Here is a 55,703-nt window from a genome sequence, read left to right as displayed (position 1 = left end):
GCAGTTCCTTGTTGCGCTTCATCGCCTCGCGCATGGTGGTCGGCGGCGGCGCCACCGGGCCGCGTCGCTTCGCCTCGGCCTCACGGCGCTTCGGCGTAGCCTTGCCCTTACCGGGCGTGTACGCCTTGCCGCCGACGTCGACGGCGTCGGCTGCCTCCGGCTCGTCGGCGGCGTTGTCTGTGGTGCTTCGGCGCAGGAACCTCACGTCATCAGGGTATTGCAGGCGTCACGCCGCCGTTCACCAGGTCGATCGATGTGCGACCATGGTGGGGGAACAGATCGGACGCTCCGGGTGTTGAAGACGTCAGCACGAGGAGTATCCGCAGCGAGTTCGACTTAGAGGGAGTGCCATGACGACCGCTGAGCACGCCGGCGCGACGCAGGCCGAGACCGCCGAGGAGACCCACGGCGTCACGTTGACCGACGCCGCGGCTTCCAAGGCGAAGGCCCTGCTCGAGCAGGAGGGCCGCGACGACATGCACCTGCGCATCGCCGTCCAGCCCGGTGGTTGCGCGGGCCTGCGCTACCAGCTGTTCTTCGACGAGCGCACGCTCGACGGCGACCTGTTCCGCGACTTCGACGGCCTCAAGGTGGCGGTCGACCGGATGAGCGCCCCGTACGTGTCGGAAGCCGTCATCGACTTCGTGGACACGATCGAGAAGCAGGGCTTCACGATCGACAACCCGAACGCGACGGGCTCCTGCGCCTGCGGCGACTCGTTCCACTGAGTCAAGCGTGAGAAAGGCCCCGCTCCCCGGAAGGGAGGCGGGGCCTTCTTCGTTTCTGCGGACTACACGTAGGCGTCGAGCTCCGCGACCTGGGCGTGGCACGCCTCGTCGACCTCCCACGGACTGGCCGTGACGAAGGCGGGCGGACGGCTCTCGGCCTGCAGGGTCGCCGGGATGAGCGCGCAGTCGGCGATCAGCTCGGACAGGGTCTCGGGTTCGGTGACGGCGTTCACGATTCGTAACGCTATTGATCCGCTCTCGACTGGAGAAGGAGTACCAGCCGGTAGTGTCGGCTGGGCGCGCGCGAACTACCCGGTTGGGTCATGACCCGGGGGTAACTTCGCGCCTTTTGCCGTGAGGTCGAGCACAAAGGAGCAGCCGGTGGCAGACAGGGCCAGGATCGCGGTGTCCGGCAGTATCGCAACCGACCACCTCATGCATTTCCCGGGCAGGTTCGCGGAGCAGCTGGTCGCCGAGCAGCTGCACCGGGTCTCGCTGAGCTTCCTCGCCGACGACCTCGTGGTCCGCCGCGGCGGCATCGGCGCGAACATCGCCTTCGGCCTCGGGGTGCTCGGCGTGCAGCCGGTGCTCGTGGGCGCCGTCGGCGCCGACTTCGCGGACTACCGCTCCTGGCTGGAGCGGCACGGCGTCGACACGTCCGGCGTGCACGTGTCGGAAGTCGCGCACACCGCGCGGTTCGTCTGCACGACCGATGAGGACCTCTGCCAGATCGCGACGTTCTACGCCGGCGCGATGGCCGAGTCCCGCAACATCGAGCTGCAGCCCATCGCCGAGCGCGCCGGCGAGCTCAGCCTGGTGCTGATCAGCCCGGACGACCCCGAGGGCATGGTCCGCCACGCCGAGGAGTGCCGCCAGCGCGGCTACGCGTTCGCCGTCGACCCGTCGCAGCAGCTGGCCCGGATGACCGGCGAGCAGGCGCGCGCGTTCGTCGCCGGCGCGAAGTACCTGTTCAGCAACGACTACGAGTGGGAGCTGCTGCTCCAGAAGACCGGCTGGACCGAGGCCGACGTCCTCGACCAGGTCGGCCTGCGGATCACGACGCTGGGCGAGAAGGGCGTCGAGATCGTCGGCAAGGACGGCGTCGCCCTGCAGATCGGCGCGGTCCCCGAGCGCGCGAAGGCCGACCCGACGGGCGTCGGCGACGGCTTCCGCGCGGGCTTCCTGGCCGGCCTCGACGGCGGCCTGAACGTCGAGCGCGCGGCCCAGCTGGGCTCGCTGATCGCGGTGCTGGTCCTGGAGACGGTCGGCACGCAGGAGTGGACGTTCGACCGCGCCGACGCCCTGGCCCGCATCGGCGAGGCCTTCGGCCCGGACGCGGCGGACGAGATCTCGGTGGTCCTGCCCGCCTGACGCCCGCCGGTCGTGAGGGGGAACCAGGGTTCTAACCCTGGCTCCCGCTCACGACCAGCCGGGCCAGCTCGGCCGGGCGGGAGACGTGCGGGCAGTGCCCGGCGTCGAGCCGGACCGGCTCGACGCCCAGCCGTTCGCGTGCCGCCCGGGCCATCCACTCCGCCCGCAGCGTGCGGTCGGCGGTGGGCACCACGACCGTCGACGGGATCGACGGCGCCCGTCCCGCCCGCTGCGCGGGCAGCACCGCAGGGTGGAACAACCGCAGCGTGCCGTGCGCCCAGGCGCGCACCTCGGCGGCGCAGTCGTGGAAGAGGAACCGGTCGGCCAGCGCCGGGTCGCGGGTGGGGTCCACGCCGGCCCACTCCGGGTGGAAGAGCTCCGTGACGCCGGCCGCGACCTCCTCGGCCAGGCTCCGGCCGCCCGGGAAGTCGGGGATGTAGGCGCCCACCCACACCAGCCGTGAGGCGCCGAGCGCCGCGCCGATCGCCGGGAGCAGCACTCCGCTGCCGGAATGCGCGACGACGACCGGCCGCTCCAGCACCGGCAGCTGCCGCCGCACCAGGGCGGGGAAGTCGGTGCCGTCGCCGTCGAGGAGGTCGACCGCGAACGTCCGGTGGCCCGCCAGCTCCCGCTCCAGCAGCGCCCAGCCGCCGGGTCCCTGCGTCGTTCCGTGCACCAGCACGAAGTCCACTTCGACCACCCCCGAAAAGCGTCGAAGCCACCCTACGGACGCAGGGTGGCTTCGACGGGGAGTTCGCTCAGAGCTTGACCGGGTACACCGGCTCCGGCACCTCGGGCTTGATCCGGTGCTCGACGAAAATGCCGTGCCACAGCATGAACACGATCAGCGCCCACAGCTGGCGGCTGCGGTCCAGCTGACCCGCCTTGTGCTCCTCCAGCAGCGCCAGGATCGCCTTCTTGTCCAGCAGCTCGTCGGTCTTCGAGTCGCTGATGATCCCCTTCGCCCAGTCGTACATCTCGTTGCGCAGCCACAGCCGGATCGGGACCGGGAAGCCGAGCTTGCGCCGGTTGAGCACGTGCGCCGGGATGATCTTCGCCAGGGCCTGGCGCAGCGCGTACTTCGTCGTCCCGTGGGCCAGCTTCTGGTCCAGCGGGATCGACGCCGCGACCTTGAACACCTCGGCGTCCAGGAACGGCACCCGCAGCTCGAGCGAGTTCGCCATGGTCACCTTGTCGGCCTTGACCAGGATGTCGCCGCGCAGCCAGGTGTAGAGGTCGACGTGCTGCATGCGGGCGACCGGGTCCCAGCCGCGCGAGACGTCGTACCAGGGCGCCGTGACGTCCTTGAAGCCGACGCCTTCCTGGTAGCTCTTCAGCACGTTGCGCAGCTGGTCGTCGCGGAAGTTGCGGGCGTTGCCGTAGTAGCGGTCCTCCAGCGGCAGCGCGCCGCGGCGCAGCAGGTCCTTGCCGCGGGTGCCCTCGGGGATCTTCGTCGAGACCTTGCCGATGAGCTTGCGCATGCCGCCCGGGATCTTCTCGAACGGCGCCAGCGAGATCGGCTCGTTGTAGATCGTGTAGCCGCCGAACAGCTCGTCGGCGCCCTCGCCGGAGAGCACCGCCTTGACGTGCTTGCGGGCCTCGCGGGCGATGAACCACAGCGGGACGAGCGCCGGGTCGGCGACCGGGTCGTCGAGATACCAGACGATGAGCGGCAGCACCTCCATCATCTCGTCCGCCGACACCGTCCGGACCACGTGCTTCACGCCGATCGCGGCGGCCGACTCGGCGGCGACGTCGACCTCGGAGTAGCCCTCGCGCTCGAACCCGGTGGTGAACGCGATCAGGTTCGGGTTGTGCTCCTTGGCCAGCGTCGCGGTGGCCGTGGAGTCGATGCCGCCCGAGAGGAACGCGCCGACCGTGACGTCGGGGTCCGAGATCATGTGCTTGCCGACCGAGTCGCGCATCACATCGGCGATGCGCTGGTGCAGCTCCTCGGCCTCGGCCTGCGAGTTCACCGGCTTCGCGGTGAACTGCGGGTGGAAGTAGCGGGTGAACGCCACCTCGCCGCCGGGGGCCACCTCGAACGAGGTGCCGGACTCGACGCGGCGGATCGCGGTGTGCAGCGACTCCGGCTCGGGCACGTACTGCAGGACCAGGTAGTGCTGGAGGGCCGTGCGGTCCAGCTCCTGGGCGACGCCGAGGGTGTCCGACAGCTCGAGCAGGCTCTTCTTCTCGCTGGAGAACGCCACCCCGCCGGGGCCGGCCGAGTAGAACAGCGGCTTGATCCCGAACGGGTCGCGCGCGCCGAAGACCTTCTTCTCCTGGGAGTCCCAGATCATGAAGGCGAACATGCCGCGCAGGCGCTTCACCCAGTCGGCGCCGAGGTAGTGGAAGCCGGCGACGATGGCCTCGCCGTCACCCTCGGTCTCGAACTTCGCGCCGTGCTTTTCGGCGAGCTCGGCCCGCAGCTCCAGATAGTTGTAGATCTCGCCGTTGAAGTTCATCGTGTACCGGCCGGGCGCCTCCGGCGGGCCCCAGACCAGGGGCTGGTGGGCGTGCTCGACGTCGATGAACGCGAGCCGGTTGAAGCCGTAGACGACCTCGGCGTCGGCCCAGGTGTCCTGCTCGTCGGGGCCGCGGTGACGCTGGCAGCGCATGGCCGCGCCGACGGCGTCACGCGCGTTCGCCGCGCCGGTCTCGGTCGCGCAGATCAGTCCAAGCAGGCCGCACACGGGTACTCACACACCTTCAGGGTCTTCACCGGGCTGGGGGAAGGCCCCAGTATGCCGGGACCGCCGTGGCGAGTACCACGCGCGTCGATGGTTACCCCTTGGTCAGCAGGACGGGCCAACTCGGCTAGAGTCCGGCTGTCACAAAGATCTGTCGTAGGAGGCTCTGGGTGAAAGGGCGAGGCGCAGTGGGACAACCCAAGCGCACCCTGGGGAAGCGGACCGTGCGCGTCGCCGCGCTGGCCGTGCTGGTCGCGCTGACCGCGACGGGCTGCTCCGGCGACGAGATCCTGCGGTTCGGCTGGCCGGTGGGTGTCACGCGCCAGGCGAACGAGATGCGCACGCTGTGGACCTGGACCGTGGTGGCCGCGCTGGTCGTCGGCGCCATCGTGTGGGCCCTGATCTTCTGGACCGCGGCGTTCCACCGCAAGAAGAAGACCGCCGACGGCGAGCCGGAGGAGCTGCCCCGGCAGTTCCAGTACAACATCCCGCTCGAGCTGTTCACGGTCGTCGTCCCGACGATCATGGTCTGCGTCCTGTTCTTCTTCACCGCGACGACGGAGTCGAAGGTCCTGGACAAGATCCCGAACCCGGACGTCAAGGTCCAGGTCGTGGCCTTCCAGTGGAACTGGGAGTTCAAGTACGAGGACGCCAACGCGGCGAAGCCCGACGGCAGCGGCCAGGTCAGCACGGTCGGCTCGTCCGGTGAGATCCCGCTGCTGGTGCTCCCGGTCGGCAAGGTCGTCCAGTACGACCTGATCTCCACCGACGTCATCCACTCCTTCTGGGTGCCGGAGTTCCACTTCAAGCGGGACGTCATGCCGAACCCGGACAAGAACAACCAGGACAGCTCCTTCCAGAACACGATCGACCGCGAAGGCTCCTTCGTCGGCCGGTGCGCGGAGCTGTGCGGCACGTACCACTCGGTGATGAACTTCGAGGTCCGCGCGCTCTCGGCGGACAAGTACGACCAGTACATCGCGCTGCGCAAGCAGGTGAACCCGGCCACCGGCCAGACGTTCACCGCCGCCGAAGCGCTGGCGAAGATGAACTGCGGCGAGCTGTGCACCCCGCACGCGGTGACCACCCAGCCGTTCAACACCGACCGCACGGCGCGGACCGCGTCCAACTGACGGCCACACAGGGAGTAGGAACAAGACCATGAAGGTCGAAGCCCGCATCTTCTTCATCGTGGCGATCTTCGCCGTGTTCATGGCGGCCGTGTACTGGGTGTGGACCGCGCTGGCCGCGACCCACGGGGCCGAGCCGGTCGGCATCGTCGCGCTGTTCCTCACCGGTGGCCTCGCGTTCCTCGCGGGCAGCTACATGCAGTTCGTCGCCCGCCGCATCGAACCGCGCCCGGAGGACCGCGAGGACGCCGAGATCAGCGACGGCGCCGGCGAGCTGGGCTTCTTCAGCCCGGGCAGCTACTGGCCGGTCGGCATGGCCGCCACCGCGGCCCTCGCCGCGCTGGGCCTGGCGTTCTTCCACATCTGGCTGCTCGTCATCGCGCTGGTCGCGCTGCTCATCACGATCGGCGGGCTGGTGTTCGAGTATCACACGGGTCCGTCGCACGACTGACCTTCGCTTCTTTCGACTGGCCGCGGCGCTGAGGACTCAGGGCCGCGGCCAGTACTGCGAGCATCCCCAGCGCCTCCGGCCAGGTCGGGCGGTGGCCGTAGAAGGCGACGTCCACCAGCACCGCGACCACCGGGTACAGGTAGGACAGCAGCGCCACCGTCGTGGTCGGCAGCTTGCCGATGCTCGCGTACATCAGCACGTACATCAGTGCCGTGTGGACGGTGCCCAGCAGGACCAGCCAGAGCAGTCCGTGCGTCGTGGCCGGTAGCGGGGTGATGAGCAGCACCGGGGCCAGCACGAGCGCGCCCACCGTCGTCTGGACGGCCGCGAGCAAGTGCGGGCGGATGTGCTTCAGCTGCTTCGCGACGAAGGACGCGCCGGCGTAGAGCAGGGCCGCGCCGAGCGCCAGCCCGATCCCCGCGAGCTGCACGGGTTTGCCGTCCTCACCGTGCGCGGACAGCGAGATCAAGGCCACACCGCCGAACGCGATCGCGGCCCGGACCAGGTGGCTCTTCGCCACCTTCTCGCCGAGGAACGCCGCCGCCAGGCCGACCAGGATGAGCGGCTGGGTGTGGTAGACGACGGTGCTGACCGAGATCGACGAAAGCGCATAGGACGCGAACAGCAGCACCCAGTTGCCGACCAGGAACAGCCCGCCGAGGACGGCCAGCCCGAGGTCGCGCTTCGAGGGCCGCCAGGCGGGCAGCCAGCCGCGCGCGAAGCACCAGATCACGAGGAGCGCGCCGCCGACGAAGCAGCGGGCGAAGGCGACGGCGGGTGCGGCCGCGCCGCTCTCGAGGACGACGGCGCCGATCGTGCCGGACATCGCCATCGCCGCGGACCACTGGAGCAGCGGGCGGGTTTCGGAGTTCGTCATGCCGTCCAGGTTCGTCTGGTCCGTGACCGTCGACCAGTGTCAGAGATGACAACGGCCGCAAAACTTGTGACATGCTGGCCGGCATGGACGTCAACCGGGTCGCGGTGGTGCTGGCCGACCACGTTTCGCCGTTCGAGCTGGGGGTCGCGTGCGAGGTGTTCGGCACGGACCGCAGCGCCGACGGCATCGAGGGCTGGGAGTTCGGGGTCTGCTCGCCTCTTGGCGCGCCGGTGGCCAGCTGGTCGGGGTTCGGGCTGACCGGGCTGCGGGGGCTGGACTTCGCGGCGTCGGCGGACCTGCTGATCGTGCCGACGTGCGCGCCCCGGACGGCGCCACCGCCCGCGGAGGTGCTGGACGTCCTGCGCGACGCGGCCGCGCGGGGCGCGTGGGTGGCGGGGTTCTGCGCGGGGGTGTTCACGCTGGGCTACGCCGGCCTGCTGGACGGCCGCCGCTGCACGGTCCACTGGGTGTACGAAGCGGAGTTCCGCGCCCGGTTCCCTTCGGCGGTGGTGGACACCCAGGCGCTCTACGCCGACGACGGCGGGATCCTGACGAGCGCGGGCACGGTGGCGGCGGTGGACCTGTGCCTGCACCTGGTGCGCCGGCTGCGCGGTGTCACGGCGGCGACGACCCTGGCGCGCCGGATGGTGGCGGCGCCGTTCCGGGCGGGTGGCCAGGCGCAGTTCGTCCAGGCGCCGGTCCCGTCCGTCCCGGACGACTCGGTGGTGGCGGAGGCCCTGGAGTGGGTGGAGCGGCGGCTGGACCGGCCGTTCACGGTGGCGGAGCTGGCCCGCCGGAGCGGGCTGGGGGAGCGGACGTTCCTGCGCCGCTTTTCGGCGGCGACGGGCACGACCCCGCACCGGTGGCTGACCGAGCGTCGCCTGGACCGGGCGCAGGCGCTGCTGGAGGAGGGCCGGCTGTCGGTGGAGGACATCGCGGTGGCGTGCGGCTACGCGTCGGCGGCCGCGCTGCGGCACCAGTTCACCCGGTTGCGGGGAACGAGCCCGACCTCGTACCGGGCGGCCTTCCGCGGGTGACGTGAATGACTCATTCATGTCACCAGACGACATGAATGAGTCATTCACGTCGTCCAGGTCGGCCAGTCAGGCGAAGGCGATCCAGCGGTCCAGCAGCGCCGCCGCGGCCCCGGAATCGATCGCCTCGGCCGCTCGTGCCAGCCCGGCGCGCAGATCGTCCTCGAGGGACCCCGAGAACCCGTTGAACGCCGCCAAGGCCGCGGCCGCGTTGATCAGCACCGCGTCCCGCACCGGTCCCGGCTTGCCGCCCACCAGCTCGCGGACCACCTGGGCGTTCGAAGCCGCGTCGCCGCCGCGCAGGTCCGCCGCCGTCGCGCGGGGCACCCCCAGCGTGGCCGGGTCCAGGGAGCGCGAAGTCACCGTTCCGCCCGAGACCACCCACACTGTCGACGTCGTCGTCGTGGTGATCTCGTCCAGGCCGTCGTCGCCGCGGACCACCAGGGCCGTCGTGCCGCGGCGGGCGAACACCTCCGCCAGCACGTGCGTCTTGTCCTCGTACGCGCAGCCGATCAGCGCGCTGCCCGGCTGGGCCGGGTTCGTCAGCGGGCCCAGCAGGTTGAACGTCGTCGGGATGCCGAGCTCGCCGCGGACCGGGCCCGCGTGCCGCAGCGCCGGGTGGAACGCCGACGCCAGGAAGAACCCCACGCCGACGTCGGTCAGGCTCCGCTGGACGTCTTCGGGCGGCAGCGAAATCGTGACGCCGAGCGCCTCGAGGACGTCCGCCGCGCCGGACTTCGACGACGCGCTGCGGTTGCCGTGCTTGGCCACCGGCGCGCCCGCCGCCGCCGTGACGATCGTCGCCATCGTCGAGATGTTCACCGAGTTCGAGCCGTCGCCGCCGGTGCCGACGATGTCGACCGCCGGGCGGTCCAGCTCGACGCGCTTGGCGTGCGCCAGCATCGTGGCCGCCATCCCGGCGATCTCCGACGGCGTCTCGCCCTTCGCGCGCAGCGCCACCGCGAACCCGGCGATCCGGGCCGGGCTCGCCGCGCCGCTCATGATCTGGTCCATCGCCCACGCCGTGTCCTCTTCGGACAGGTCGACGCGCGCGACGAGCTGCTTGAGCAGCGGTGGCCAGGTGCGGGGGACCGGGGTGGTCACCGGGCTCAGCCGTTCACGACGGGGACCCGTCGCAGCACGTCGGCGACGGTCTCCGCGGCGGTCAGCGGGTCCAGCGGGTGCACCAGCACGGCGTCCGCCTGCGACCACGTCGCCAGCCACCGGTCGTCCTTGCGCCGCACGGCGATCACGATCGGGGGGCATTCGGCGATTTCGCTCTTCAGCTGGCGGCAGAGGCCGATGCCGCCGGTCGGCTGCGCTTCGCCGTCGAGGATCGCCAGGTCGACGTTGCCCGCGTCCACCTCGGACAGGACGTCCGCGATGCCGGCCGCCTCGACGTAGTCCACGCGCGCCAGGTCGGCGGCGGGCCGCCGGCCGACCGCGTTCACGATCGCCTCGCGCACCTCCGCCTTGTGGCTGAACACCAGGACCCGCATCGTCCGCTCGCCCATCAGGCACGCCTCCATACTCGTCACCGCACGTCTCACGCGATCGTATCGGCCGAGACCGACATCACGCGGGCGCCTCCGGCTGGAGCGCGTCCCAGCCCAGCGCGTCGCCTCCGAGCCGCTGCGCCAGACCCGCCATCCGGGACCGTTCCTGGGCGCAGTGCAGCGCGTCGAGCACCTGGACGCGCACCGCGAGCACGCGCGTCAGCCCCTCCGAAGGAGACTGTTCTCGCAGCTCATAGCCGTCCTGGGCGAGGATCGACGCCGCTTCGGCCACCCGGCCCGGCGGCAGGAGCAGGTGGTGCCGCAGGACGGCCGGTGCCGTGCTGACCCAGGCGGGTGAACCGGCGAGGACGGCGGAGTCCGCGACGACCGGGTCGAAGGCCTCCGCGACGATCTCCAAACCGGGCGCGTCGGCCGTCAGACCGGGGGTTTCGCGCTTCTTGACCAGGTCAAGCAGGCGGTCGAGTAAACCCATGAGTAGCTCTCACCTTCCCGGGCATCCGGTGTGATCGGTTACGCAGACGGCTCGCCGTGGACCCACCCGGCGGAGCGGTGGTGCGAGAGGACATAATGCGACGCGTGACAACGGCAGCTCCCACCATCAGTCAGCGGGTCCACTCGCTGAACCGGCCGAACATGGTCAGTGTCGGCACCATCGTGTGGCTTTCCAGCGAGCTGATGTTCTTCGCCGGACTGTTCGCGATGTTCTTCACCGTCAAGGCGCAGAACTCGTCCGGCCAGTGGCCGCCGCCGCTGCACGGCGAGGAGTTCCACCTCAACGTGGCGTACGCGATCCCGTTCACGGTGATCCTCGTGCTGTCCTCGCTGACCTGCCAGTTCGGCGTGTTCGCGGCCGAGCGCGGCGACGTCTACGGCCTGCGCCGCTGGTACATCATCACGTTGATCATGGGCGCCATCTTCGTCGGCGGCCAGGCCAACGAGTACCACAACCTGGTCGAAGAGGGGATGACGATCCCGTCCGGCCCGTTCGGCACGGTCTTCTACCTCGCCACCGGGTTCCACGGCCTGCACGTCATCGGCGGGCTCATCGCCTTCGTGTACCTGCTCATCCGCACGAAACTGAGCAAGTTCACGCCCGCCCAGGCCACGTCGGCGATCGTCGTGTCCTACTACTGGCACTTCGTCGACATCGTGTGGGTCGGCCTCTTCGGTGTGATCTACCTCCTTCCGTAGATCCGCCCAGCCGCCACCACCTTCACCATCGGCCTGAACTGACAGCAAGGGTTGCCGCAAGATGACCACCAGCACCAAAACCTCGGAGCGCCGGTACCGCGCGCGGTCGAAGCTGCGGAGGCGGTTCGCCGGCCTGCTCGCGCTCGGCATCGCGCTGGTGGGCGCCGGCGCCCTCTACGCCGTGTTCGCCCCGGAGCCGCAGACCGCGCAGGCCCAGGGCACGCCGGCGCAGCTGCGCCTCGGCGAGCAGGTCTACAACAACACCTGCATCGCGTGCCACGGCGCGAACCTCGAGGGCGTGCAGGACCGCGGGCCGAGCCTGATCGGCATCGGCGACGCCGCGGTGTACTTCCAGACTTCTTCGGGCCGCATGCCCGCCTCCCGCCAGGAGGCGCAGGTCGAGCGGAAGCCGCCGAAGCTGACCGAGGCCGAGATCGACGCGGTCGGCGCCTACATCCAGGCGCACGGCGGCGGCGTGCAGCGTCCCGCCGAGAAGGGCGAGGCCCTGCGCGGCTCCGACCCGGCCCGCGGTGGCGAGCTGTTCCGCCTCAACTGCGCGTCGTGCCACAACTTCACCGGCCGCGGCGGCGCGCTGTCCGCCGGCAAGTACGCGCCGAACCTGGACCCGGCCAGCGAAGAGCAGATCTACACGGCCATGCTCACCGGGCCGCAGAACATGCCGAAGTTCTCCGACCGGCAGCTGTCGCCGGAGGAGAAGAAAGACATCGTCGCCTACGTGAAGTCGGTGTCGGACGGCAACAATGACCCGGGTGGGAACGGCCTCGGCGGGGTCGGCCCCGCTTCGGAGGGCGTGATCGCCTTTATCGTCGGTATCGCCGCGCTGATCGGCGTGACGTTGTGGATTGGATCGAAGGCATGAGTGCCGAGGGGCCGAAGCCGCCGACGGAGGCGGAGCTGGCTGAGATGGACCGGGACCAGCTGGTCAAGCTGGGCGGCGAGCTCGACGGGGTCGAGATCGTCGAGTACCCGACCCCGTGGCCCGTGGAGGGCACCCGCGCGGAGAAGCGGGCCGAGCGCCTGGTCGCGTTCTGGTTCGGGCTGTCCGCCCTGGCCGGGATCGGGTTCGTCGTCTCGCTCATCTGGTGGCCGTGGCAGTACGAGGCGCCGGACAACGAGAGCGGCCACTTCTGGTACAGCCTCTACACCCCGATGCTCGGCATCACGCTCGGCCTGGCCATCCTCGGCCTGGGCATCGGCGTGATCCTGTACACGAAGAAGTTCGTGCCCGCCGAGGTCGCGGTGCAGCAGCGCAGCGACAACCAGGGCGAAGGGTCGGCCGAGGTCGACCGCGCGACGATCCTCGCGCACCTGGCCGACGCCGGGAACCGCAGCACCATCGCCCGCCGGTCGCTGATCAAGCGCTCGGCGATCGCCGGGGCCGGCGCGCTGGGCCTCGCGGCCGCGGCGCTGCCGCTGGCGTCCTTCATCAAGAACCCGTGGAAGGACACCGACAACCGGCAGTCGCTCTGGCACACCGGCTGGCAGCCGAACTTCCCCGGCGAGAAGGTCTACCTGCGCCGCAACACCGGCAAGCCCCTCGAAGAGGGCGAAGAGGTCAGCCTGGTCAAGGCCGAGGACCTCGACGCCGGCGCCATGGAGACGGTCTTCCCGTACCGCGACTCCGAGAAGGGCAAGCCGGAGCTGCTGGCCGCCGCGCTGACCCGGGTGGACAACCCGGTCATGCTGATCCGCCTGCGCCCGACCGACGCCGCCAAGGTGGTCAAGCGGGCCGGCCAGGAGGACTTCAACTTCGGCGACCTCTACGCGTACACGAAGATCTGCAGCCACGTCGGCTGCCCGACCTCCCTGTACGAGCAGCGGACCAACCGCATCCTGTGCCCGTGCCACCAGTCGCAGTTCGACGCCCTCCACTACGCCAAGCCGATTTTCGGCCCGGCGACCCGTCCGCTGGCCCAGCTACCGATCACGGTGGACGAAGAGGGATACTTGATCGCGCGAGGCGACTTCATCGAGGCCATCGGTCCGGCCTTTTGGGAGCGTAAGTCATGAGTTCACTCACCACGCCGACCAAGGGGTCGAGCCCGGTCGAGAAGGCGCTGGGCGACGCCGCGAACAACGCCGACCAGCGGTACCACCTGGCCAAGGGCCTGCGGCACCAGATGAACAAGGTGTTCCCGACCCACTGGTCGTTCCTGCTGGGCGAGATCGCGCTCTACAGCTTCATCATCCTGCTGCTCACCGGCGTGTACCTGACGCTGTTCTTCGACCCCTCGATGCAGGAGGTCGTCTACCACGGCAGCTTCAAGAACATGCAGGGCCTGGAGATGTCCCAGGCGTTCCGCACCACGCTGGACCTGTCGTTCGACGTGCGCGGCGGGCTGTTCATGCGGCAGCTGCACCACTGGGCGGCGCTGATCTTCGTGGCGTCGATGGCCGTGCACATGCTGCGGATCTTCTTCACCGGCGCGTTCCGGCGCCCGCGTGAGGCCAACTGGGTGATCGGCGGCCTGCTGCTGATCCTGGGCTGCTTCGAGGGCTTCTTCGGCTACTCGCTCCCGGACGACCTGCTCTCGGGCACCGGTATCCGGGCGACGCTGTCGGGCATCGTGCTCTCGGTGCCGGTGATCGGCACGTGGATCCACTGGGCGCTGTTCGGCGGGGAGTTCCCCGGCGACCAGATCATCCCGCGCCTGTACACGCTGCACATCCTGCTGCTGCCGGGCATCATGCTCGCGCTGGTCGGGGTGCACCTGGCGCTGGTCTGGTACCAGAAGCACACCCAGTTCCCGGGGGTGCGCCGCAAGGAGACCAACGTCGTCGGCGTCCGGATCATGCCGTACTTCGCGCTCAAGGGCGGGGCGTTCTTCACCCTGGTCGTCGGGGTGCTGGCGCTGATGTCGGGGTTGTTCCAGATCAACCCGGTGTGGAACTTCGGCCCGTACAACCCGGCGCAGGTGTCGGCGGGCTCGCAGCCCGACTGGTACATGGCCTGGGCCGACGGCATGCTCCGGATCTGGCCTGCCTGGGAGGTCTACCTCGGGAACTACACGATCCCGGCGGTGTTCTTCCCCGGCGCGATCGGCATGCCGATCCTGTTCGGCCTGCTGCTCGGCTACCCGTTCATCGAGCGGAAGCTGTCCAAGGACACCGCGCACCACAACCTGCTCCAGCGGCCGCGTGACGCACCGGTCCGCACGGCGCTGGGCGCGATGGCGCTGGGCTTCTTCGCCGTCATCGAGCTGTCGGGCTTCAACGACATCATCGCCGACCAGTTCGACATCTCGCTGAACGCGACGACGTGGGCGGGCCGCATCGGCGTGCTGATCGTGCCGCCGGTGGCGTACTACCTGACCTACCGGCTCTGCCTGGGCCTGCAGCGGGCCGACCGCGAGGTGCTGGAGCACGGCGTCGAGACGGGCATCATCAAGCGGCTGCCGCACGGCGAGTTCATCGAGATCCACCAGCCGCTGGCCGGCGTCGACAGCCACGGCCACGCGATCCCGCTCGAGTATCAGGGCGCTTCGGTGCCGAAGAAGATGAACAAGCTGGGCTCGGCCGGCGAGGCCGTCCCGGGCACGTTCTGGTCGCCGGACCCGGCCGAGGAGACCGCCGCGCTGCAGCGGGCCCACGGCAACGGGCACGGCAACGGCCACTCGGTCACCCAGGGCGAGCCGGGCGAGTTCGAGAGCGTCGAGACCGCCAAGGGCTCGGAGCACTGAGTTCCGCACACGACGAAGGCCACCTCCCGCGGGAGGTGGCCTTCGGTCGTTTCGGGTACCGCCGCTGAACGGCTGTCTCCGCCTTCGAGGTGGCTTCCCGGCCTTCCGCCTCCGGCCCGGCGTGCGCGCGCCCCGGAGGGCCTTCTCAGTCCTCGGCGCCGATCGCGAAGGCCTGCTCGGTGTCGGCGCGGGAGTACGACCGGAACGCGATGTGCGTGACGGTGTCCAGCACGCCCGGCACCTTCCCGATCCGGCCCGGGATCAGGTCGGCCAGCTCCTCGTGGGCGGACACCTTGACGGTGGCGATGAGGTCGACGTCCCCGGCGCAGGAGTAGACCTCGCCGACGCCGTCGATGTCGGCGATCGCCTGCGCCGCGTCCGGGATAGCGTCCGCCTCTACCTGGATCAACACGATCGCGGTGATCACCTGGGGTCCTCCAAGGCTCGTCTTCGGGTTCGCCCGCGATCCTAGGCCGCGGTGTGCGCCAGCCAGTGTTCGGCCAGGGCCCGGTCACCGGTGAGCGTGACGTCGTCGAGCGGCCGGCGCCGGGTGAGGACGAGGAGCAGGTCCCTGGCGGGCCCGGCCAGCGTGACGTCCGCGGCAGCGGTGTCGCGGGTCCAGCGGATGCCGCCGGGTTCGCGGGTGATGTGCCAGCTCCGGTCATGGTCGGTCAGCAGGAGGGTCTGGCCGGTGCCGTGCAGCTGGGCGAAGTCCGGTTTGAGGCTCGCCGTGACGGGGTTCGCCAGCATCTCCAGCCACTCGGTGATCACGTCTTCCGCGAGGTCGGGGGCCACTTCGAAGGCGGTGCTCGTGGCCAGCGCGGCGTCGGCGTGGTGGACGGTGGTGTCGTTGAGCATCCGGCGGAGCCAGAACCTCGCGTGCTGTTCGCCGAAGAAGGTCCACACCGGTGTGTCGCCCGCGTCGAGAACGGTCTTGGCGAGGTCCTCGGCGCCTTGGCGGAGCCAGTCGGCCCAGTCCTCGGAGGGGTCGGCGTCGTGGGGGTCGGGAACCGGCGACGGGCCCGACCGGACGATGTCGGCGGACCAGCGGTGAGCCTGGCCGATGTGGCCGACGAGCACCCGCAGCGGCCAGTCCGGGCAGGTGGGAACGCGGGTGGCGGGGTCGGCGCCGGTCACGGTGGTGGCGAAGGCGGCGGTGCGGTCGAGCAGCGCCTCGGCGAGTCTGGTGGTGTCCATGGGCCGTACCGTAGGAATTCCACCCGGCTGGAGGTTCGACCGAAGGTGACCGAAGACACACTCGGGATCGGCGACCTGGCGCGGCGCACGGGGGTGCCGGTCCGCACGATCCGCTTCTACTGCGACGAAGGGCTGCTGGAGCCCGCCCGCAGCGTCGGCGGCCACCGCCGGTTCGACCCGGGGACGGTCGACCGGCTCACCATGGTCCGCCGGTTGCGCGCGCTGGGGCTGGGGCTGCGGTCCATCACGGAGGTGATGACCGGGGCCAGGTCGCTGGACGAGGCCGTGGCGTCCGAGAGAGCGGCCCTGGACCGCGAGGTGGCGACGCTGGCGTGGCGGCGTTCGATGCTGCGGGCCGTCGAAGAGGCCGCACCGGCGGACCGGGCGGCTCGCCTGGAGCTGCTGACGGCGGTCCAGGACGGCTACGCGGCGCACGAGGCGCTGGTCCGCCTGTGGCACCCGATGACGACGGGCCCGATCCCGCCGGACACGGCCCGGATGTTCCTGGACATCAGCGCGCCACGGCCGCCGGAGCAGCCCTCGACGGGGCAGGTGGTGGCGTACGCGTCGCTGGTGGTGCTGGCGGCGGACCGGACATTGGCGGCGCGCGTGCGGGCGAGCACGCTGGCGGGGCACTCGCGGGTGGCGGACTTGGGGGAGTTGCACGCTTCGGTGGGGTTGGCGTGTTCGTTGGTTGATGTCGGGTCCTCGCCGTCGTCGGGGCCGGCGTTGGATCGGTTCGTGGCGGCGCACGCGGAGGCGTGGGGGGTGGGGGACACGCCGGAGTTCCGCCGGGCGTTGAACCGGCGGACGGCGCCGGATCGGGACCCGCGGCTGCGGCGGTATTGGCGGTTGGCGGGGGACGTGACGGGGGAGCCGGCTCCGATGGGGGTCGCGCACACGTGGTTGCTGGATGCTTTGGATCGGTCGGTTGCGTGAGCCGGCCGGGGGCGCCGGTGCGGCCTGGGCCGGTGGGTGGGTCGCCGTCGGCGAGTGGGGCTGGTGGGGTTCCGCCACCCCGATGCCCGATTGTGACTACGGCCGGCGGTACCGCGTCAAGGCGGGAAAGCGTGCCTTGACCCGGCACCGCCGGCCGTGTTCGGGCTTCGGATCGGGGTTGCGGGGAGGTCTGGTCTCGGTGACCCTCGTCCCGGCTCCCGGCTTCCGGCTTCCGGCTTCCGGCTTCCGGCTTCCGGCTTCCGGCTTCCGGCTTCCGGCTTCCGGCTTCCGGCTTCCGGCTTACTGCTTACTGCTTACTGCTTACTGCTTACTGCTTACTGCTGCCTCGCCCCGGCCGCGGCCCGCACCCGGCCTCGGGCCCAACCTCACCCCACGTGCTCCAGTGAATGCGCGCTGGATACCAAATCCAGCCATCCCCGCCACCCGGCCACGGCCGCCGGCTCGGCCCATGGCCTCGTCGTCCGCACCAGCCGGACCCCCGGCCGGGCCAGCCAGCGCAACAACACCCCCACTTCCTCCGGCGGTGCCCCGCTCAACGGGCCCGGGTCCGGCAGCACCGTCTCCGCCGAGGCCACCAGCGCCTCCACCACCGGCATCGGCGGCACCCCGCGCCGGGCCACGCCTGCCGAGGCCAGGCGGCCGTAGCGGATCACCGACAGCTCCCACCCGCCCGCTCCGTCCGGGCCCGCCGCGATCAGCTCCGCTATCGAGGCCAGCGCCGACTGGCGGTGCGCCCGCCCCAACGCGCGGATCAGCCCCGCCAGCTCGTCGCGGTGGCGGGCCGCCTGCTCGTAGTGCTGCCCCTCCGCCAAGCGCTCCACCTGGGCCGCCGCCACGTGCAGCGGGCCGCCGTCGAGACCCGCGATCAACCCCGATGCCGACTCCACCGCCGGGACGTACGCCTCCACGCTCTGCCGGCCCGCGCACGGCGCTCCACACCGCCCCAGCTCCGCCAGCACGCACGGCGTCCCGTTCGCCGTCCGGGGCGAGATCCGCTGGGTGCACGTCCGCAGCCCCGACGCTCCGGCCAGGGTGTCCGCCGTCGCGCGGGCGTCCGCCTGGTTGCGGAACGGGCCCAGCACCCCCGGCTTCGGCAGGCGGACCACCGACAGCCGCGGGAACGCCTCCTCCGTCAGGCCGATCCACCAGCCCTGGTAGCGGTTCTTCGACCGCCGGTTGTACGCCGGCTTGTGCGCCGCGATCAGCCGCAGCTCGCGCACCTCCGCCTCCAGCGCGTGCGCGCACACGACGTGGTCGACGCGCTCGGCCAGCCCGACCATCTCGCGGATCCGGCTGCGCCCCTCCGACCCCGTGAAGTACGTCCGCACGCGCCGCCGGAGGTCCTTCGCCGTGCCGACGTACAGGACCTCCTCCTTCGGCCCCTTGAAGAGGTAGACGCCCGGCGCCGACGGCAGGTCCGCCGCCAGGTGCCGCTTCGCCCGCTGCGCGACCGTGACCTCGGGCAGGTACCCCATCAGCTCCTCGAGCGAATGGACGCCCACGTTGCCGACGCGCTCCAGCAGCCCGTGCAGCACGTCGACCGTGGCCTTCGCGTCGTCGAGCGCCCGGTGCGTCGGCCGGGTGCGCGCGCCGAACAGCAACGCCAGCGCCGTCAGGTTGTAGCGGCCCACCTCGTCGCGCGGGACCACCCGTCGCGCCAGGCGGACCGTGCAGACGACCGGTAGCTTCGGCCAGGCGTAACCGTGTCCTTCGCACGCCGCCCGCATGTGGGACGTGTCGAACCCCGAGTTGTGCGCCACCAGCACCGAACCGCCGATGAACTCGAGAAACGCCGGCAGCACCTCCTCGATCGGCGGCGCGTCGTAGACCATCGCCTGCGTGATGCCCGTCAGCGAGACGATCTGCGGCGGGATCACCATGCCCGGGTTGACCAGCGTCGCGAACTCGCCCAGCACCTCGCCCCCGCGCACCTTCACCGCGCCGATCTCCGTGATGCCCGACGGGCCGGGCGCCGCCCCGGTCGTCTCGAGGTCGAACACCACGAAAGTCGTGTCCCGCAAGGGAGTTCCGAGCTCGTCGAACGCGAGCTGTGCCTGGGTCGAACGCATGTGCGGGAGACTAAGGGGGACCACCGACAATTCCGGACGGGCACCGACATTTTTCGGGGGTCCGGGTGGCGGAGCCCCCGGCCGGGGCGGAGCCCCGAACAAGCACCGACGGTTTCCGGTCGTGCCCGGTCCGTGTGCCGCGCGGGGCACGATGCGGGGGCGGGGCCTACCCTGGACCAATGCACCCGCAGCCGCTCGTGCCGGAGCCGCCCGAGGACCCCGCCGGTCCGTCGGGCGTCGCGTCGCGCCCGGAGCAGGCTCCGGAGCAGGTCGAGGAGGGGGCCGAGCGGCCGGAACCGGCCACCTGGCCGGCGCTCCCGGAGCCGGTCCGCGACCGGATCGCCGAGCTCTCGGCCGCCGCCGTCGCCAAGCTGCCCGCCACGGACGTGCCCCGCCAGCTACGGCCGGTCGCCAAGTTCGCGCCCGCCAAGCGGGCCAAGCTGGGCGGTGCCGCGCTGCTCACCGCGCTCGGCGAGTCGGCCCAGTTCCGCACCGCCGTCATCGAGTGGCTGCGCGAGCACCGCACCGACGCGCTCGACCCGAACGCGGCCGACTCGGTCGCCGCCGCGGCCGCCGCCGTCCTGCTCGGGGAGTCCGGCGCGGCCGGGCGGGTCCGGCTCGTCGCCAAGAACGCCGAGGAAAACGCCCTGCGCGCCGAACGCGACGCCGCGCTGGCTCGCAACCAGCGTCTCGAAGCCGAACTCGCGCAGCTGCGCGTCGAGCTCGCCGAGGCCAAGAAAGCCGCGGAGAACGCGCGAGGCGAGCGCGAGGGCGAAGTCGAGAAGCTCTTGAAGCGCCTTCGCGAGCAAGGCGTCCAGCTTCGCCAGGCCAAGGACGCGGCCGAAGCGGCTTCGGCGGACGCCGAACGCGGGGCCGGCGCCCGCGCGGAAGAAATCGCCACCCTCAACGCCCAGCTCGAGCGCGAACGCCAGCGCGTCGCCAACGAACGCGCCCGTGCCGAGCGCGCGGCCGCGGACGCCGACATCGCCCGCCAGTCCGCCCGCGAGGCCCGCGAAGCCGACGAAGTGCGGCTCGCGCTGCTCATCGACACGATCGACGGCGCGGTCACGGGGTTGCGCCGAGAGCTCTCCCTCGGCTCGCGCGGCGCCCGGCCCGCCGACATGGTCCGTGGCGCCAGCACCGGCACCGGGCAGGGCGGCAAGATCGCCGACGTGTCCACGTTGGACCGCTACCTGGCGCTGCCGAACGTGCACCTGATCGTCGACGGCTACAACGTCACGAAGACCGGCTACCCCGAGCTGGCGCTGGCCGACCAGCGCGACCGGCTGATCCACCAGCTGTCCGCGCTGGCGGCGCGCACGTCGGCCGAGGTGACGGTGGTGTTCGACGGCGCGGGCGTGCTGTCGGTCCCGGCGTCGGTGCCGCGCGGGGTCCGGGTGCTGTTCTCCGACCGCGGGGTCCTGGCCGACGACGTGATCCGCAACATCGTGGCGGCCGAGCCCGCCGGCCGGCCGATGGTGGTGGCGACGTCCGACCGGGCGGTCGCCGACTCCGTGCGCGGCGGCGGAGCCCACCCGACGCCGTCCGCGGTGCTGGTCAGCCGCCTTTCCCGGGTCTGACCTGCGTCTTTCGGGAGCCGCGGCACGACAGCGACCGAAACTGTCGGTGGTACCGCCTACCGTCCTCCTCAAGTCAGTTCCGATGTGAGGAGGACACCATGCACGACACCCCCGAGCTGTCCGAAGTGGACGTCTCGCACATTTCGGTTTCCGACATCGAGAACGTCGTGGTCGACTGCGACCGCTGCGTCGTGCGCGGGATCTCCTGCCACGACTGCGTCGTGAGCGTGCTGCTCGGCGCGCCGCCCGCGGTCGTCTGGGACGCCGACGAGCGGCGGGCCGTGGACGCGCTGGCCGACGCCGGGATGGTGCCGCGGCTGCGGCTCGTCGAAGAACGGCGGACCGCCTGACGCGCCCGTTTCGTGTCGGCGCGCCGAGTGGTCGATCGGGTCCGATGAACGGTCGGTGACCGAAAAGGCCTCCGGAGAAACCCCAGCGTGTAACGCCCATCACATGTTTTCTCCCGCCCAGGTCCGATCGGGTTTAGCGGCGCTACGGAGAGTTTTTGCCGGAGAGGTGGTGGACGCGCACGCGGTCTTTTCGTAACCTGTCCGAGATCTCGTGGCCCCTGGCCGTCGATAAGGGCGGCGACGCGGGATCGCCGCCGGACGCAGCTTTGTCGGGAAGCTGGGAACCGGAACCACCACCGCGCTGCAGCTGTTGCGGAAGAAGACGGCTCGCGCGCGGTGAATGGGACAGCGGCGAAGAGGAACCCCCGACCTCTTCGCGCCCCGGTCCCCACGGCGGCCGAGACGCAAAGGAGACCCGCGCGACCGTGCAGTCGCATCCAGTTAGGCGCGTGGTTTCAGGTGCCCTCGCGGCGGCTTCGGTGATCACCCTCGTCACCATCGCCCAGCCGACGGCCACCGCCGCCCCAGTCCCCGTCCTCCAGGCCCCGCCCACCGGTTCGGACGCCCTGGCCAAGTACCGCGATCTCGCGGCGCAGGCCGAAAAGCTCAACGAAGACCTGCTCAAGGCCCAGGACGACCTGAAGGCCAAGCAGGGCGAGCTCGACAAGGCGACCGGCGACGTCAACGCGGCGAAGGACCAGGCCGCCGTCGCGGCCGAGAACCAGAAGAAGTACCAGACCGAGGTCGACAAGTTCGCCGGCGCGTCGTTCACCAGCGGCGTCCAGCTGAACAAGCTGTCCGCGCTGCTGGCCGGTACGTCCACTCAGGACTTCCTGGACCGCTCCTCCGCCCTCGAGGTCATCGCGACCGAGAAGAACGGCGCGATGGGCAACCTCACCGGTGCCGTCCAGCAGGCCACCGACGCCACGAACAAGGCTTCCGACGCCGCGAAGCGCGCGCAGGACGCCCGTGACGCCGCGGCCAAGCTGACCGACGACATCAAGGCCAAGCAGAAGACGCTGAACGACCAGATCGAGCAGCTCAAGGCGGCCAACAAGAGCCTGAGCGCGCTCGACAGGGCGTCCCAGAAGGACACCGGCGGTTCGCCGACCGGGCTCAAGGCCCCCACCGCGGCCGCCCAGACCGCGCTGGACGCGGCGCTGAGCAAGCTCGGCAAGCCGTACGGCTGGGGCGACACCGGCCCGAACTCGTTCGACTGCTCGGGCCTGATGCTGTGGGCCTACAAGCAGGCCGGCATCACCCTGCCGCGGTCGAGCCGCGAGCAGTCCACCTTCGGCGCCGCGGTGCCGCGGGACCAGCTCCAGCCGGGCGACCTCGTGTTCTACTACTCGCCCGTTTCGCACGTCGGCATGTACATCGGCGACGGCAAGATGGTCCACGCGCCCGACACGGGTGACGTCGTGAAGATCTCGCCGCTGCAGAGCCAGTACTCGGGCGCCCGGCGCCCGACGTCCTGACCCCAGCAGTACGAAGGGGCGGTACCGCACACGCGGTGCCGCCCCTTCGTTGTCGGTGGCGGCCGCTAGCCTCAGGGGCGTGCTCAAGACCCTGCTCGTGACCAACGACTTCCCGCCGCGGCCCGGGGGGATCCAGAACTACCTGAACTCCCTCGCCACCCGGCTGCCGGCGGACGACCTGGTCGTCTACGCGCCGTCGTGGGAGTCGCGGACGGGGTCGCACGAGGAGTTCGACGCCGAGGCGCCGTTCGAGGTCGTCCGGCACCCGACGTCGCTGATGCTGCCGACGCCGGACGTCCTTCGCCGGGCGAAGCAGATCATGCGCGCGAGGGACTGCGAAGCGGTCTGGTTCGGCGCGGCCGCGCCGCTCGCGCTGCTGGGGCACTCCCTGCGCCAGGCCGGTGCGCGGCGGATCGTGGCGTCCACGCACGGCCACGAGGTCGGCTGGTCCATGCTCCCCGGGAGCAGGCAGGCGTTGCGGCGCATCGGCGACACCGTGGACGTCGTCACCTACGTCAGCCGCTACACGCGCGGCCGGTTCGCCGCCGCGTTCGGCCCGATGGCCGGGCTGGAGCTGCTGCCGTCCGGAGTGGACACCGAGCTGTACAAACCGGATCCGGGCGGGCGCGCGGAAATCCGGGCGCGGCACGGCCTTTCCGACCGCCCGACCGTCGTGTGCGTGTCGCGGCTCGTCCCGCGCAAGGGCCAGGACCAGCTGATCCGCGCGCTGCCGAGGATCCGCGAGCGCGTCGGAGACGCGGCCCTGCTGATCGTCGGCGGCGGCCCGTACCGCAAGACGCTGACCGGGCTGGTCACCGAGCTGGGCCTGGAGCGCGACGTCGTGCTCACCGGGTCCGTGCCGTGGGCGGAGCTGCCGGCGCACTACGCCGCGGGCGACGTCTTCGCCATGCCGGCCCGCACCCGCGGCAAGGGCCTCGACGTCGAAGGGCTCGGCATCGTCTACCTGGAGGGTTCCGCGACCGGCCTGCCGGTCGTGGCGGGCAACTCCGGCGGCGCGCCCGAAGCGGTGCTCGACGAGGTCACCGGGCACGTCGTCGAAGGCCGCGACACCGAACAGCTCGCCGAGACCGTCGCCAGCCTGCTGGCCGATCCGGTGCGTGCGCGGCGGATGGGCGAGGCCGGGCGGGCCTGGGTGACGGAGAACTGGCGCTGGGACACCATGGCCGGGCGGCTGGCCGGCCTGCTGGACGGCGACCCGGTGGCCGTCGTCCGCTAAGGCGTGTAGAGCGCCGGGTGCCGCGGGTCGTCGACGCGCACGACGACGTCGGCCAGCGCGCTCGGGTCCACCTCTTCCTCGTACCGCTCGTACGTGGGCACCGCCCAGGCGTCCGGCACGCGGCGGCGCAGGGCCGCGGGGGAGAGCCACAGGTGCACGGCCAGGTCGAAGGCCAGGCCGGCGCCCAGCAGCAGTTCGCCGTCCACGAGCACGACCCCGCCTTCGGGCACCGGCACGCGCTCGGCGCGGGTCGCGCGGTCGCGCTCGGCGTCCCACAGCGACGGCAGGACCTCGCCCGACCCGTCTTCGCCGAGGGGGTCGAGGACTTCCCGGCGCAGCGCTCCCACGTCGAGCCAGTCGGTGTAGCGGGCGTCGGGGTCGGTGCGGCCGTGCTCGAAGCGCAGGGACGCGGGCCGCAGGAAGTCGCGCGCGGACACGCGCAGGGCCGCCCGGCCGCGCAGGCGCAGCGGGTCGACCAGGGCGTCGGCGAGTTCGGTGGTTTCGGTCGCGCCCGCCGCGCCGTCGACGGCGACCGCGATCCGCCGCCGCCCGGTGAGCGCGTCGATGCGGTCGGTCAGCTCTGCGGCCAGGACGGCGGGGGAAATGGGGCGGTAGCGCACGGTTGACGATCCTGCACCCGGACCGGGGACGGGTTTTGTCGTACCCCGGTGGGAGGATGACCGCATGACTTCTTCAGTGGGGAAGACGGCCGATGTGGGGTGGAACATCGGGGTTTCGCGGACCTTGCCGTACGCGGCCGGGACGGTGTGGGACTTCCTGGTCAGCCGGGAGGGCGTCGAGATCTGGCTGGGGCCGGGCGTCGAGCTGCCGCGGGAGCCGGGGGCGGAGTACGAGACGGCGAACGGCACGGTCGGCGAGATCCGCAGCTTCGTCGAGGGCGACCGGGTGCGGCTGACCTGGCGGCCGAGCGACTGGGACCACGACTCGACGGTCCAGGTGCGGCTGAGCGGTTCGGGCGCCAAGTCCACGCTGCGGTTCCACCAGGAATGGCTTTCGGGCGCGGAGGAACGCGAAGAACAGCGGGCATACTGGCAGGACGTGACCGAGCGCGTCGTGGCGGCACTCGCCGAGCGCTGAGGCGGACTCATGGGGGCGGAATGACGACCGTGGAAGTGGCCGAGGACTTCGCGCAGGACGCGCACCTGTTCGCGGAGCTGCTCCGCGCGGGCGGCCCGGTGCGCCGGGTGCGGATGCCGCGCGGCCTGGACTGCTACATCGTCACGGACTTCGCGCAGGCGCGGGCCCTGCTGGCGGATTCGCGGCTGCGCAAGGACAACCGGCGCGCGTACGAGCTGTTCGAGGCGAAGCTCCCGGCCGGGGCGACCAACCAGGGCGGCTTCGGCGAGGCGCTCGGGCGGCACATGCTCAACACCGACCCGCCGGACCACTCGCGGCTGCGCAAGCTGGTGAACAAGGCGTTCACCGGCCGCACGGTCGCCCGGCTGCGGCCGCGGATCGAGGAGATCACCGGAGAGCTGCTCGACGCGCTGGCCGGGCAGGAGCGGGTGGACCTGCTGCCGTCGTTCGCCGCGCCGCTGCCGATCACGGTGATCTGCGAGCTGCTGGGCGTCGCCCCGGAAGACCGCAACGAGTTCTCCGCCTGGTCGAAGACGCTGCTGAGCCCGTCGACGCCGGAGGACGCGCAGCACGCGGCGCAGAGCATGCTCGCCTACCTCACCGGCCTGGTCGAGCAGAAGCGCGCCGCGCCGGCCGAGGACCTGCTGTCGGACCTGGTGCACGCGAGCGACGACGGCGACTCGCTGTCCGGCGACGAGCTCATCGCGATGGCGTTCCTGCTGCTGGTCGCCGGGCACGAGACCACGGTCAACCTGATCGCCAACAGCGTCCTGGCGCTGCTGCGCGCGCCGGAGCAGCTGGCGCTGCTGCGGGCCGACCCGTCGCTGATGCCGGGCGCGGTCGAGGAGTTCCTCCGCTTCGACGGCCCGATCCACCTGGCCACGCTGCGGTTCACCGCCGAGCCGGTCGAAGCGGGCGGAGTGACCATCCCGGAGGGCGAGTTCGTGCTGATCTCGCTGCTGGGCGCGAACCGCGACGGCGAACGGTTCCCGGAGCCGGATCGGCTCGACGTCACGCGGGCCGCGGGCGGGCACCTGGCGTTCGGGCACGGCATCCACTACTGCGTCGGCGCGCCGCTGGCCCGGTTGGAGGCCGAGATCGCGCTGGCCGGCCTGCTGGCGCGGTTCCCGGACCTCGCGCTGGACGCGAAACCGGGCGACCTGGTCTACCGGTACAGCTCGCTGGTGCACGGGCTGGAGGCCCTGCCCGTCCGGTTGTGACGTGCACCACTTGAGGTCGTCTGAGTGGGCCCTTCGCGCGTGAAAGCGCCGAAGCCCGCGCGGGAGGTGCGGGCCGAAGGTGAAGGGGAGTCACCTTGAAGGCCAGAACTTTCGTGATGGTGCTCGCCGTGCTCGTGGCGGTCACGGGCTGGGCGGTTCCGGCCGCCGCGGCCGGGTACGACCTGCGCGGTACGGCGGTGGTCGAGGGCGGGCCGTACCTGCCCGGTGACCGGGTGACCGTGAAGTACACGGTCACCAACGCCGGCGACACCGGTGTGTACTACGCCCGCGGCTACTCGGCCGTGCTGGGCGGCACGGTGTTCGGCGTTGAGGAGGGCTGGGGCGATCTGGGGCCCGACGGGCTCGGCGCGAACTTCGCGCCCGGGGAATCGCGGGTCTACCTGCTCGAAGGCCACCTCGGCGGCGTGGCGGACGGCGATTCCGCCCTGCGCCTGGCAGTGCGGTCCGGGGACGGCCCGCTCCTCGCGGTGGCCGACGTGGCCGTGCCCGTGGCGCGCCCCGAGGGCCGCACCACGATCGGAGGCCAGGTCTTCGCCGACGCCGACCAGGATGGCGTCCCCGGCCCCGCGGAGGGGCTCGGCGGGGTCCGCGTCCAGCTGTACGGCTACAACGTGGACGAGACCCGGACGACCGGCGCCGACGGCCGCTTCTCCTTCCCGGACCTCGCGCCCGGTGAGTACGGCGTGTACGCCACGGACGCCCCCGGAGGGTGGCTGCCGCCCGGCGGTGTGCGCACGGTCCGCGTCGACGGCACGGTGCCCGTCCTCGACGTACCGCTGCGGGCGCTGCGCCCGCTGGCCGAGACGCTGCGCGCGAAGATCGCGCTGGACAAGGAGACCTACCGCGCCGGCGATCCGGCGGTGCTGACCGTGAAGCTGGCCAACACCGGCGCCCGGGTCATCTCCGGCCTCTACGGCGCGTGCGACCGCGTCGGCTACGGCCGTGACCTCGACATCACCGCGGCCGGGTGGGGCGAACTGGACCACTTCGGTGCCGGAGCCACGATCCGGCCGGGGGAGACCCGCGTGTTCCGGGTGCCCGGCACGGTTCGCGACGTCTCGGGGAGCTGGGGGTTCCTTGAGCAGTACTGCGACTTCGGCAACGACGAGGAGTACGTCACCGGGGCGCCCCGGGGCCGGGACACCGCGAAGGTGACCGGGCGGACCGGCACGAGCACGGGCCGGATCGTCACCGAAGCCGGCGACGGCCTGGCCGGGCAGCCGGTCGTGGCCACCGACATCGACACGCACCAGGTGCTCACCGCGACCACCGGCCCGGACGGCGGCCTCACCTTCACCGGTCCGGCCGGCCGTTACGAGCTGTCGGTGCGCGGCCCGTGGCGGCTCGACGGGCCCGATCCGGTCTACGTCGTGGCCGCGCCCCTGAGCGGGAACGGCTGGGTGTTCACGAGGCGAGCGAACCAAGGGAGCTAGTGTCGGCGGATGGACTCCGCCGACCTGCTCGCCCTCGACGCCCAGCACGTGTGGCACCCCTACGCGCCGATGCCGGCGAAGGTGCCCTCGCTGCTGGTCGCCGAGGCGAGCGGCGTCCGGCTGAAGCTCGCCGACGGCCGGGAGCTCGTCGACGGGATGTCGTCGTGGTGGTCGGCCATCCACGGCTACCGGCACCCGGTGCTCGACGCCGCGCTCGCCGCCCAGGCCGGCCGGATGAGCCACGTCATGTTCGGCGGCCTGACGCACGAGCCCGCGATCACCCTCGCGAAGACGCTCGTCGACCTCACGCCCGACGGGCTCGAGCACGTCTTCCTCTGCGACTCCGGCTCGGTGTCGGTCGAGGTGGCCGCGAAGATGTGCCTGCAGTACCAGCGTTCGCGCGGGCTGCCGGAGAAGCGGAAGCTGCTGACCTGGCGCGGCGGCTACCATGGCGACACCTTCACACCGATGAGCGTGTGCGACCCCGACGGCGGCATGCACTCGCTGTGGCGCGGTGTCCTGCCCGAGCAGGTCTTCGTGCCCGCCCCGCCGTCCGGGTTCGACGCGCCGCCGGACGAGTCCTATGTGGACACCCTCGCCGACGCGATCGGCGCGCACGCCGGGGAACTGGCCGCCGTCATCGTCGAACCGGTCGTGCAGGGCGCGGGCGGGATGCGGTTCCACAGCCCCGCCTACCTGCGCGCGCTGCGGGAACTGACCGAAGCGCACGACGTCCTGCTGATCTTCGACGAGATCGCGACCGGCTTCGGCCGCACCGGCGCGCTCTTCGCCGCCGAGCACGCGGGCGTGACGCCGGACGTGCTCTGTGTCGGCAAGGCGCTGACCGGCGGCTACCTGAGCATGGCGGCGACGCTGTGCACGCCGGAGGTCACGGCCGGCATTTCCCGTGGCGCGCTGCCGGTCCTCGCGCACGGGCCGACGTTCATGGGCAACCCCCTGGCCTCGGCGGTCGCGAACGCGTCGCTCGGCCTGCTCTCCGGCGGCGCGTGGCGCGACGACGTCAACCGGCTCGAGAAGGGCCTGCTCGACGGTCTCGCGCCGGCGCGCGACCTCGGCTCGGTGGTGGACGTCCGGGTGCTGGGCGGGATCGGCGTGCTGCGGCTCGACCACCCCGTCGACATGGCCGTGGCCACGGAGGTCGTCACCGGGCACGGCGCCTGGCTGCGGCCGTTCCGGGACCTCGTCTACGCGATGCCGCCGTACGTTTCGACTGACGACGACCTCGCCGTGATCACCCGCGCGATGCTCGCGGTCGCGGAAAAGGCGTGAATTCAGCACATCGGGTGTGACCACGGGCACAGCCAGACCCGAAGGTCCCTCATCGTCGCGCTGCGTGCCGGAGCAAGATCCACACCACGCGATCGGCGGAGGTTGCCGCGGTGGTTTTCGCCTGAAAGGTCCGCCGAACCGAACCGATCCGTACCGGCGCAAACGCGAGAAATGCTTGCGTAGCGGACTTTTCGCGCGGTTTCGGCGATCCTGCCCCCATGATCGAGATCGTTCGCGGAGAACACGACACCGGCCCCCCGAAGACCCCGCGGTTCCCGGAGAACCTCAAACACGATGTCCTCGCTTCGATAGTCGTCTTCCTCGTCGCCGTCCCCCTGTCCCTCGGCGTGGCCTTCGCCGCCGGGGCGCCGTTGCTCTCGGGCCTGATCTCCGCCGTCGTCGGCGGGCTGGTCGCGAGCCTCTTCGGCGGATCGCCGCTGCAGGTCAGCGGCCCGTCCGCCGCCCTCACCGTGGTGCTGGCCGACACGATCGCCACCCACGGCTGGCCCGTCACCTGCGCGATCACCGTCGCCGCGGGCCTGCTCCAGATCCTCTTCGGCCTGACGCGCCTGGCCCGTGCCGCGCTCGCCGTGTCGCCGGCCATCGTGCACGGGCTGCTCGCCGGCATCGGCGTCACGCTCGTGCTCGGCCAGCTGCACGTCGTGCTGGGCGGCACGGCGCAGGGTTCCGCGCCGGCCAACATCCTCGCGTTGCCCGGGCAGATCGCCGCGCACCACGACCAGGCCGTGCTGATCGGCGTGGTCACCCTCGCGGTGCTGCTGGCCTGGCCACGGCTGCCCCAGGCCGTCCGCCGGGTGCCCGCCCCGCTGGCGGCGGTCGCGCTGGCCACCGGGCTGTCCGTCGTGGCCGGCCTGACCCTGCCGCGCGTCGACCTCCCGGCCGGGCTGCCCGCGCTGAACATCGTGCCGCGGCTGCCCGACGGTGGCTGGGGCGGCTTCGCGGTCGCCGCCGTCACCATCGCGCTGATCGCCGGCCTGGAGAGCCTGCTGTCCGCGGTGTCGGTGGACAAGCTGCGTGGCGGCCCGCGCACCGACCTCGACCGCGAGCTCGTCGGGCAGGGCGCGGCGAACGTCGCCGCCGGCGCGCTCGGCGGGTTCCCGGTCACCGGCGTCATCGTGCGCAGCATGACCAACTACGAGGCCGGGGCGCGCACCCGGGCGTCGGCGATCCTGCACTGCTGCTGGATCCTCGCCGCCTGCCTGCTGCTGACCGGCGTGCTGCGGCTGATCCCGCTGGCCGCGCTCGCCGCGCTGCTGGTGTACGTCGGGACGAAGCTGGTGAACCTCAACGGGCTCAAGGAAGTCCGGCGCCACGGCGACCTGCCGGTGTACGCCGTCACGCTGGCCGGCGCGGTCGCCGTCAACCTGCTCACCGGCGTCGCGGCGGGGATCCTCCTGGCGCTCGCGATGATGCTGCGGCGGATGATCTTCTCCGGGATCCACGTCGAGAAGGACGGCGACCGCCACCGCGTCGTCATCGAAGGCGCGCTGACGTTCCTGTCCGTGCCGCGGCTGACCCGGGTGCTCGCCGAAGTGCCGCCGCACGCCGAAGTCACCCTCGAACTGCTCGTCGACTACCTCGACCACGCCGCGTTCGACTGCCTGCGCGGCTGGCAGCAGGCGCACGCCGGGCCGGTGACGGTCGACGAGATCGGGCACCCGTGGTTCGAACGCGGCACGTCGGGCGCGCCGACCGTGCGCCGCAGCGTCGCCGCGCGGGTCGTGCCGCGGTGGCTCGCGCCGTGGTCGCAGTGGCAGGCCGAGCACGTCGTGCTGCCGGCCCAGCGCACGGCCAGTTCGCTGTTGTGCCGCGGTGCTTCGGAGTTCCAGCGCCGGACCGCGCCACTGCTGCGCGAGACGTGGAGCGGGCTGGCGCACGGCCAGCAGCCGCACACGCTGTTCATCACCTGCGGCGACGCGCGGATCGTGCCGAACCTCATCACCACGAGCGGGCCGGGCGACCTGTTCACGGTGCGGAACATCGGCAACCTCGTGCCGCCGGTCGACGGCGACGACTCGTCGGTCGGCGCGGCGATCGAGTACGCCGTGGGGGTGCTCGGCGTCGCGGAGATCGTGGTGTGCGGGCATTCCGGGTGCGGGGCGATGAAGGCGTTGCTCGGCCAGGCGCCGGACGGCCTGGTGCAGCTCGGCAGCTGGCTGCGGCACGGCGAGGCGACGCTGCGGCGCCGGAGTCGTGAGGCGCCGCTGCTGCTCGGCGGCGAGCGTCCGGCCGCGGAGGCCGACCAGCTGGCGCTGCAGAACGTGGTGCAGCAGCTGGAAACCCTGCGCGGCTACCCGGTGGTCGCCGCGGCGCTGGCGCGCGGCGGGCTCCGGCTGACGGGCATGTACTTCGACGTCGGCGCCGCGCAAGTGTCCCTTTTGGACGATGCGGCGCGCGGGTTCGTCCCGGCGGGCGCCCTGGAGCACTGACCAAAGCGCCCCAATGTGGCCTTGGTTGCGTCTGACGCACCCAAGGCGGCCTTCGGTGCGTCTGACGCACCGAAGGCCACATTGGGGCGCTTGTGCCGGTGAGCGGAAACCCTTGTGTAGTACGGGATTCAACTGTCGCACGACAGAAATGATCTTGTGAACGGCGCGTTAACGGCCTGTCCGTTTTGTGACATTCAGGCTAAATGTGGCCAGTTGTTCACCCGATCGAGTGGTGCATAGCGGACATTTCACACGATTTCCGGTTGCATGGTGATCATGAGACCCCTCGCCGTGCTCCGCCACGACCTGCCGGCCTCACTGGTCGTCTTCCTCGTCGCTGTCCCCCTGTCCCTCGGCATCGCCCTCGCTTCGGGCGCGCCGGTCGCCGCCGGGCTCGTCGCCGCCGTCGTCGGCGGCATCGTCGCCGGCGCGCTCGGCGGCTCCGCGCTCCAGGTGAGCGGGCCCGCCGCCGGCCTGACCGTCGTCATGGCCGAAACCATCCAGACGTTCGGCTGGGTCGTCACCTGCGCGATCACCGTCGCCGCCGGGGCGCTCCAGATCCTGCTGGGGCTGAGCCGCATCGCCCGCGCCGCGCTGGCCATCTCGCCGGCCATCGTGCACGGCATGCTGGCCGGCATCGGCGTCACGATCGTGCTCGGCCAGCTGCACGTCATCCTCGGCGGCAAGGCCCAGAGCTCCGCCATCGAGAACATCGCCGAGCTGCCCGGCCAGATCGTCGCCCACCACGACTCGGCCACGCTGATCGGCCTGCTCACCATCGCGATCCTGCTCGTCTGGCCGCGGTTGCCGAAGGCCGTGCAGCGCGTGCCGGGCCCACTGGCGGCGATCGCCGCCGCCACTGTCCTGTCCGTGGTCACCGGGATGACGTTGCCGCGCGTCGAACTGCCCGGAGACCTGCTGAACGTCCACCTCGTCCCCCAACTGCCCGACGGCGGCTGGGGCGGGTTCGCGCTCGCCGTCGTCACCATCGCGCTGATCGCCAGCGTCGAAAGCCTGCTTTCGGCCGTGGCGGTCGACCGCCTGCACACGGGCCCGCGCGCCCACCTCGACCGCGAGCTGGTCGGCCAGGGCGCGGCCAACATGGTCTCCGGCGCGCTGGGCGGGCTGCCGGTCACCGGCGTGATCGTCCGCAGCTCCACCAACGTGGCGGCCGGCGCGAAGAGCCGGGCGTCGGCGGTGCTGCACGGCGTCTGGGTGCTGCTGTTCGTCGTCCTGCTGGCCGGGCTGATCCAGAGCATCCCGCTGGCCGCGCTGGCCGGGCTGCTCGTGCACGTCGGCGCGAAGCTGGTCAACCCCGGGCACATGAGGACCGTCCTCGCCCACGGCGACCTGCCCGTCTACCTGCTCACCCTTGGCGGCGTCGTGGTGTTCGACCTGCTCACCGGCGTGCTCGCCGGGATCGGGCTGGCGCTGGTGCTGATGCTGCGCCGGACGTTGTGGTCGGGCATTCACGTCGAGCATGAAGGTGACGCGTGGCGTGTAGTCGTCGAAGGCGTCCTGACGTTCCTGTCGGTGCCGCGGCTGTCGAAGATCCTCGGCGGTATCCCGGCCGGGGTGCCGGTGCGGCTGGAGCTGGTGGTCGACTACCTCGACCACGCGGCGTTCGAGAGCCTGCACACGTGGCAGCAGGCGCACGAGCGCGCGGGCGGCACGGTCGACGTCGACGAGGTCGGCCACCCGTGGTTCGGCGAAGGCAAGGCGGGCCGTCCGACGCGGTCGCGGCTGGCCGCGAGCCGGGCGGTGCCGCGCTGGCTGGCGCCGTGGTCGGCGTGGCAGGCGGTGGAAGGGATCCCGGCCCAGCAGACCCGCCGCGGCGCGACGGAGTTCCACCGCCGCGCGGCCCCGCTGCTGCGCGACACGCTGTCCGGCCTCGCGGACGGCCAGCGCCCCCGCACGCTGTTCATCACGTGCGGCGACTCCCGGATCGTGCCGAACCTGATCACGACGAGCGGCCCGGGCGACCTGTTCACGATCCGCAACATCGGCAACCTGGTACCGCCGGGCCAGGCGGACCCGTCGATGAACGCGTCGATCGAGTACGCGGTCGGGGTGCTGGGCGTCGAGGAGATCGTGGTGTGCGGCCATTCGGGCTGCGGCGCGATGGCGGCGCTGGCCGAGGGACCCCCGCCGGGGCCGTTGTCGGTGTGGTTGCGGCACGCGGAGCCGAGCGCGCACCGGACCGGTTCGGCCACTTTGGACGGTGGGGTTCCGGACCGTGAAGGGGATCGGCTGGCGTTGCACAACGTGCTGCAGCAATTGGAGCACTTGCGGGAGTACCCGTCGGTGGCTGCTGCCGAGGCGGCGGGGAAGGTGCAGTTGACCGGGATGTACTTCGCGGTCGGGACGGCGCAGGTGTATCTGTTCGACTCGGCGGAGCGGACGTTCCGGCCCGCCGGCTCCGCGGCGGCGGTGGCGCCGGGCGGCTGATTCCGGCCGGCGAGGTCGCGGATGACTCATCGGGGACCTCCGAGGTCTCGACCGGGTCATTCGCGACCCACGCCGGCCGTGCGGGCCCGAAAGGCGTGCTGACCTGGGCACCTCCCGGCGCCACCACGCCGGATCCGGTGCCCGCGGTGCACGCCCCGCGCCCGGGTCACTAAGTTGATGGTCCGTGACCATGCTGGTGATGACGGGGACCGGGACCGGGGTCGGCAAGACGATCACCGCGGCGGCCATCGCCGCCCTGGCGGTGGCCGGCGGGCAGCGCGTTGCCGTCCTGAAACCCGCGCAGACCGGTGTCGGGCCCGATGAGGCCGGCGATCTCGCCGATGTGCGGCGCCTCGCGGGCCGCGAGGTCACCACCCGGGAGCTGCGGCGCTACCCCGATCCGCTCTCGCCCGAAGCCGCCGCGCGGCGCAGTGGCCTTCCCTCCCTCGATCCCGGGGAGATCGCGCGGGCCGCTTCCGACCTCGACAGCGGGCACGACCTCACCCTCGTCGAAGGCGCCGGTGGCCTGCTCGTGCGCTTCGACAAGGCCGGCTCGAGCCTGGCCGATGTCGCCTGGTCGCTCGGGTCGCTCGTGATCATCGTCGCCGAGGCGGGGCTCGGGACGCTCAACGCCACCGCGCTCACCGCCGAGGTCGCCACCAAACGGGGCCTGACCGTCGCCGGGGTCATCATCGGCTCGTGGCCCGCCGAACCGGACCTCGCCGCGCTGTCCAACCTCGAAGACCTGCCCGTCGCCGCCGGTGCGCCGCTGCTCGGGGCGCTGCCCGCCGGGCTCGGGGACGCGTCGCCCGAGGAGTTCCTGTCCGCCGCTCGGGCCGGGCTCTCGCCGTGGTTCGGCGGCGAGTTCGACCCCGAGCTTTTCGCCGGGTGCGCTTCCGCCGGGAAGTGACCTGCGTCGCTGTCGTCCCGGCGTGCCTTCGTGCACGATGAGGGACGCTTCCACCACGACCAAGGAGCCGCCGTGACCGCAGTCCCGGACACCGATGTTCTCGCCTACGCGCGCGAGCACGTCCTCGAAAACGGCGTCGGCCTGGGCGAAGCCGAAGTCCTCGAGGTGCTGCGGCTGCCCGACGACCGGCTGCCCGACCTGCTCGCGCTCGCGCACGACGTCCGGATGCGGTGGTGCGGACCCGAGGTCGAGGTCGAGGGCATCATCAGCCTCAAGACCGGCGGCTGCCCCGAGGACTGCCACTTCTGCTCGCAGTCCGGCCGCTTCCCGACGCCGGTGCGCTCGGCGTGGCTCGACATCCCCAACCTGGTCAAGGCCGCCCGGCAGACCGCCGAGACCGGCGCGACGGAGTTCTGCATCGTCGCCGCCGTCCGCGGCCCGGACCAGCGGCTGCTCTCCCAGGTCCGCGAGGGCGTCAAGGCGATCCGCGCGGACGGCAACGACATCCAGATCGCCTGCTCCCTCGGCATGCTCACGCAGGAGCAGGTCGACGAGCTCGTCGAGATGGGCGTGCACCGCTACAACCACAACCTCGAGACGGCGCGTTCGCACTTCCCGTCGGTCGTCACGACGCACACCTGGGAAGAGCGCTGGGACACGCTGCGGATGGTCGCCGAGGCGGGCATGGAGGTCTGCTGCGGCGGCATCATCGGCATGGGGGAGACGGTCGAGCAGCGCGCGGAGTTCGCGGTGCAGCTGGCCGAGCTGAGCCCGCACGAGGTGCCGATGAACTTCCTCATCCCGCAGCCGGGAACGCCCTACGAGAACTACGAAATCGTCGAGGGCAAGGACGCGCTGCGGACGGTCGCGGCGTTCCGGCTCGCGATGCCGCGCACGATGCTGCGCTTCGCGGGCGGCCGCGAGCTGACGCTCGGCGACCTCGGCGCGGAGCAGGGCATGCTCGGCGGCATCAACGCGATCATCGTCGGCAACTACCTGACGAACCTGGGCCGCCCGGCTTCGGCGGACCTGGAGATGCTGGACGAGCTCAAGATGCCCATCAAGGCGCTCAGTGACAGCCTCTGACGCTGCCTTTTGCGTCCACTGTGGACAGGAGTCGCCGGGCGGGGCGGACCACCCGGCGTGCCACAACCCCCGCACGGCGCTCGAGCCGCCGCGGTACTGCACGTACTGCGCGCGGCGGCTCGTGGTCCAGGTGAGCCCGCTCGGCTGGACGGCCCGCTGCAGCCGGCACGGCGAGACGGCGAGCGGCTGACGGCTGGCTGCTGCGGCGATGACGTGAATGACTCATTCATGTCGTCTGACGAGGTGAACGACCCGTTCATGACGTGCGGGCGACCGGATCGGCCGCGCTGACCTGACTTTGCCGAGACCCTGTCGCCAGGTGACATGAATGACTCATTCCTGTCGCGTGATGACGTGAATGACTCATTCATGTCGTCTGACGAGGTGAACGACCCGTTCATGACGTGCGGGCGACCGGATCGGCCGCGCTGACCTGACTTTGCCGAGACCCTGTCGCCAGGTGACATGAATGACTCATTCCTGTCGCGTGATGACGTGAATGACTCATTCATGTCGTTCGGGCGCGGGAGGCTCGGGAGAGCGTGGGAGCCGGTCAGCGCGGCGACACGACCGGCGGCTCAGCGCGCCCGAGCACCGACCGGTTACCCTCAGTCGCACGCAGGAGGAGGGAGTCCGGGTGAGTGAGTCGTCGGGGCCCGCGCACCGGCCGTCGGCCGTGGCCGGTCCGTGGTCGGTGCCCGTCCTGGTCCGGGAACGGCGGCCGCGCGTCGTCGTCAAGGCCGACCTGCTGCCCGCCGTGAGCGTGCTCGGCACCCTCAGCCTGCTGAGCTTCCCGCTCGCCTTCGCCTGGTCCCGCCTCGCGCCGCCCGAGCGCGTCCGCATCGTCTCCGCCGACGGCGCCCAGGGCCCCCTCGAGCTCGAAAGCTGGCACCGCTTCGACGACCTCGCCGTCTTCGGGCTGATGACGCTCGGGCTGGGGATCGTCGTCGGCATCGTGGTCTGGCTGCTGCGCGAACGACGTGGGCCGGTCGTCTTCCTCGCCGCCGTGCTCGGGGTCGCCCTCGCGAGCGCGCTGGCCGTGCTGCTCGGCGTCGGCTGGGCGAACAGCCACTACACCATCACCAGCGCCCCCGCGCTCGGCTCGGTGATCGAACTCGCGCCGCGGCTGGAGTCGTGGTGGGTGCTGCTCACCGGCCCGCTCGGGGTGACCGTCTCCTACGGCCTGCTCGCCACCTGGAACGGCCGCGACGACCTGGGCCGCCGCCTGGGCTGACGATCTTGTCCTAAGCTGTGCCCCCTCGACCACAGGGGGATCACCGCAGTGACCGAAGACATCGAAGTTTCGCGCCACCACGCCGTCCGCTTCCCGGGCATCAGCCCGCGCGCCTACGAGCACCCCGTGGACCGCGGCGCGCTCGCCACCCTGCGCGCCGTGCCGGGGTTCGCGCAGGTCGTCAAAGCCATCTCGGGCTTCTACAACGAGCGCGGCGAACGGCTGATGGCGCTCGCCTCGTCGATCCGCGTGGGGCCGAAGCAGTACCCGGAGCTCGACCGCCTGCGCCACGAGTGCGCCGAGACGCTCGACCTGCCGGTGCCGAACGTGTTCGTCTACCAGGACCCGCGGATCAGCGCCGAGACCGTCGGCATGGACGAGCCGTTCATCCGGGTCAGCACCGGCCTCGTCGAGCTGATGAGCCACGAGTCGCTGCGGTTCGTGCTCGGGCACGAGATGGGGCACGTGCTGTCCGGGCACGCGGTCTACCGCACGATGATGGTGCGCCTGATCGCGCTGCAGCTGGCGATGTCGTGGACGCCGGTGAGCGCGCTCGGCATCCGGGCGATCGTCGCGGCGCTGCGCGAGTGGTTCCGCAAGGCCGAGCTGTCCTGCGACCGCGCCGGGCTGCTCTGCGGCCAGGACCCGACGGCGGCGCTGCGCGCCCAGATCCAGGTCGCGGGCGGCATCGACCCGGCCCGCATCGACATCCCCTCGTTCCTGCGGCAGGCCGCCGAATACGAGTCGGTCGAGGACATCCGCGACAGCTTCCTCAAGCTCAAGTTCGTCGAGACGGAGTCGCACCCGTTCGCGGTGGTCCGCGCGGCCCAGCTCCAGAAGTGGGCGGCGTCGGCGGAGTACCGCGCGATCCTGGCCGGCGACTACCCGCGCCGCGACGACGACGCGCCGACGTCCGACTGGAAGGACGACCTCAAGTCGGCCGCCAAGTCGTACAAGGAGTCGTGGAACTCCTCGGCCGACCCGCTGACGAAGGTGTTCAGCGACGTCGGCGAGGCGGTTTCCAGCACCGCGGGCAAGGTGTGGAGCAAGTTCGGCAACGGCTCCGCGGGCTGAGTCAGTTCAGGCTGGCCGGGCGGCTGAGGTCGGTGAGCTCGCCCGGCGGCAGCGGCACCGCGCCGAGGGTGTCCAGGAACCCCGCCTCCCGCGTCAGCAGGCGGCACGCGATCCGCAGCCGGCGCAGGGGGTGGCGTTCCTCCAGCAGCCGCTGCCGGTCGTCCAGGGGCAGCAGGCAGTCCGCCGCCAGCTGGTAGGCCAGGTCGGCCAGGTCCGTGGTCGCTTCCGGGGTTTGCCAGTCGTCGCTGCGCCACGCCGTCTCGCAGTAACGGCGATGCGCCGCCCGGGCGACCACCGCCAGGCGTTCGGCCATGTCGCCGGCCGGGGACACCGGGTCGTCGTCGACCCACTCCACCGATGCGATCAGGTACGGCGCCGACACGCAGTCGAGGTCCGTCAGGCGGAAGCGGCGCTGGGCCTGCGTCACGACGTCGAACCGGCCGTCCGGCAGGCGCTTCGCCTCGCGCAGCACCGTGCTGCAGCCGATCTCGTACAGCTGGTCCAGACCACGTACCTCGCGGGTCAGTGACGACCGCAGGGCCACCACGCCGAACTCGCGCCCGGGCACCGTGCCGCTGACGAGGTCCGCCGTCAGCTGGCGGTACCGCGGCTCGAAGATGTGCAGCGGCAGCTTGGCCCCCGGGAGCAGAACGGTCTGCAACGGGAACAACGGCAGCAAGGTCGTCGTCGCGTCGCTTTCCGATTCCGGCTCGGTCACGCGTCCACGGTAAGGGGAGAACGCCTCCGGCGCAGGATGGTCACCGGTTCGGCGGCTTGAACACCGCGAACGGATCGGTGATCTGCATGCCCTTGCCTGCGAAGGAGAACAGGGCCGCCGGACGCCCGCCCGCGCGGCCCGGCGGGGCCGTGTGACCAGTGGGAACCAGCAGCCCGCGCCGGGAGAGCACGCGCTGCAGGTTGGTCGCCGAGACGCGGTAGCCCAGCGCCGCCGAATACAGCCCGCGCAACGCCGAAATCGTGAACTGGTCGGGCGCCAGCGCGAACCCGAGGTTCGTGTAGGAGAGCTTCGAGCGCAGCCGGTCGCGGGCGCGCAGCACGATCGCCTCGTGGTCGAACGCCGTGCGCGGCAGCTTCGCGACGTCGTGCCACTCGGTGTCCTCCGGCACCTCCGGGTCGACGTCGGACGGGACCAGCGCCAGGAACGCCGTCGCCACCACGCGCGGGCCGGGCACCCGGTGCGGGTCGCTGAACACCGCGAGCTGCTCGACGTGCTTGAGCTGCCGGACGTCGACCTTCTCCTTGAGCTGGCGCCGGACCGACGTCTCGACGTCCTCGTCGGGCCGCAGCCGCCCGCCCGGCAGCGACCAGCGGCCGAGGTGCGGGTCGAGCGCGCGGCGCCACAGCAGCACCCGCAGTGTGTCCGAGCGCACTTGAAGGACCGCTCCCAAAACCTCGTGGGCGAGGGGGGCCTGGGTGTTAAGATGACTTCGCACGGTTTTCGATTGTAAGGCGAAAACCGGAGACGGGTCCAGGAGGGCCAGCATGACTTCGACGCTCGAACAAGACCTCACCCCCTACGGCGGCGTGGAGGCGAACGCGGCCTGGGCCGAGGAGGTGCGGCGCCTGGCGAAACAGCGCGACGCGGTACTGCTCGCGCACAACTACCAGGTCCCGGAGATCCAGGACATCGCCGACCACACCGGCGACTCCCTCGCGCTCAGCCGCATCGCGGCGAACAGCGACGCGTCCACCATCGTCTTCTGCGGCGTGCACTTCATGGCGGAGACCGCGAAGATCCTCGCCCCGGAGAAGACCGTCCTGATCCCGGACGCGCGGGCCGGCTGCTCGCTCGCCGACTCCATTTCCGGCGCCGAGCTGCGCGCCTGGAAGGCCGAGCACCCGGGCGCGGTGGTCGTCTCCTACGTCAACACCACGGCCGAGGTGAAGGCCGAAACCGACATCTGCTGCACGTCCTCGAACGCGGTCGACGTCGTCGCCTCCATCCCGGCCGACCAGGAAGTTCTCTTCCTGCCGGACCAGTTCCTCGGCGCGCACGTCAAGCGCGTGACCGGCCGGGAGAACATGCACATCTGGGCGGGGGAGTGCCACGTCCACGCCGGCATCAACGGTGCCGAGCTGGCCGAGCGCGCGGCCGAGAACCCGGACGCCGACCTGTTCATCCACCCCGAGTGCGGCTGCGCGACGTCGGCGCTCTACCTGGCCGGCGAGGGCGCGGTGGCGCCGGAGCGGGTCAAGATCCTCTCGACCGGCGACATGGTCCACGAGGCCCGCGACACCCGCGCGAAGTCGGTGCTGGTGGCCACCGAGATCGGCATGATCCACCAGCTCCGCAAGGCCGCGCCGGGCATCGACTTCCGCGCGGTGAACGACCGCGCGTCCTGCCGGTACATGAAGATGATCACCCCCGCCGCGCTGCTGCGGTGCCTGCGCGACGGCCTCGACGAGGTCCACGTCGACCTCGAGACGGCTGCCCGCGCCAAGGCCTCGGTGCAGCGGATGATCGAGATCGGGCAGCCCGGCGGCGGCGAATGACCCCGCCGGTTAATGACCCTCAGGCGAAAACTCCGGTTTGGGAGGCTCGCGCGGACCTGGTCGTGGTCGGCAGCGGCGTCGCGGGCCTGACCGCGGCGCTGCGCGCCCAGGCGCTCGGCCTGCACGTCCTGGTGATCACCAAGGCGGCGGTCGAAGACGGCAACACGCGCTGGGCCCAGGGCGGCGTCGCCGTCGTGCTGGAGGACGAGCACGACCTCGACGACTCGGTCGCGAAGCACGCGGAGGACACGTTCACCGCGGGCGCCGGGCTGGTCGACGAGGTGGCCGCCCGGTCGATCCTCGACGGCGGCCCGGCGGCCGTCGCCCGGCTGCGGGCGGACGGCGCGAAGTTCGACGCCGCGGAAGGCGGCCTGCTCGCGCGGGCCCGCGAGGGCGGGCACAGCGCGTTCCGCGTCATCCACGCCGGCGGCGACGCGACCGGCGCCGAGGTCGAACGCGCGCTGGTCGCCCAAGCCGGGCAGGCGCGGGTGCCGGTGCTGGAGCACCACATCGCCGTCGACGCCCTGCGCACCCCGGGCGGCCGGGTCGCCGGCGTCACCGTCCTCGACCGGAACGGCGTACCCGGTGTCGTCCGCGCTTCGGCCGTGCTGCTGGCCAGCGGCGGGATCGGGCAGCTCTACCAGGCGACGTCGAACCCGGAGATGGCCACCGGCGACGGGATCGCGCTCGCGCTGCGGGCCGGGGCGGCCGTGGCGGACATCGAGTTCGTCCAGTTCCACCCGACCGTCCTGTACACCCCGGGCGCGCGGGGACGCTGCCCGTTGGTCACCGAGGCCGTGCGCGGCGAGGGCGCGACACTGGTCGACGCCACCGGCGCGCCGGTCATGGCGGGCGTGCACCCGCTCGGCGACCTGGCGCCCCGCGACGTCGTGTCGGCGGCGATCACCCGCCGGATGGCGCTCGCGCCGGGCGGCGTCGACGACCACGTCTTCCTCGACGCGACCGGCGTCCCGGGGTTCGCGGCGCGGTTCCCGACGGTGTCCGCGGCGTGCGCGGCACTGGGTCTCGACCCGGCGTCGGACCCGATCCCGGTGGTGCCGGCGGCGCACTTCTCGTGCGGCGGCGTGGTGACCACTGTGGACGGACGCTCGTCGGTGCCGGGCCTGTACGCCGCGGGCGAGGTCGCGCGGACCGGCCTGCACGGCGCGAACCGGCTGGCGTCCAACAGCTTGCTCGAAGGCCTGGTCGTCGGGCAGCGCGTCGCGGAGGCCGTCGCGGCGGACCTCGCGGCCGGGCTGCTGGCCGATCCGGCGCGCGGCCGGCTGCCGTCGTGGACCACCGCGCCGGCCGCGTCGCGTGATTCGCTGCAGCGCGTGATGAGCCGGTACGCGGCGATCGGCCGCGACGCCGACGGGCTCGCCGCCGCGGGTTCGGTGCTCGATTTGTCGACTCAGGACAGTCCGTTGTGGACGCACGCGGCGGTCGAGGACGCGGCGCTGACCGTGGTGGCGCAGGCGTTGCTCGCCGCGGCCGTCCGGCGGACCGAGTCGCGTGGCTGCCACGTGCGGACCGACTTCCGGTCGCTCGACGAGAACTGGCGACGCAGCCAGCTCATCCGGCTCAGCCCGTCCGGCCAGCCCGTGCTGGCCGACCCGATCCCCCTGGAGGGCGTGGCATGACGTTCCCGATCTCCGACCCGGTCCGCAAGCTGATCGCCGCTTCCGGCCTCGACGTCGAGGACGTGACGCGGGTGGTTTCGACGGCACTCGGCGAGGACCTGCGCTATGGGCCCGACGCGACGACGGAGTCCACGGTGCCCGCCTCCGCGGTCGCGGTGGCCGAGCTGACCCCGCGCGTCGACGGTGTCATCGCCGGGCTGCCGGTGGCGCTCGCGGTGTTCGACATGGTGCTGGGTGACGGCTACGAGGTCCTGGCCGGGCGCGAGGACGGCGAGCGGCTGGTCGCCGGGGAGCCCGCGCTGGTGCTGCGCGGCCCGGTCCGCGGGCTGCTGACCGCCGAGCGCACGGCGCTGAACCTGCTGTGCCACCTTTCCGGCGTCGCGACCGCGACCGCCGCCTGGGTGTCCGAAGTGGACGGTACCGGCTGCGCGATCCGCGACTCCCGCAAGACGTTGCCGGGGCTGCGGCTGCTGCAGAAGTACGCCGTCCGGTGCGGCGGCGGGGTCAACCACCGGCTCGGGCTGGGCGACGCGGTGCTGATCAAGGACAACCACGTCGTCGCCGCGGGTTCGGTGACCGCGGCGCTGGACGCCGCTCGCGCGCACGCGCCGGAGCTGGCGTGCGAGGTGGAGGTAGACACGCTTGCCCAGCTGGAGGAGGCGTTGGCCGCCGGGGCGGACGAGGTGCTGCTGGACAACTTCACGCCGGACGAGTGCCGTCAGGCGGTGGCGCGCCGCGACGAGGTTTCGCCGAAGACGCGGCTGGAATCCTCTGGTGGGCTCACCCTCGACCGTGGTAAAGCCTACGCCGAGTCCGGTGTGGACTATCTGTCGGTCGGCGGGTTGACCCACTCTTCACCGGCGTTGGATCTGGGCATGGACCTTCGCTGACGGGCCTTTCCCGGGTAGACTGGCGGTGGCGGAAGTCCTTTTCCGCCACCGTCTTTCGTTGCGGGGGGATCGGGTGCGGATACCGGCGGTGCTGGCGGTCGCGGGCCTGGTGACGCTCGGCTCGCCCGGGTCCGCCGTCGCGGCGCCCGAAGCGCAGTGCGCGAACCCGTCCGGCACCTACACCGGCGACGTCCCGTGGGGGCAGCGGCTGGTCGACCCCGCGCGGCTCTGGCCGTTGACGCGGGGCGAGGGCCAGCTGGTGGCCGTGATCGGCACCGGCGTCGACGGGCAGAACACGCAGTTCGCGCCCGGCCAGCTCGAAGGCGGCAACGGCACCGAGCGCACGGACTGCGACGGCCGCGGGACGATCGCGGCCGGGATCGTCGGCGCGCAACCGGACTCGTCGACGACGTTCGCCGGCGTCGCACCCGGCGCGCATCTCTTGCCGATCCGGTACACGGACGGCTCTTCGCGGGACGGCGGCGACCCGGGCGCGCTGGCCGGCGCGATCGACACGGCTCTGGACCGGCACGCGGGCGTCATCCTGGTGGCGGTGCCCGCGGCGTTCGACAGCCCGGCGCTGTCCGGCGTGGTGGCGCGGGCGCGGTCGGAAGGCGCGGTGGTGGTTTCGGCGGCGGCCGCGTCCCAGCAGGGCGCGCGGTCGTACCCGACGGCGACGTCCGGCGTGCTGTCGGTCGGCTCGGTGAACCCCGCGGGCGAGCCGGTGCAGTCGGAAGCGGGCGACTACATCGGCGTCGCCGCGCCGGGAGCGGAACTGGTCAGCACCTCGGCCGGAGCGGGCGGCGCGGTGGCGCACCGCTGGCCGGTGACCGACCCGGGCCTGGCGGCGGCGTACGTCGCCGGCGTCGCGGCGCTGGTCCGGGCGTACCACCCGAACCTGACCGGCGACCAGGTCGTGACGCGGCTGGAGCTGACGGCCCACCGCCCGGCTTCGGGCGGCCACGACCCGCGGCTGGGCTGGGGAGTGCTGGACGCGTATGCGGCGGTGTCGTCGACGTTGCCGGCGGACATCGCGGGCCCGGGATCGGCGGTGCCGGCGGCGGCGGAGCCCGCGGTGGTCCCGGCGGCGGCGCCGGTGGAGCACCGCGCGGACGTCCCGGCGGGGACGATCGCGTTGGGCGGAGTGGCGTTGGCGGCGGCTGCCGGGGTGGCCGTGGCGGCGGTGCGGCGGGGGCGGAAGCGGAACTGGCGGGCGACTCGGTTCACGCCGTAGTTCGGGTGGGGCGCCGGACCGGGTTGGCGGGAGGGCGGGCGACTGCGGTCGGGCGGCGAGACGGCGGCTTTCCTTGGGGAGTAAGCGAGTCCGGCGGTCGCGGTTCGGCAGGTCGGCTGGCGGGCGGCTGCGGTCGGGCTGGGCCGGGGGGGCGACTCAGCCCGCGGCGGCAGCCGGGACCGGGCGGCTGCGGTCGGGCTGGGTCGGGGGGGCGACTCAGCCCGCGGCGGCAGCCGGGACCGGGCGGGTCGAGCCGATGATCGCCACCGCGTGGCTCGCCCGAGCCACGTGCACCGTGAAGTCCGCCCCCTCGCGGCTGAACCGCGCGATCAGCTCCCGCGGTGTGCTCCGGTCGTGCGCCTGCCACCCGCGCTGCTCCAGCGTCGGCAAGACCACCTCCGCCAAGCGCCGCTCGGGTTCGCCCGCCTTCTCCACCCGGACTCCGTACTGCCAGCACAGCAGGTTGCCCGGCCGGGTCGGGTCGCAGTCCAGCTCGCCGTTCACCGTTTGGTCCGCCGGCGCGCCGAACACCTCCGCCACGCTGTCGATCACGTCCGTCAGCTCGCCCGCCAAGCGGTCCAGCTCGGAAGTCATCGCAGCACACCTCCGTCGTTCAGGAACTCCACGCCGTGCTCGAGGATGCCATCCGGCTGGAACGTCCCGTCCGGGGACACCGGCCCGGCCGTCAGCACCCGGTAGATGTTCGTCCACGACTCCGAACCCGGCTTCAGCACGTCACTGTGCGACGACAAGCCCCACAACTGCGAACCGTCAGCGGACCGCCCGGTCTCCAGCTCCGTCACCCCCGGGAACGTGTCCGGGTCCGCGCCGTGGCCGATGCCGGTCCACTCCAGGCCCCACGCGTTGCCCTGGGCGATCTCGATCGGGTCGAGCGGCGCCGTCATCGAATACCGCTGGACGCCCGCCTGGCTCGCCGGCAGGTCCGCCGGCGACCACACGCCGTGGCCCATGCCCGCCGACTCGACGTGCAGCACGCGGTCGACGTCCAAGCCCTGCGTCTCGGCCAGCCCGACCGTCGCGCCGCCGTAGCTGTGGCCGATCGCCGTCAGCGTGACGTCGGAGCCCGCGTGGCTCGCGATCTCGCCGCGCAGGTCGTCGGTGAAGTGCTTGAGGTCCGGCGCCATCGTCTGCGCGTAGCTCGCGTCCGGCCCCTGGACCACCGGGTTCTGCGGGAACACCCCGTCCGCCCAGACGACCATCGCCGTGCGGCCGGTCGGGTCGGCGGCCACCAGGCTGCGCCCGAGACCGGCGTAGGCGTCGAAGTTGGACATCTGCGTGTTGACGCCGGGGACGAACAGCCCGACGTTCCGCGTCCCCGGCTCGATGTGCCCGACCAGCTCGGCGATCCGGCCGTTGCCCGACGGGTCGAACTTCAGGATCTGCCGGTTGTTCGCGAGGATGTCTTCGTACAGCGAGATCCGCGCCTGCGACCGCTTGATCTCGTCGGCGTCGGTGAGCGACGCCAGCCGGGAACGTTCGGCCGTCAGCGCGTCGGCGACCTTCGTGCGGTTGGCGGCGATCGCCTGCGCCCACGCGCCGGTGTCTGCCGAACCGCCGATGCCCGCCGGGTTCCCCGCCTTCGGGAGGGGGTCTTCGGGCAGGAGCGCCCGGTACATCGCGGCGACCTGCGCGTCGGTGCGGCGGTAGCCGGCCGCGGCCGCGGTCAGTCCATTTTGGAGGGTCCGCAGCCGGGAGACGCCCGCCTCGAGCTTCGAGCCCAGCTCCGTCATGGTCTTCTCGAACGTCTTGGCCGCGGCCGCGGACTCACTGACCTGGCCGAACGCGGTGGCGGGCACCTTCTCGCCCGCCACCGCCCGTTGCGCCGTTGCCAAAGAATCGGCGCGAGAACCGAACTCGCCGGCCACGGTGTCGAGGCGGGCCGGGGCGACGCGATAGCCGGCAGCCGTCACGGCCCGCCTCCGTTCTTGAAGTGGTTCAGTACGCTTCGGGCTCTTCGCCGATGACCGGCGGCGCGACCGGGGCCGACTGGCCCCAGACGTTCTCCGTCTCCACCAGCCACGCCGGGATCCGGCGCCCGGAGCCCATGTCGCCGCCCCCGCCCATGCCCATCGGCATCATGGGCATCATCGGCATCGCGCCCTTGGCCGCAGCCGCGCCCGCGGCTCCGGCCGCGCCGCCCGCGAGCCCGGACAGGGCGTTGCCCGCGCCGCCGTCGCCGGCCAGGCCGGAGTGCGCCGCCGGGCCGTCGCCCCCGCCGCCGATGCCGGCGCCGCCGGGGATGCCGCCGGCCCCGCCCAGCGAAGGCGCGTCACCGCCGCCGATCGGGATGCCGCCGCCGGCGCCGCCTTCGACGCCAGCCCCGCCGCCACCGAGCTTCGTGCCGGGCGCTTCTTCCTTCTTGTCCTTCGGGTCCTTGCCGGTGGCCCACGACGGCACCTTCGGCATGATCGAGCCGAACCGGCCGAACGCGGCGGCCGAGGCCGCGGCGAGCCCGGCGGTGAACATGTCGCCGAACAGCGGGTTCGACGTCGGCACGGACGTCCCGGGCTGGGTCGTACCCGTCGAGGGCAGCGGGTGCCCGTCGGCCGGGGTGACGACGACGCCGGGATCGGTGCCGCCGTTGCCCACCAGACCGGGCGAACCGGCGCCGCCCGCGCCACCGCCGGCCGGCGGGGCGGTGGGCGTCTGCACGGCGTTCGGTGACGCCGGGATCGACTCCTCGGCCACCGTGTACTCGCCGGCCAGCTCGGTCATCACGGCGATCGCCCTGCCGTGCGCGTTGCCGGCGGCGTTGGCCGCGGACTGCTGCGCTTCGACGTTCGCGATGGCCTGCTGGCGCTGCTGCGCCGCGGCCTGGACGACCGCGGGCGAGGCGTCCGGCGGCAGCAGCGGCGGGTTGACCGCGAGCGCGACGTCGGCGGGGGAGACGTCCGGCACCGCGACCGGCGGCGGCATCTCCTTCTTGGCCTTCACCAGCGCGTCGGCGGCGTCGTCGAGCATCACGTTCATCGCTTCGGCGGTCTGCGCCACCTTGGAGATGCCGTTCGCGAGGTCGACGATCATCCGCTGGTACTGGTCGGCCGCGCCGCCGGTCCACTGGTCCTTGAACTCGGTCAGCTCGCCGTTGAGGCTGTGGGCCTGCTCGTGCAGGTGCAGCGCGGCGGACTTCCACTTGTCGGCGGCGTGCCGCGCGCTGTTCGGGTCGCCGGCCTGGAGCATCGCGTAGAGCTGCTGGTGGCTGTACGCGGCGAAGTTCGTGTGCGCGGTGTTGTTCTTCGTCATCCCTTGCGGCTCCCGTCCGAGTCACCGAGGCCCAGCAGGCCCAGCACGGGGTCGAGCAGGTTCGTGACCGCGCCCGAGTGGTGGAGGTCCCCGGCCACCGCCTGGTCGGCGCCGGCGTAGCCGTCGGCGACCGTGGTGGTGACGTCCTGGGCGAACCCGATCGCGCTGCGGACCTGGTCGAGCAGGCCCTGCATCTCCGACACGGCCGCGCGGTGGGCGTCGGCGAGCGACCCGGCCTCGCCGAACTCGCCGAACAGCAGCGGCTCCTGGCCGAGCGTGAGCAGGAAGTCGTTCGGTTTCGACATCGCGTGGATCTGGGTTTCCAGCTCCCGCACGAAGTCCTTCAGCGATTCCAGGTGGACGTAGTACGACTGGTCTGGCATCGGTCCCGGCTCTCTGGCGCGACGGCTGACATGGGGAAAGCCGGTCGGCCGGTGCGAGCGGGGGGTTTCCCGCACCGGCCGACCGACGTCTGGGCGCGGGTCAGCCCGCGAACAGTCCCTGGTTGCGGTTCTCCAGCGTCTGCTGGAGGTCGTGGGCCTCGCCGACCTTGCCGCCGAACTGGGCGATGATGGCGACGATGTCCGCGGTGGCCTGGCGCAGCCGGGTCTCCGACTGGCGGGCCGCGTCACCGGCGGAGCTGCCGGAGGCGTACCAGGTCGCGGTGATCGGCTGCAGGTTCTGGTGCAGCTGCTCCAGCTGCGACGTGAGCGCCTTGGCCTTGGCGGCCAGGGATGCCGAGCTGTGCTGCAGCGCGGCGAAGTTGATTTCGACGACGTCGGCCATGGTGGGCGTCCTCTCGGGTCAGGGGTTGAGGCGGGGGATCACGCCCGAGCCCTCGAGGGAGTTGCCGACCCCCTGGAAGCTCTGGTGGACGTCGGCGTCGCCGCGGCCGTAGTTCTGGTGGCTGGTGTGGACGAGCTGCGACATGGTGTCGAGCTCCTTCACCGCCACGGTCATCTTCTCCTGGAGCCGGCGCTGGAGGTCCCAGAACGCCACGGCCTGGTCACCCTTGTAGTTGCGCAGGGCCTCGGTCAGCTCGGACTCCAAGCTGGCCATCGTGGACTTGGCGTTCGTCGCGGTTTCCTCGAAACCCTGGACGGCGCGCGTCATGGCAGCGGAATCTGCCTGGAATCCCGGACTGGACATCGACGGGCCACCTCCTTCCTGAAGCGAATTCCCCTGGCGCGGTGGTCCGCGCGGTGTGAAAGTCACGCTAGAAAAGAGGCCTGTGTGGTCAAACGGCACAACTGCCGGTCGTAGTGACGGCACTATTACCCACAGGGGGTGCCCGAGCTTCCCGTCTGCCATCGCAGACGCGAGAAAGCGCTGGTCAGCGCGATTCTGCCGAAATTCTGAGATCCGCCCGGTAGACCGGGACGCCCCGGGCGAAAGGCGGTCGAGATGGTCCACCCGCAGGCACTGCTGGACGAGCTGGGGCGCGCCCCGGACGTTCCCGCGTTCGAACACGGCTCGCGCGTCACGTCGCGCGGCGAGCTGCGGGAACTGGTCGGCCGGTTCACCGCGGGCCTGCGGGCGGCCGGGCTGGGGCAGGGTGACGGCGTCGGCATCGCCACCGCCGTGACCCCGGAGGGGTTCGCCGCGATCGTCGCCGCGCACGTGCTGGGCTGCCGGGTCGTCGGGGTGCGGCCCGGCCTGCCCGTGCCGCAGCTGCGCCACGTCCTCGGCGACGTCGGCGCGCTGGTCGTCGACGCCGCGTCCGAGTCGCCGGAGCTGCTGGGCACCGTGGCCGGCGTGCCGATCCTGCGCGTCGGGCCCGAACTGCTCGCCGGCTACGAAGAACCCGTGCCGCAGGGGCGGCCGGACGACATCGCGACGGTCGTGTTCACCAGCGGCAGCACCGGCGTGCCGAAGGGCGTCGCCTACGACTACCGCGCGCTGACCGAAGGCCGGGTGTGGCGGCCTCCGGTCCCCGGCTCGAACCACGAACGGTTCGGCGCCGGGTTCGGCCGGTACCTGCTGTTCGGCACGCTCACCAGCGCGGTGATGCTCGAACAGCTGGGGGTGTGCCTGCTCGCCGGCGGGACCGCGGTGGTCCCGGAGGAGCTGCCGGACTTCCCGTGGGTGCTGCCGCGGCTGCGGATCACCGCGGCGCTGATGACCGTCCCGCGCCTGCACCAGGTGCTCGAGGTGCTGCGCGAGGAAGACGTCGACCTGAGTTCGCTGCGCGTGCTGATCGTGGCGGGGTCGCCGGTGCCGCCGCACCAGCTCGCCGAGGCGGCCGAGCGGATCGGCCCCGCGATGCACCACGCGTACGGCCAGACCGAGACCGGGATGCTGACGATCTGCCCGGCCGGCGAAGGGCTCGGCTCGGTGGGCAAGGCCTGCGACACGGTGGAGATCGAGAGCCGTGACGGCGAGATCTGGGTGCGCACACCGTCGGCGTTCGCGGGCTACTGGCGCGATCCCGAGACGACGGCGGAGGTGCGGCGCGACGGCTGGGTGCGCACCCAGGACCTCGGGTTCCTGGACGAGGCCGGGTACCTGCACCTGTCCGGGCGCGCCCGCGACGTCGTGATCGTCAACGCGGTCATCCACTACACCGGCCCGATCGAGCGGGCGATCGCCGCGCACCCGGACGTCGACCAGGCGTACGTCGTGGCGGTGCCGGACCCGGTGACGGGCGAAGCGGCGCACGCGTTCGTGGTGCCGGTCCCGGGCCGCGAGCCGGACCTCGGCGCGGTGCGCAAGGCGGTGGCGGCGGAGCTCGGGGAGGCGGCGGTGCCCGCGCGGTTCAGCTTCGTGGGCGCGGTTCCCGTTGCCCCGTCGGGGAAGCCGGACAAAGCCGCGTTGCGACGGTCTGTTGTGGACTAGGGCGGGTCCGGGGCGAGCCGGGTGAGCTCGGTGATCGTCAGGTCTTCGTCCGCGATACCGCGGAACGAGATACCGAGCGATTCCCGGCTCACGTCGGGCCTGAGCCGCGCCATCAGGTCGTTCGGATCGTTGAGCTTCTTCTGCCGGCCGAACACCTTGCCTCCTAGAAGTGGGTTTCGACCTTGAAGGCCTCGCGGAGGTGGCGCATGTCCGCGAGGTCGTGCGGCTGCGGCTCGTAGCCCTGGTGGAAGAAGACCTGCTGCGCCACCGAAATGCACGGCACCGGGACGCCGAGGATCCGCCCGGTGACGAAGCAGTCCGCGGGGTAGGGGAACGTCGCGCCGTGGTCGTCGGCGGCCTGGACGGCGGAACCGTCGTCGGCGAACACCAGCGGGTGCAGGTCGAGTTCGCCGGCGCCGTCGGAGAGGACGAACCGGACCGGGCGCAGGTCGAGCGTCTCGCGGTAGCCGAGGGCGGCCAATGCCGTCAGGACGGCGTCTTCCTGCTCGCGGCGGTGGAGCAGGTCGAGGTCGCGGTGCTCGCGGGTCCGGTGGCCGAGGAGGGCGTCGATGCCCCAGCCGCCGGCCAGCCACACCTCGGCGGGGCGCACGGCGTCGAGGACGCGCAGGACCGTGGCGGCGTCCGTCACTGGCCGGCGCGCAGGTCGGTGATCACCTTGGCGACGCGCCGCTGCCGGGTCTCGGCCGTCTTCGCCTGGCCGATCGGCAGCACGAACCGCTGTTTCGCGCTGTAGGACAGGCTTTCGAACCGGGCACGTGCGGTGTCGTCGGCGGCAAGCGCTTCCGCCAGGTCCGCGGGGATCTCCAGTTCGCGCGGGGCGGTGTCCAGCGCGATCTCGACGTCGACCTCGTCTCCCGCGGCGACACCGGCTTTCTCGCGGTTTTCGGCGCTGAGCGGCACCAGGAACTGCCCGCCGCGGCTCGCGACCGTCGTCCGGTAGGTGTGGCCGCCGACCGTCACGGTGACCGCGGGCTTCTTGCCGGCGCCGAGCGCTTCGACGACGGCGTCGGGCACCGGCAGCCCGGTCGCCGTCTTGCCGCCGAGCAGGACCTGCGTGCGGAACTCCATGCCCGCGAGTATGCCGCGTGCCGGCCTCCCGGGCGGAGAGGCCGGCACGGGTGGGTCAGACGCCGGCGGTCTGCTGGATCCAGTTGCGGCTCGACGCGATGCTCGCGTAGTTCTGCGTGCCCTGGGTGTTCGAACCGGAGTTGTTGCCCGTGGAGCACACCCCGACCTGGACGCCGTTGTAGAGCTCCGGGCCGCCCGAGTCGCCGTGCCACGCCGAGCCGTTGACGCCCTGGCTGGCGATGGCCGTGCCGCCGTACGCGTCCGAGCCGAGGCCCGTCACGCGGACGTTGGCGGTCTTGAGGGTGGTCGACGGCGGGCTGGTGCCCTGGGTGCGGCCCCAGCCGTAGATCTGGTTGGTCGACCCGGTGGGCGGGTTGCCGGTGCCGAGCTTCATGTACGTCGTGTTCACCGCGGTGGTGAGGTGCAGCAGCGCGATGTCGCCGTTGGGCGAGGCCTTCTGCTGGTCGACGTTGGCGTTCGTGCCCTGCTGGAGCGTCACGTTGCCGACCTTGACGTGCATGCCCGGCGAGTTCAGGCAGTGCCGGGCGGTGAGCACCCACTGCGGGGCGATGATCGTCCCCGAGCACTCGAAGCCGCCGTAGGTGGTGACGTTGTTCCAGTAGATCTGGGCGCCCCACGGCGCGGAGGAGACGGTGCTCCCGCCGATGATGTCCTCCTGGGCGTCCGCAACCCCCGCTGAGACCAGGCTCAGCGCCGCGGCGGCGGCACCCAGCGCGGCAACAGCCCTCGACATTCGCATGAAAATGCCCTTCGGCCAGGTGATCCGGATGTCGCTTCCGCAATCGGGCGACGAGCACAAAAGTAGGTTCGTGGACGGCTGCCGGGTACCTACCGAAGTCGGTAACTTGCCGACCGTGACTGGCGTCCTTGCCCACGGGAGCGGGAGCTAGAGTTCCGCGCGAGGGGGAAACGATGTCCGCACCAGAGCACGATCCTGAACTCTTCGACGAGCTGATGCGCGAAGAACGGCGCCGCGCGCGCCCGTCGGCCGGCCGCCGCGTGGTCGCGGGGCTCGTCGTCTTCGCAGTGCTCGTGCTGGCCGGCGTACTCGCCAACCGGGCCTTGACCGGGACGGCGGACCAGCTGCCCGAGGGCACGGCGCACGGCCTCGACGTCACCGCGGGCCAGTGCTTCTGGTCCCCGACGGGCACGGGCGAGGTCGACGTGCTGCTGAGGTCCTGCACCGACCCGCACACCGCGGAGGCGTTCGCCGTGCTGCCGATCGCCGCGGGGTCGCTGTCGGATCAGCCCTACCAGCAGACGCTGGACCGCTGCACCGCCGCCGCCCACCGGATCGAGGGCGCCCGCGTTCAGGTCATGACCCCGAACAGCTGGGACGACGGCAGGCACCGGGCCGTGTGCTACTACCGCTTCGCCACCGAAATGACCGGGCCGGTGCGCTAGGACTCCGCCGGTTTGGTCCACGCCACCTGGACGAGTCCCGTGCCGTGCCGGCGGGACACCAGCGTTCCCCGGCCCGGCGGCTGCGGCGACGGCTTGACGTCCGCCAGCAACGCCCCTTCGTCCTTCGTCCCCGACATGATCAGCCCCGGGGACCCCAGTTCCCGCAGCCGCTGCAGGACCGGCTCGAACAACGCCCGCCCGGCGCCGCCCGACCCGCGCACGATGATCACGTGCAGCCCGATGTCGCGCGCCTGCGGCAAGAACTCCAGCAACGGCTGCAACGGGTTCCGCCCGACCGTCGCCACCAGCTCGTAGTCGTCCACCAGCACGAACAGCTCCGGCCCGCGCCACCACGAGCGGTTGCGCAGCTGCTCCGGCGTCACCGACGGCCCCGGCAGGCGGTTGCGCATCGCCGTCGCGCACTCCGCGATCAAATCCGTCAGCTTGCCCTCCGCGCCCGCGTACCCCAGCAGGTGCGGCTCGGACACTGCGCCGAGCAAGCCACGGCGGTAGTCCGCGACGATGATCGCCGCCTCCGCCGGGCTGTACTTCGACGTGATGCCCTGTGCCAGCGCACGCAGCAGCGACGACTTCCCCGACTCCACATCGCCGAACGCCACGAAGTGCGGGTCCGCCGCGAAGTCCAGGTGCACCGGGCGCAACGTCGATTCCGCGATGCCCAACGTGATCTGCTTGCCAGGGGCCGCGGGCAACCCGTCCAACGGCACCTCCGGTGGCAGCAGACGCACCTGAGGCGCGCGCGGGCCCTTCCACGCGTCCGAAATGCGGCGCACCAGGTCGACGCCGCCCGCGCCGATCGTCTCCGGGCGCTGGTCGCCGTCGATGCGGGGGAGCGCCGCCAGGAAGTGGAGCTTCTCCGCCGTGATGCCGCGGCCCGGCCGGTCGGCCGGGACGTTGACCGCGACCTTGCGGTCGATCGAGGAGTCCATCGGGTCGCCCAGGCGCAGCTCGAACCGCGTGCCGATCGCGTCGCGCAGCTGGGCGCGGACGCCGATCCACTGGTTGAGCGAGACGATCACGTGGATGCCGAACCCGAGCCCGCGCGCGGCCAGCCCGGTGATCTGCTCCTCCAGCTGCTCGTACTCCTGGCGGATCGTGGTCCAGTTGTCCACGAACAGGAACACGTCGCCGAACTCGCGGCCGTCGGTGCTCTCGGTGAACTCCGCGCGCCGCTGGCGGAACGTCGTGATCGACTCGATCCCCTGCGCGGAGAAGAACTCCTCGCGCTGTTCCAGCAACGTCGTCAGCTCGGCGACGACCCGGCGGCAGCGCTGGGCGTCGCGGCGGGTGGCGTAGCCGGACGTGTGCGGCAGCCCGGCGATCGGGGCCAGCGCGCCGCCGCCCATGTCGAGGATGAACAGCTGCACCTCGGCCGGGGTGTGGGTCAGCGCGAGCATGCCCGCGATGTCCTTCATCAGCGTCGACTTGCCGCTCTGCGGTGCCCCGACGATCAGCGCGTGCCCGCCCGCGCCGGAGAAGTCGGCCCACAGCATGTCCCGGCGCTGCTCGAACGGCTTGTCCACCAGCGCGACCGGGATGGTCAGCTTGCCGTTGCCGCCCCAGCCGAGCGGGCACAGGCCGCGCGCGGCGTCCTCGCCCAGCGGCGGCAGGAGCTGCTCCAGCGTGGGCGGTTCGGCCAGCGGCGGCAGCCAGATCTGGTGCGCGGCCGGCCCGCGGCCCTCCAGGCGCGAGAGCATCGCGTGGATGATCGTCTCGCCGCTGCCGTCGGCCTTCGGCGCGTCTTCGACCTCCGTCGTGACCGGGATCTCCACCGGCGCCAAGGAGAACGGCAGCACGCCGAGCTCCTGCCCGTCCTCGCGCACGACCGTGCTGCGTGGCGGCAGCTCGCCGGAGACGTACGCGGCCTTGAGCCGGATCAGCGAGTCGGTGTCGGCCTTCAGGTACGCCGACCCCGGCACCGGCGGCAGGTGGTAGGCGTCGGCGACGCCCAGCACCGCCCGGCTTTCGGCGGCGGAGAACGTCCGCAGGCCGATCCGGTAGGACAAATGGGAATCGAGCCCGCGCAGCCGGCCCTCCTCCAGGCGCTGCGACGCCAGCAGCAGGTGGATGCCCAGCGATCGCCCGAGCCGGCCGATCGCGACGAACAGGTCGATGAACTCCGGCCGCGCGGACAGCAGCTCGCTGAACTCGTCGATGATGACCAGCAGCGACGGCAGCGGTTCGAGCGGCGTGCCGTCCGCCCGCGCCTTTTCGTAGTCGCGCACCGAGGCGTAGTTCCCGGCCGCGTGCAGGAGTTCCTGGCGCCGCAGCAGTTCGCCGTTCAACGCGTCCGCCATGCGGTCGACCAGTGCGAGGTCGTCGGACAGGTTCGTGATGACGGCGCAGGTGTGCGGCAGGCCGGTCATCCCGGCGAAGGTCGCGCCGCCCTTGAAGTCGATGAGCGCCAGGTTCAGCGTCTCCGACGAGTGCATCACCGCCAGCGCCGTCACCAGCGTCCGCAGCAGCTCGCTCTTGCCGGACCCGGTCGCGCCGATGACCAGGCCGTGCGGGCCCATCCCGCCCTCGGCCGACTCCTTGAGGTCCAGCTCCACCGGCCGGCCCTCGGGGTTGACGCCCAGCGGGATCCGCAGCCGGTCGCGGGCCGCGCGCGGCGCCCACGTCACGGTCGTGTCGGTGTCGCGCGGGTCGCCGATGCCGAGCAGGCCGGCCAGGCCGAACGTCGACGACATCGGCTTCTCGCCGACGACCGCGGCCGGGGTGTGCAACGGCGTCAGCATGCGGGCCAGCGCTTCCGCGGCGCCGCGGTCGAGGACGTCCGGGCGGCCGAGGAACCCGAGCCGCTGCTCGGAGGCGTCGCCGACGACCATGCCCAGCGAATCGGGCGCGGTGTGCAGGCTCAGCAGGCGCTCGGTCGAGTACGTCCGGGGGTGCTCCTGCCCGATCTCGAGGACCGTGACGCCGAGCCGGCCGTCCTCGCCGATCAGCCGGGGCTCGCCGTGGGCGTT

Annotated in this window: 56 protein-coding genes (2 of these 56 cut by a window edge); 31 read left to right on the top strand and 25 right to left on the bottom strand. The window is 72.0% G+C overall.

What is annotated here, in order from left to right; translation table 11 throughout:
- Window positions 1-205: the start of a DUF3043 domain-containing protein gene (locus ABFJ78_RS40770; RefSeq protein WP_436392830.1), read on the bottom strand. It extends 443 nt beyond the left edge of the window; only the first 205 of its 648 coding nucleotides appear in the window; the start codon lies at window positions 203-205; its stop codon lies off the left edge, out of view.
- 145 nt (window positions 206-350) lie between these two features.
- On the opposite strand from ABFJ78_RS40770, the gene ABFJ78_RS40765 reads away from it, so the two are divergent.
- A complete protein-coding gene (locus ABFJ78_RS40765) occupies window positions 351-728 on the top strand; it encodes a HesB/IscA family protein (RefSeq protein ID WP_004562664.1) in 378 nt (125 codons plus the stop codon).
- Window positions 729-790: 62 nt separating this feature from the next.
- Here ABFJ78_RS40765 and ABFJ78_RS40760 read toward each other — a convergent pair whose 3' ends face one another.
- Window positions 791-961, bottom strand: a complete 171-nt coding sequence (locus ABFJ78_RS40760) for a hypothetical protein (protein ID WP_436392829.1) — start codon at window positions 959-961, stop codon at window positions 791-793.
- A gap of 148 nt (window positions 962-1,109) precedes the next feature.
- Here ABFJ78_RS40760 and ABFJ78_RS40755 point away from each other — a divergent pair, with 148 nt between their 5' ends.
- Entirely contained in the window at window positions 1,110-2,099 is a 990-nt protein-coding gene (locus ABFJ78_RS40755; protein WP_436392828.1) for a carbohydrate kinase family protein, read from the top strand.
- A gap of 31 nt (window positions 2,100-2,130) precedes the next feature.
- Here ABFJ78_RS40755 and ABFJ78_RS40750 read toward each other — a convergent pair whose 3' ends face one another.
- Window positions 2,131-2,790, bottom strand: coding sequence for an alpha/beta hydrolase (locus ABFJ78_RS40750; RefSeq protein ID WP_436392827.1), 660 nt, complete (start codon window positions 2,788-2,790; stop codon window positions 2,131-2,133).
- Between the two features lie 67 nt (window positions 2,791-2,857).
- Complete coding sequence (gene asnB, locus ABFJ78_RS40745) at window positions 2,858-4,792, bottom strand: asparagine synthase (glutamine-hydrolyzing) (protein WP_436392826.1); 1,935 nt, start codon at window positions 4,790-4,792, stop codon at window positions 2,858-2,860.
- 185 nt (window positions 4,793-4,977) lie between these two features.
- On the opposite strand from asnB, the gene ctaC reads away from it, so the two are divergent.
- Window positions 4,978-5,922 (top strand): aa3-type cytochrome oxidase subunit II, encoded by a 945-nt coding sequence (gene ctaC, locus ABFJ78_RS40740; protein WP_436392825.1) that lies wholly within the window; start codon window positions 4,978-4,980, stop codon window positions 5,920-5,922.
- Between the two features lie 28 nt (window positions 5,923-5,950).
- The gene (locus ABFJ78_RS40735) at window positions 5,951-6,370 is read left to right on the top strand and encodes a cytochrome c oxidase subunit 4 (RefSeq protein ID WP_372668948.1); all 420 of its coding nucleotides are present in this window, start codon (window positions 5,951-5,953) and stop codon (window positions 6,368-6,370) included.
- On the opposite strand, the gene ABFJ78_RS40730 is transcribed toward ABFJ78_RS40735, so the two are convergent.
- Window positions 6,318-7,247: a DMT family transporter gene (locus ABFJ78_RS40730; protein WP_436392824.1), complete on the bottom strand. Its 930-nt coding sequence runs from the start codon at window positions 7,245-7,247 to the stop codon at window positions 6,318-6,320. The genes ABFJ78_RS40735 and ABFJ78_RS40730 overlap by 53 nt on opposite strands.
- A gap of 83 nt (window positions 7,248-7,330) precedes the next feature.
- Here ABFJ78_RS40730 and ABFJ78_RS40725 point away from each other — a divergent pair, with 83 nt between their 5' ends.
- Window positions 7,331-8,284 (top strand): GlxA family transcriptional regulator, encoded by a 954-nt coding sequence (locus tag ABFJ78_RS40725; RefSeq protein ID WP_436392823.1) that lies wholly within the window; start codon window positions 7,331-7,333, stop codon window positions 8,282-8,284.
- A gap of 66 nt (window positions 8,285-8,350) precedes the next feature.
- Here the strand turns inward: ABFJ78_RS40725 and trpD are convergent, their stop codons facing one another.
- From trpD to ABFJ78_RS40710, 3 genes are all read right to left on the bottom strand, one after another.
- Window positions 8,351-9,385 (bottom strand): anthranilate phosphoribosyltransferase, encoded by a 1,035-nt coding sequence (gene trpD / locus ABFJ78_RS40720; RefSeq protein ID WP_436392822.1) that lies wholly within the window; start codon window positions 9,383-9,385, stop codon window positions 8,351-8,353.
- A 5-nt stretch (window positions 9,386-9,390) separates the two neighbouring features.
- The gene (locus tag ABFJ78_RS40715) at window positions 9,391-9,795 is read right to left on the bottom strand and encodes a hypothetical protein (RefSeq protein ID WP_436392821.1); all 405 of its coding nucleotides are present in this window, start codon (window positions 9,793-9,795) and stop codon (window positions 9,391-9,393) included.
- A gap of 61 nt (window positions 9,796-9,856) precedes the next feature.
- Window positions 9,857-10,270, bottom strand: coding sequence for a hypothetical protein (locus tag ABFJ78_RS40710; protein ID WP_436392820.1), 414 nt, complete (start codon window positions 10,268-10,270; stop codon window positions 9,857-9,859).
- Between the two features lie 95 nt (window positions 10,271-10,365).
- Between ABFJ78_RS40710 and ctaE the strand changes: the two genes are divergently transcribed.
- From ctaE to qcrB, 4 genes are all read left to right on the top strand, one after another.
- Window positions 10,366-10,989, top strand: a complete 624-nt coding sequence (gene ctaE / locus ABFJ78_RS40705) for an aa3-type cytochrome oxidase subunit III (protein WP_086681061.1) — start codon at window positions 10,366-10,368, stop codon at window positions 10,987-10,989.
- 61 nt (window positions 10,990-11,050) lie between these two features.
- Window positions 11,051-11,869 carry a cytochrome bc1 complex diheme cytochrome c subunit gene (qcrC, locus tag ABFJ78_RS40700; protein ID WP_436392819.1) on the top strand — a complete coding sequence of 273 codons (819 nt, stop codon included), beginning with the start codon at window positions 11,051-11,053 and terminating at the stop codon, window positions 11,867-11,869.
- The gene (qcrA, locus tag ABFJ78_RS40695) at window positions 11,866-13,020 is read left to right on the top strand and encodes a cytochrome bc1 complex Rieske iron-sulfur subunit (protein ID WP_436392818.1); all 1,155 of its coding nucleotides are present in this window, start codon (window positions 11,866-11,868) and stop codon (window positions 13,018-13,020) included. The genes qcrC and qcrA overlap by 4 nt, the downstream gene beginning before the upstream one ends.
- The gene (qcrB, locus tag ABFJ78_RS40690) at window positions 13,017-14,690 is read left to right on the top strand and encodes a cytochrome bc1 complex cytochrome b subunit (protein WP_436392817.1); all 1,674 of its coding nucleotides are present in this window, start codon (window positions 13,017-13,019) and stop codon (window positions 14,688-14,690) included. The genes qcrA and qcrB overlap by 4 nt, the downstream gene beginning before the upstream one ends.
- Before the next feature lie 145 nt (window positions 14,691-14,835).
- Here qcrB and ABFJ78_RS40685 read toward each other — a convergent pair whose 3' ends face one another.
- Together ABFJ78_RS40685 and ABFJ78_RS40680 are read right to left on the bottom strand one after the other, a co-directional pair.
- Window positions 14,836-15,117, bottom strand: a complete 282-nt coding sequence (locus ABFJ78_RS40685; RefSeq protein WP_284750247.1) for an Lrp/AsnC family transcriptional regulator — start codon at window positions 15,115-15,117, stop codon at window positions 14,836-14,838.
- A gap of 41 nt (window positions 15,118-15,158) precedes the next feature.
- A complete protein-coding gene (locus ABFJ78_RS40680) occupies window positions 15,159-15,887 on the bottom strand; it encodes a maleylpyruvate isomerase family mycothiol-dependent enzyme (RefSeq protein ID WP_436392816.1) in 729 nt (242 codons plus the stop codon).
- 45 nt (window positions 15,888-15,932) lie between these two features.
- Between ABFJ78_RS40680 and ABFJ78_RS40675 the strand changes: the two genes are divergently transcribed.
- Window positions 15,933-16,826: a MerR family transcriptional regulator gene (locus ABFJ78_RS40675; protein ID WP_436392815.1), complete on the top strand. Its 894-nt coding sequence runs from the start codon at window positions 15,933-15,935 to the stop codon at window positions 16,824-16,826.
- 386 nt (window positions 16,827-17,212) lie between these two features.
- Here the strand turns inward: ABFJ78_RS40675 and ABFJ78_RS40670 are convergent, their stop codons facing one another.
- On the bottom strand, window positions 17,213-18,916 hold the full coding sequence (locus ABFJ78_RS40670; RefSeq protein WP_436392814.1) for a DEDD exonuclease domain-containing protein: 1,704 nt from the start codon (window positions 18,914-18,916) through the stop codon (window positions 17,213-17,215).
- A gap of 179 nt (window positions 18,917-19,095) precedes the next feature.
- On the opposite strand from ABFJ78_RS40670, the gene ABFJ78_RS40665 reads away from it, so the two are divergent.
- The 4 genes from ABFJ78_RS40665 (at window position 19,096) to ABFJ78_RS40650 (ending at window position 23,561) form a co-directional block, all read left to right on the top strand.
- Complete coding sequence (locus ABFJ78_RS40665) at window positions 19,096-20,496, top strand: NYN domain-containing protein (RefSeq protein WP_436392813.1); 1,401 nt, start codon at window positions 19,096-19,098, stop codon at window positions 20,494-20,496.
- Window positions 20,497-20,594: 98 nt separating this feature from the next.
- A complete protein-coding gene (locus ABFJ78_RS40660; RefSeq protein WP_372668933.1) occupies window positions 20,595-20,846 on the top strand; it encodes a hypothetical protein in 252 nt (83 codons plus the stop codon).
- Between the two features lie 425 nt (window positions 20,847-21,271).
- Window positions 21,272-22,324 carry a C40 family peptidase gene (locus tag ABFJ78_RS40655; protein ID WP_436392812.1) on the top strand — a complete coding sequence of 351 codons (1,053 nt, stop codon included), beginning with the start codon at window positions 21,272-21,274 and terminating at the stop codon, window positions 22,322-22,324.
- A gap of 79 nt (window positions 22,325-22,403) precedes the next feature.
- The gene (locus ABFJ78_RS40650; RefSeq protein ID WP_436392811.1) at window positions 22,404-23,561 is read left to right on the top strand and encodes a glycosyltransferase family 4 protein; all 1,158 of its coding nucleotides are present in this window, start codon (window positions 22,404-22,406) and stop codon (window positions 23,559-23,561) included.
- On the opposite strand, the gene ABFJ78_RS40645 is transcribed toward ABFJ78_RS40650, so the two are convergent.
- Window positions 23,558-24,181: a uridine kinase gene (locus ABFJ78_RS40645; RefSeq protein ID WP_436392810.1), complete on the bottom strand. Its 624-nt coding sequence runs from the start codon at window positions 24,179-24,181 to the stop codon at window positions 23,558-23,560. The two genes, ABFJ78_RS40650 and ABFJ78_RS40645, sit on opposite strands and share 4 nt — an antisense overlap.
- Window positions 24,182-24,245: 64 nt before the next feature.
- Here ABFJ78_RS40645 and ABFJ78_RS40640 point away from each other — a divergent pair, with 64 nt between their 5' ends.
- The 11 genes from ABFJ78_RS40640 (at window position 24,246) to ABFJ78_RS40590 (ending at window position 37,825) form a co-directional block, all read left to right on the top strand.
- Entirely contained in the window at window positions 24,246-24,659 is a 414-nt protein-coding gene (locus ABFJ78_RS40640) for an SRPBCC family protein (protein WP_436392809.1), read from the top strand.
- Between the two features lie 20 nt (window positions 24,660-24,679).
- Window positions 24,680-25,879 (top strand): cytochrome P450 family protein, encoded by a 1,200-nt coding sequence (locus ABFJ78_RS40635; protein ID WP_436392808.1) that lies wholly within the window; start codon window positions 24,680-24,682, stop codon window positions 25,877-25,879.
- A gap of 95 nt (window positions 25,880-25,974) precedes the next feature.
- Window positions 25,975-27,333 (top strand): SdrD B-like domain-containing protein, encoded by a 1,359-nt coding sequence (locus tag ABFJ78_RS40630; protein ID WP_436392807.1) that lies wholly within the window; start codon window positions 25,975-25,977, stop codon window positions 27,331-27,333.
- Window positions 27,334-27,342: 9 nt separating this feature from the next.
- Window positions 27,343-28,623 (top strand): adenosylmethionine--8-amino-7-oxononanoate transaminase, encoded by a 1,281-nt coding sequence (locus ABFJ78_RS40625; protein WP_436392806.1) that lies wholly within the window; start codon window positions 27,343-27,345, stop codon window positions 28,621-28,623.
- Window positions 28,624-28,841: 218 nt separating this feature from the next.
- Complete coding sequence (locus ABFJ78_RS40620) at window positions 28,842-31,073, top strand: bifunctional SulP family inorganic anion transporter/carbonic anhydrase (RefSeq protein ID WP_436392805.1); 2,232 nt, start codon at window positions 28,842-28,844, stop codon at window positions 31,071-31,073.
- A 267-nt stretch (window positions 31,074-31,340) separates the two neighbouring features.
- The gene (locus ABFJ78_RS40615; RefSeq protein WP_436392804.1) at window positions 31,341-33,521 is read left to right on the top strand and encodes a SulP family inorganic anion transporter; all 2,181 of its coding nucleotides are present in this window, start codon (window positions 31,341-31,343) and stop codon (window positions 33,519-33,521) included.
- 184 nt (window positions 33,522-33,705) lie between these two features.
- The gene (bioD, locus tag ABFJ78_RS40610; protein WP_436392803.1) at window positions 33,706-34,431 is read left to right on the top strand and encodes a dethiobiotin synthase; all 726 of its coding nucleotides are present in this window, start codon (window positions 33,706-33,708) and stop codon (window positions 34,429-34,431) included.
- Window positions 34,432-34,503: 72 nt separating this feature from the next.
- Window positions 34,504-35,517 (top strand): biotin synthase BioB, encoded by a 1,014-nt coding sequence (gene bioB, locus ABFJ78_RS40605; RefSeq protein WP_436392802.1) that lies wholly within the window; start codon window positions 34,504-34,506, stop codon window positions 35,515-35,517.
- Entirely contained in the window at window positions 35,504-35,707 is a 204-nt protein-coding gene (locus ABFJ78_RS40600) for a hypothetical protein (protein ID WP_436392801.1), read from the top strand. The genes bioB and ABFJ78_RS40600 overlap by 14 nt, the downstream gene beginning before the upstream one ends.
- Window positions 35,708-36,154: 447 nt before the next feature.
- Window positions 36,155-36,751: a DUF2567 domain-containing protein gene (locus tag ABFJ78_RS40595; protein ID WP_436392800.1), complete on the top strand. Its 597-nt coding sequence runs from the start codon at window positions 36,155-36,157 to the stop codon at window positions 36,749-36,751.
- A gap of 48 nt (window positions 36,752-36,799) precedes the next feature.
- Window positions 36,800-37,825 carry a M48 family metallopeptidase gene (locus ABFJ78_RS40590; RefSeq protein WP_436392799.1) on the top strand — a complete coding sequence of 342 codons (1,026 nt, stop codon included), beginning with the start codon at window positions 36,800-36,802 and terminating at the stop codon, window positions 37,823-37,825.
- A 1-nt stretch (window position 37,826) separates the two neighbouring features.
- On the opposite strand, the gene ABFJ78_RS40585 is transcribed toward ABFJ78_RS40590, so the two are convergent.
- Complete coding sequence (locus ABFJ78_RS40585) at window positions 37,827-38,543, bottom strand: LON peptidase substrate-binding domain-containing protein (protein ID WP_436392798.1); 717 nt, start codon at window positions 38,541-38,543, stop codon at window positions 37,827-37,829.
- A 40-nt stretch (window positions 38,544-38,583) separates the two neighbouring features.
- Complete coding sequence (locus ABFJ78_RS40580) at window positions 38,584-39,216, bottom strand: NUDIX hydrolase (RefSeq protein ID WP_372668903.1); 633 nt, start codon at window positions 39,214-39,216, stop codon at window positions 38,584-38,586.
- Between the two features lie 112 nt (window positions 39,217-39,328).
- On the opposite strand from ABFJ78_RS40580, the gene nadA reads away from it, so the two are divergent.
- The 4 genes from nadA to ABFJ78_RS40560 all read left to right on the top strand — a co-directional run bounded on the left by nadA (window position 39,329) and on the right by ABFJ78_RS40560 (window position 44,103).
- A complete protein-coding gene (gene nadA / locus ABFJ78_RS40575) occupies window positions 39,329-40,339 on the top strand; it encodes a quinolinate synthase NadA (RefSeq protein WP_436392797.1) in 1,011 nt (336 codons plus the stop codon).
- Window positions 40,336-41,979, top strand: coding sequence for an L-aspartate oxidase (locus ABFJ78_RS40570; RefSeq protein ID WP_436392796.1), 1,644 nt, complete (start codon window positions 40,336-40,338; stop codon window positions 41,977-41,979). Before nadA ends, ABFJ78_RS40570 begins: the two co-directional genes overlap by 4 nt.
- Window positions 41,976-42,869 (top strand): carboxylating nicotinate-nucleotide diphosphorylase, encoded by an 894-nt coding sequence (nadC, locus tag ABFJ78_RS40565; protein WP_436392795.1) that lies wholly within the window; start codon window positions 41,976-41,978, stop codon window positions 42,867-42,869. The genes ABFJ78_RS40570 and nadC overlap by 4 nt, the downstream gene beginning before the upstream one ends.
- 73 nt (window positions 42,870-42,942) lie before the next feature.
- On the top strand, window positions 42,943-44,103 hold the full coding sequence (locus tag ABFJ78_RS40560; RefSeq protein WP_436392794.1) for a S8 family serine peptidase: 1,161 nt from the start codon (window positions 42,943-42,945) through the stop codon (window positions 44,101-44,103).
- Window positions 44,104-44,319: 216 nt separating this feature from the next.
- On the opposite strand, the gene ABFJ78_RS40555 is transcribed toward ABFJ78_RS40560, so the two are convergent.
- The 6 genes from ABFJ78_RS40555 to ABFJ78_RS40530 form a co-directional block, all read right to left on the bottom strand.
- The gene (locus ABFJ78_RS40555) at window positions 44,320-44,697 is read right to left on the bottom strand and encodes a hypothetical protein (RefSeq protein ID WP_436392793.1); all 378 of its coding nucleotides are present in this window, start codon (window positions 44,695-44,697) and stop codon (window positions 44,320-44,322) included.
- Complete coding sequence (locus tag ABFJ78_RS40550; RefSeq protein ID WP_436392792.1) at window positions 44,694-46,034, bottom strand: alpha/beta hydrolase; 1,341 nt, start codon at window positions 46,032-46,034, stop codon at window positions 44,694-44,696. The genes ABFJ78_RS40555 and ABFJ78_RS40550 overlap by 4 nt, the downstream gene beginning before the upstream one ends.
- Before the next feature lie 25 nt (window positions 46,035-46,059).
- Window positions 46,060-47,367, bottom strand: coding sequence for a WXG100 family type VII secretion target (locus ABFJ78_RS40545; protein WP_436392791.1), 1,308 nt, complete (start codon window positions 47,365-47,367; stop codon window positions 46,060-46,062).
- Window positions 47,364-47,750, bottom strand: a complete 387-nt coding sequence (locus ABFJ78_RS40540; RefSeq protein ID WP_436392790.1) for a hypothetical protein — start codon at window positions 47,748-47,750, stop codon at window positions 47,364-47,366. Before ABFJ78_RS40540 ends, ABFJ78_RS40545 begins: the two co-directional genes overlap by 4 nt.
- A 100-nt stretch (window positions 47,751-47,850) precedes the next feature.
- Window positions 47,851-48,153, bottom strand: coding sequence for a hypothetical protein (locus ABFJ78_RS40535; RefSeq protein ID WP_372668884.1), 303 nt, complete (start codon window positions 48,151-48,153; stop codon window positions 47,851-47,853).
- A gap of 18 nt (window positions 48,154-48,171) precedes the next feature.
- Entirely contained in the window at window positions 48,172-48,516 is a 345-nt protein-coding gene (locus ABFJ78_RS40530; protein WP_086856673.1) for a WXG100 family type VII secretion target, read from the bottom strand.
- A 255-nt stretch (window positions 48,517-48,771) separates the two neighbouring features.
- On the opposite strand from ABFJ78_RS40530, the gene ABFJ78_RS40525 reads away from it, so the two are divergent.
- The gene (locus ABFJ78_RS40525) at window positions 48,772-50,202 is read left to right on the top strand and encodes an AMP-binding protein (RefSeq protein ID WP_436392789.1); all 1,431 of its coding nucleotides are present in this window, start codon (window positions 48,772-48,774) and stop codon (window positions 50,200-50,202) included.
- Here ABFJ78_RS40525 and ABFJ78_RS40520 read toward each other — a convergent pair.
- Genes ABFJ78_RS40520 through ABFJ78_RS40505 form a run of 4 tightly spaced genes read right to left on the bottom strand, consistent with a single transcriptional unit; the run spans window position 50,199 to window position 52,051 of the window.
- Window positions 50,199-50,357, bottom strand: coding sequence for a hypothetical protein (locus tag ABFJ78_RS40520; RefSeq protein ID WP_436392788.1), 159 nt, complete (start codon window positions 50,355-50,357; stop codon window positions 50,199-50,201). The two genes, ABFJ78_RS40525 and ABFJ78_RS40520, sit on opposite strands and share 4 nt — an antisense overlap.
- Window positions 50,358-50,365: 8 nt before the next feature.
- A complete protein-coding gene (locus ABFJ78_RS40515; RefSeq protein WP_436392787.1) occupies window positions 50,366-50,851 on the bottom strand; it encodes a nucleotidyltransferase domain-containing protein in 486 nt (161 codons plus the stop codon).
- Window positions 50,848-51,291, bottom strand: a complete 444-nt coding sequence (locus ABFJ78_RS40510; RefSeq protein ID WP_436392786.1) for a YdeI/OmpD-associated family protein — start codon at window positions 51,289-51,291, stop codon at window positions 50,848-50,850. The genes ABFJ78_RS40515 and ABFJ78_RS40510 overlap by 4 nt, the downstream gene beginning before the upstream one ends.
- 55 nt (window positions 51,292-51,346) lie before the next feature.
- Complete coding sequence (locus tag ABFJ78_RS40505) at window positions 51,347-52,051, bottom strand: S1 family peptidase (RefSeq protein WP_436392785.1); 705 nt, start codon at window positions 52,049-52,051, stop codon at window positions 51,347-51,349.
- Window positions 52,052-52,224: 173 nt separating this feature from the next.
- Here ABFJ78_RS40505 and ABFJ78_RS40500 point away from each other — a divergent pair, with 173 nt between their 5' ends.
- Complete coding sequence (locus tag ABFJ78_RS40500) at window positions 52,225-52,716, top strand: hypothetical protein (protein WP_436392784.1); 492 nt, start codon at window positions 52,225-52,227, stop codon at window positions 52,714-52,716.
- Here ABFJ78_RS40500 and eccCa read toward each other — a convergent pair.
- On the bottom strand, window positions 52,713-55,703 hold the 3' portion of the coding sequence (gene eccCa / locus ABFJ78_RS40495) for a type VII secretion protein EccCa (protein WP_436392783.1). 936 nt of this gene lie beyond the right edge of the window; the window shows 2,991 of its 3,927 coding nt (coding positions 937-3,927); the start codon falls outside the window, past its right edge; the stop codon is at window positions 52,713-52,715. The two genes, ABFJ78_RS40500 and eccCa, sit on opposite strands and share 4 nt — an antisense overlap.

The sequence above is a fragment of the Amycolatopsis sp. MEPSY49 genome, from assembly GCF_051337345.1.
Lineage (GTDB): Bacteria > Actinomycetota > Actinomycetes > Mycobacteriales > Pseudonocardiaceae > Amycolatopsis.
The sequence above is the reverse complement of the archived record's forward strand: the minus strand, read 5'-3'. Positions and strand labels throughout refer to the sequence as shown.

Excerpts from the sequence above, each read along its gene's own strand:
- qcrB (WP_436392817.1), top strand. The coding sequence starts at position 13,017 with ATGAGTTCACTCACCACGCCGACCAAGGGGTCGAGCCCGGTCGAGAAG.
- ctaE (WP_086681061.1), top strand. The coding sequence starts at position 10,366 with ATGCGACGCGTGACAACGGCAGCTCCCACCATCAGTCAGCGGGTCCAC.
- nadA (WP_436392797.1), top strand. The coding sequence starts at position 39,329 with ATGACTTCGACGCTCGAACAAGACCTCACCCCCTACGGCGGCGTGGAG.
- ABFJ78_RS40570 (WP_436392796.1), top strand. The coding sequence starts at position 40,336 with ATGACCCCGCCGGTTAATGACCCTCAGGCGAAAACTCCGGTTTGGGAG.
- ABFJ78_RS40555 (WP_436392793.1), bottom strand. The coding sequence starts at position 44,697 with ATGACTTCCGAGCTGGACCGCTTGGCGGGCGAGCTGACGGACGTGATC.
- ABFJ78_RS40730 (WP_436392824.1), bottom strand. The coding sequence starts at position 7,247 with ATGACGAACTCCGAAACCCGCCCGCTGCTCCAGTGGTCCGCGGCGATG.
- ABFJ78_RS40680 (WP_436392816.1), bottom strand. The coding sequence starts at position 15,887 with ATGGACACCACCAGACTCGCCGAGGCGCTGCTCGACCGCACCGCCGCC.
- ABFJ78_RS40765 (WP_004562664.1), top strand. The coding sequence starts at position 351 with ATGACGACCGCTGAGCACGCCGGCGCGACGCAGGCCGAGACCGCCGAG.
- nadC (WP_436392795.1), top strand. The coding sequence starts at position 41,976 with ATGACGTTCCCGATCTCCGACCCGGTCCGCAAGCTGATCGCCGCTTCC.
- ABFJ78_RS40635 (WP_436392808.1), top strand. The coding sequence starts at position 24,680 with ATGACGACCGTGGAAGTGGCCGAGGACTTCGCGCAGGACGCGCACCTG.
- ABFJ78_RS40525 (WP_436392789.1), top strand. The coding sequence starts at position 48,772 with ATGGTCCACCCGCAGGCACTGCTGGACGAGCTGGGGCGCGCCCCGGAC.
- ABFJ78_RS40725 (WP_436392823.1), top strand. The coding sequence starts at position 7,331 with ATGGACGTCAACCGGGTCGCGGTGGTGCTGGCCGACCACGTTTCGCCG.
- ABFJ78_RS40715 (WP_436392821.1), bottom strand. The coding sequence starts at position 9,795 with ATGGGCGAGCGGACGATGCGGGTCCTGGTGTTCAGCCACAAGGCGGAG.
- ABFJ78_RS40670 (WP_436392814.1), bottom strand. The coding sequence starts at position 18,916 with ATGCGTTCGACCCAGGCACAGCTCGCGTTCGACGAGCTCGGAACTCCC.
- ABFJ78_RS40615 (WP_436392804.1), top strand. The coding sequence starts at position 31,341 with ATGGTGATCATGAGACCCCTCGCCGTGCTCCGCCACGACCTGCCGGCC.
- ABFJ78_RS40625 (WP_436392806.1), top strand. The coding sequence starts at position 27,343 with ATGGACTCCGCCGACCTGCTCGCCCTCGACGCCCAGCACGTGTGGCAC.
- ABFJ78_RS40505 (WP_436392785.1), bottom strand. The coding sequence starts at position 52,051 with ATGCGAATGTCGAGGGCTGTTGCCGCGCTGGGTGCCGCCGCCGCGGCG.
- qcrC (WP_436392819.1), top strand. The coding sequence starts at position 11,051 with ATGACCACCAGCACCAAAACCTCGGAGCGCCGGTACCGCGCGCGGTCG.
- ABFJ78_RS40710 (WP_436392820.1), bottom strand. The coding sequence starts at position 10,270 with ATGGGTTTACTCGACCGCCTGCTTGACCTGGTCAAGAAGCGCGAAACC.
- ABFJ78_RS40500 (WP_436392784.1), top strand. The coding sequence starts at position 52,225 with ATGTCCGCACCAGAGCACGATCCTGAACTCTTCGACGAGCTGATGCGC.
- ABFJ78_RS40640 (WP_436392809.1), top strand. The coding sequence starts at position 24,246 with ATGACTTCTTCAGTGGGGAAGACGGCCGATGTGGGGTGGAACATCGGG.
- ABFJ78_RS40665 (WP_436392813.1), top strand. The coding sequence starts at position 19,096 with ATGCACCCGCAGCCGCTCGTGCCGGAGCCGCCCGAGGACCCCGCCGGT.
- qcrA (WP_436392818.1), top strand. The coding sequence starts at position 11,866 with ATGAGTGCCGAGGGGCCGAAGCCGCCGACGGAGGCGGAGCTGGCTGAG.
- ABFJ78_RS40535 (WP_372668884.1), bottom strand. The coding sequence starts at position 48,153 with ATGGCCGACGTCGTCGAAATCAACTTCGCCGCGCTGCAGCACAGCTCG.
- ABFJ78_RS40620 (WP_436392805.1), top strand. The coding sequence starts at position 28,842 with ATGATCGAGATCGTTCGCGGAGAACACGACACCGGCCCCCCGAAGACC.
- ABFJ78_RS40545 (WP_436392791.1), bottom strand. The coding sequence starts at position 47,367 with ATGACGAAGAACAACACCGCGCACACGAACTTCGCCGCGTACAGCCAC.
- ABFJ78_RS40660 (WP_372668933.1), top strand. The coding sequence starts at position 20,595 with ATGCACGACACCCCCGAGCTGTCCGAAGTGGACGTCTCGCACATTTCG.
- ABFJ78_RS40540 (WP_436392790.1), bottom strand. The coding sequence starts at position 47,750 with ATGCCAGACCAGTCGTACTACGTCCACCTGGAATCGCTGAAGGACTTC.
- ABFJ78_RS40510 (WP_436392786.1), bottom strand. The coding sequence starts at position 51,291 with ATGGAGTTCCGCACGCAGGTCCTGCTCGGCGGCAAGACGGCGACCGGG.
- ABFJ78_RS40530 (WP_086856673.1), bottom strand. The coding sequence starts at position 48,516 with ATGTCCAGTCCGGGATTCCAGGCAGATTCCGCTGCCATGACGCGCGCC.
- ABFJ78_RS40735 (WP_372668948.1), top strand. The coding sequence starts at position 5,951 with ATGAAGGTCGAAGCCCGCATCTTCTTCATCGTGGCGATCTTCGCCGTG.